The sequence below is a fragment of the Planktotalea frisia genome (assembly GCF_001890925.1).
GTDB lineage: Bacteria > Pseudomonadota > Alphaproteobacteria > Rhodobacterales > Rhodobacteraceae > Planktotalea > Planktotalea frisia.
Genome location: NZ_MLCB01000091.1, coordinates 56727 through 112365, shown reverse-complemented (window position 1 = coordinate 112365; position 55639 = coordinate 56727). Strand labels below are relative to the sequence as shown.

Here is a 55639-nt window from a genome sequence, read left to right as displayed (position 1 = left end):
GAAGAGGAGGAGCGCACAAAATATGCAATCCAGATTCCAAAGCTCGGGTCGCTCATCCTGACACACCATGCGGACGGTGAAGTCCTTGGTCTCAAAGAATGGCCCAAAGACGAACGGCCACCCGCCGTGATCCCGTTTTTTGCCTTCCGGATTATGATTGCCATCGGCATGGCGATGCTGGTCGTTGGCCTTTGGTCCGGTATCGCCCGACTTCGCGGCAAATTGTTTGAGAGCATTTGGCTGCTCCGCGCAGCGATCCTTATGGGACCATCGGGGTATGTCGCTGTGCTCGCAGGTTGGTTCACAACCGAGGTCGGTCGTCAGCCCTGGACTGTTTATGGCGTCCTTAGAACGTCCGATAGCTTGTCACCGGTCGATGCTCCTGCGGTTGCAACGTCCTTGGTCGTATTCATCGTTGTGTATTTCTTCGTGTTCGGTTCGGGCGCCGTGTATCTCGTGAGACTTATGGGTCGAACACCTTCGATTAACATTCAGGCTTTGTCCTTCGTTGCGCCGATCCAAACCAACCTTAGGCATCAGCGTCCAACCTCTACATCGTCGGAGACATAATCATGACATTTGATCTACCCTCTCTGTGGGCTGCAATTATTGCATTCTCTGTCTTGTCCTATGTTGTTTTGGACGGTTTTGATCTTGGCGTTGGCATATTGTTTCCCGCCTTCCGCGAGCGGGCAGACCGCGATATCATGACAAACTCTATTGCCCCGGTCTGGGACGGAAACGAAACGTGGCTGGTTCTTGGCGGTGGCGGATTGATGGCTGTCTTTCCTGTGGCCTATGCGACAGTGCTACCGGCTCTCTACCTTCCGATCATCTTGATGCTGATTGGATTGGTCTTTCGTGGTGTCGCATTTGAGTTCCGCTGGCGAACATTGCCAGGGTCGAAATTCTGGGATAATGCCTTCTGGATCGGATCAACCCTTGCCGCCTTTATGCAGGGCATCACTCTGGGCGCATTGGTGCAAGGTATTGAGATAGAGAACCGCAGTTACGCTGGCGGCTGGTGGGACTGGCTGACGCCTTTTACGATGATTACCGGCCTTGCGGTTGTGATCGGTTACGCAGCGCTTGGGGCTACCTGGCTTAATATGAAAACCACAGGAAAATTACGTGAAAAAGCGCGCGGTCTCGCGAAACCTCTTGTCTTTTCACTTCTGTTTTCGATCGCTCTGGTGTCGCTTTGGACGCCGTTTATTGATGATCAATACTTTGATCGCTGGTTCAGATGGCCGACTGCGTTTTTCTCTGCCTTGGTGCCACTGCTATTGGCCTCATGCACCTACCTGTTTTGGTCGGCGCTGAAACAAAGCAACGACGTAATTCCGTTCTTTGCGACGTTAGGGATGTTTGTGCTTACATTCGTTGGTTTGGGCCTCAGCTTTTATCCAGACATCGTACCAGGTGCTTTGTCTATCCATGAAGCGGCAGCGCCTGAAAGTTCGCTAAAGTTCCTGCTTTGGGGCGCTGGCGTTTGTATGCCGATGATTCTTGCTTACACTGGATACGCCTATTGGGTTTTCCGAGGCAAAGTTGATCCCGAAGAAGGATATCACTGATGAGATCAGAACGCGTCGGTCGTCTATTCTGGTTTGTCAGTTATTGGTGGGCTGGTGTTCTGACGGTGACGGCAATTAGTACAGTGATCCGATTTTTTCTGGTGCCAACTTGATCAAGTGGTTCCCCAAGGGAGATTCGGCGCCGTTGGGCACCAATACCCAACCACTTCAAAATGCCCCTGCCTTAATTCTTGCACGATCGGACCGATTGTCGTTTCGAAAGAGGCATCAGGAAATGGTCCGCGCAACTGCCTTGCCCATTCAACAAATGCGGCTGGTGTGTTGATGAACGAGCGTGGACCACTATCTAGCAGTGTGGCGTACAAGCAAAAAACAGTAGCGATGGTATCGTCGGACAGATCAAAATCACCGTTCTAAATTACCAGCCACTGTTGCCAAAACCGGCTCAACCAATCTGCTAGCCAAATTTGGCTTGCGGTAACGTGACACTTGTATCGCCGGCAAAAGATGTTGGGCTTGGCATGTCGCCGATACCTTCACGCAACTATTCGGGGACTTGGACGTTAGCAATTTGTAGTCGAAAGCGGTCATTCTGCAGAGACTCTTCATCGCGACTTTGTTGCAACTTGATCGTTGGCCCTCGTTCCTTCGCTGAAAATTGTCGGAATGGCTGATTGTAGTGATGCGTTGGACAACGGAATGTAGCAGTTACAGCATAATCCACGCTGCCTGCACGCGCAGCACGAAAAACGAATTCACACTTTGGGCTCATTTTCCTGTTTCGCTGCATTGTGAGCGGAGGTACGGTTTTCAGTTTTGGGTGAGTAGATAACGCCCTTGCCGACTACGGCGCCAGACTAGACCAGCCTGATTGACCTACACTTATTTTCCTCGAAATAATCCTCGGGGGAGCGCCACTCGTGCGGGGGCAGACAGCCTCCTTTGCAGCTTGTCTTAGGGATCGGCAGCGGTACAATAAAGCATTATTGACCGAATGGGAGTGGATTAAATCTTGCCGTTAAGCCAAACAGCGACACCCAATGTCTTAACTGAGGTCGCATTGAAACAGCGCCTTGAGACGGGTTCGAAACTCATCATTACATGCAACGTATCGCCAACGCGCAAAGCATCATCATGGTTTGGAGTTTGGACGATGCACGCAGAACATTCCGATGGGACTACGCAAATGTTGGTCACGGCGCGCTCCAGGATGGCAGGTGAAATTTCCATTCGTGAGTTCAAAACCGTGACGGGAATCGTGTCTTTTCTGACCGACTGCGGTTTCACCAAAATTTCCTTCCCCGTGATTGAGGGCGACACCGTGAGACTACCGCTGGATACTTAAATCTAAGCATGCCCAGCAGTAAGTTTGGTGGCCAATGCCCCGCCCTGTTGGGCGGGCAGCGCGTTACCCACAATCCCGACGCTTCGATGTTCAGTGTCTTCGTTTACTCCGCCGCGCGACCAAGAACTTCTTCGGCCCATTGGTTCAGGCTTTTGCCAGACAGCTCGGCCGCGAGTGCCGCCTTGCGGTGCACCTCGGGATCGACGCGAAACATGACTTGACCCGAGAATGCTTTTTGCGGCTCCTTGCCGACCTTTGCGCAAGTCTCAACGTAGTCTTCAACCGCCTCATGAAAGGCTTCCCGCAACGCCTCAACCGTGTCAGCATGAAAACCGATACCATCACTGATACCGGCGAGGCGACCTGTGAAAATGCCGTCTTCATCGTCATACTCGATGCGGGCTGAGTAGCCTTTGTAGGTCATGGTATTGGTCATGGCGTTACTCCGATCCGCTCCAAGAATGCGCGGGCGGCGCGCACCTGATAGCGTTTGGCTTCCTTGGCGGGGTGTGGGCGGTGAAACGTCTCAACCTCGCCATCCTTTTCGAACCGCACTCTTGAGCCGCGTCCTTCGATCACCTGTGCGCCCGCCGCGACAAGCAATCGCTCAACAGCTGCCCATTCTACTGTTCCCGACACTGGATCGGTAAAGACAACGGCCAGAACCTTGCGGTGTTTACTATTCATCAGGTTACATAGATCATGCTTGCATATATTGCAAGCAAAATACCTCCTTGAGTTTGAGTGGGTTTCTAATGACGCGCCCCACGAAACATCGAAACAACAGAATCTGTAGTATACTCCGTCGCACTATCAGCGAAAATCAAGCCATTGATCTCTCATGGATTTACGAGATCGCGTTGGTACAAATTTAAGAAAACTAAGGCGGCTTCAATCCCTTAGCCAAGAAGCCCTGTCACTTAAGGCAGGACTTGAACGAGGCTATGTTGGCCGACTGGAACGTTCACAATACTATACCTCAATGGCGACCGTGCAAAAGCTTGCTTTGGCGCTCGAAGTAGACCCCATCGAGTTAATCGAGCCAGTTCTGATAACCCGCGGTAAAACGTCAGGAACCGCCGATCATGAAACCTCAGGCGATCAAAAGGTGTCTGGAGGCTCACAGCTGCTTGCTGTGCCGTTTCAAGAGGGATTTGAGAAGCGGCAAGGCGATCTTACCCTCGTATTGATCGACTATAGATGGAACGACGGGTCAACTGTTCGCCGCTGGCTTGTCGATCCGAAGAAGGTCAAACAATCGGCCATTGTCGTGAAACCTTGCATACTGCTTTGACAAAGGCAGATACCTGCTCAGTAGGAAAACCAGTCTGAATGACCCATATTGCCTCCGTAGTCGCCATATTCGACCATGATATCGCGCGAGTAGAAGTTTCCAAAACCACGCCCAACGGGCAACAAAATAGTTTGCCCGCTTTCGGAGACAAATGAGCTCGGCCAACGCGTGTGCGAGCCGTAGACACGTGCGATATATCGGCAGGTTCGGTTTTCACGGTCACAAGACCGAATACTCCAGTCCCACTGCCTTGGATCGTCACGCGGCGTGTAAGAGCGGCCTGTGAACCAGATCACATGTGTGCGGTTGAGCCATTCGTATTCTGGAAGGTCCGTATCAACCTCGCCCTCACCGCCGGGGCCACCCAATTCAATCGGTACTGCGGCGAAGGTGCAAATCCCGAACGGAGGCCTACTCGGCCACGGCGTGATGCGGCGGATCATTGTGCGATAGGCCCGCGCGCAGACCGCGCTCGGAGGAAATCCACCCGCCATACAGAGCATAATCGCGCAATCTATATCGTAGGCCTGCGCCTTTTTAGGTGCGCCAAATGTCATTAAAACACCAAAGATTGCTGACAAAATAAGCCGTTTCATCGGAGACTCCTTTGTTTGGTTTCGTCCTATGGTTTAGCATTTTGTTAAATTCTGCAATATATCATATTGACTCAATGTGTCTTTCCGCTTGTACTAGGTCGGACTAGAAGGGCTCTCAGGGGGAGAGTCCAAATGCCGATAGCGCGCAATCAAATCTTGATCACACTCGATGGGGTCAAAGACCTTCAAAAGAGGGAAGTTGCGTTCCGCTGCCGGTATGAGCTCGTGGGGTTCACGGACGATGGCAAGCCGCGCTACCAGTGCATCTACCTGCGCGACGGTGAGCCAGAAGCCATTCTTGTGTCCACACGGATCACGCCTCTCGGCCCAGAAGCGCGCTACTTCAACATCTGGCCGGGGCTCTTCAAACACCATCTTGAGTTTGGCGACGGGCGCGATCTGCGCTTTGGTGCTGATTACAGCATTACCCTCGAAAGTAACGGCTGACGTCCTAGCATTTCGCGCCGATGGTTCGGCTACGGCATCTGGGTGGACGTTTCACGGAGCACGTCCGAGCTGGGCCACCTCCGAAGATACTTTAGAAGCGCAACCTGTTGCCGTTGCACCAATTGCGCCTGCGGCAGGAGCCACAGACCAAGTTCTTGCCCTCATACGGCAAACAGCAACTCGCCACCAAAACAACAGGGCCATCGCGCAAGCAGGCCTTTCGACACGAGACTGGCACGTTCTGTTTCAGGCGATGATTGAAGCGGAGAGCAGCTACAATCCAACCGCCGTCAGCCCAAAGGGCGCCTATGGTTTGGGGCAATTGATGCCCGCCACGGCACGCGAGCTTGGAGTGGATCCCCGCGATGTCTCCCAAAATCTCGACGGCGCAGCACGCTATCTGCTCGCACAATTGGCAGAATTTCGCAGCGTTGGTCTGGCCCTGGCTGCCTACAACGCAGGCCCGCATCGTGTTGAGCAGTACTCGGGTGTCCCACCGTTTTCTGAAACACGCGCCTACATTGCACGCATCCACGACATTCGTGAACGGCTGTCCGGTGGAACGTCGCAGCCAGCACCAATCCGCGTCGCCAATACAGCACCCACACGCGCTCCCGTCATTATTGAACTGAACTGATCAAGGACATTTTCATGCCAAGACACCACTCACGATACTTGCCACTCATGGTCGCAACCTTAGCGCTCCTTGCCTCCCCTGCCTTCGCGCAAGACTTGTCGCCCATTCAAACAATGTTGGAGACGGTCGAAGCCGCACTCACAGGACCAATTGGCATTGCCGTGGCTACTCTAGCGGTCATTGGCACAGGCTTCATGTGCATGATGGGGCGGCTGAACTGGGGATGGTTCGCCTCCGTGATCATCGGGATCGTGTTGATTTTCTCGGCGGGCACCATCGTCGACGGCTTCACCTAAGAGCAGGCAGAGCAGATGGCAGAACGTTCCCCACTTTTCCTCGGCCTCGCACGCCCACCCAAGTATCTGGGTCTCCCTGTCGGATATCTGGTGGTCTTGGCCATGGGGGTCGTTCTGCCATTTATCTGGACGAAATCTCTGATCTTTTTCCTGATCGGGATCATTGCCTATCCAGTCCTTTGGTTCGTTGCGGACAAAGAGCCTCATTTCTTTGAAGTGCTGCGCATCTCCTTTGGCACCGTGCGCCCGACCAAAAACCGCGCACATCATGGGGGTGACAGCTTTGGCGCTTGATGGTGGAACTTTGAGCGGCATCGGCCCTGCGGTGCGTGAAGCTGGGGGAACAGGATTTGCCCGTGAAAGCTACCTTGCGGAGCACCTGCCCTATTTTGCTTTGGCAACGGACGATGTGATGGTGCTGCGCGAAGGCGATCTTCTGGCAACCCTACGCCTTGATGGTCTGAACCCGATGACTACCGAGGACGATCGCCTTGATGCGCTCAAGCGCGCGGTTGCCGCAATCGTGGCCCAAACCGGGAATACGTTCGGTTTTTACATCCACCGCGTCTCTGTTCCACAAAACTTAGACCTTAAGCCCGTCGAGGGTGATACCTTCGCGTCCCAAGTCGATGCCCGTTGGGCAGCTCACATCAAAGGCCTGCGACCTTCCAAGCGGCAGATGTATCTCAGCGTCATTCGCCGCCCCAATCTCGCAGCCCGCATCCCATTTTTGCGCGCACTCGCCCGCAAAGCTTGGGTCAAAGACCGCGCAGCGCGTGTTCAAGAGCTCAACGAGGTTATGGGCTTCTTTGCGGTGGCCCTCTCTTCGGCAAACCCTGTTCGCTTAACAAAGACGGGCGGTGAATGGCTCGGGTATCTGAACACGCTCAACGCAGGCAGCTTTTCACCCATCGCATTTGGTCAAAGCCCCCTGCCCCTGTCTCATACCATCAGTGATTGCCGCGCGACGTTCGATGGAGATGTGGCGACGATTACATGTGCCACAACAGGTGCCGTCAAATATGGCGCGCTCTTTAGCATCAAATCCTATCCCGCACTGACAGACGTGACGCTTCTCGATGCGTTAGATCTGCCTCTCGATATCGTACTGACCAATTCATTCAGTCCAATCCCGAACAACATCATGGCCGAGCGCATCCAGCGCATCATCAGACAGATGCATGCGTCAGATGATGCCGCCGTGTCATTGCGCGACCAATTGGCCTTGGCTGCAGACGATCAAGAGGCGGGACGCATCGCCTTTGGCGACCATCACCTTTCCATCGCCGTCTATGCGCCTGACCGCGACACACTTGAACGCGCCGCCGCACAGATCAAACGGGTCGGCCAAGAAATCATGGCTGTGATCGTGCGCGAAAACATGGCGCTGAAAGCCACCTATTTTGCACAGAGCCCGGGCAACTTTGGCTATCGCGCCCGAAAGACACCAATCTCATCGACCAATTTTTCTGATTTTGCAGCCCTTCACGGCAGTGTTGAAGGGCGTAGCAATGACGAGAGCCCGTGGGGTCAGAGCATTGCGGTTCTGCCAACAGTGGGTACATCAGGCTACCGTTTCAACTTCCACGAAGCGGGTTCTGCAAGCAAAGAACCTACTGTGGGCCACACACTGGTTTTAGGGCGCACGGGAACTGGCAAAACATTGACGACTGCCTTCCTCACCGCGCAAGCGCAACGGATCGGCGCACGCCTGTTCTTCTTTGACAAAGATCGCGGCTTGGAAATGGCAGTCCGAGCTTTGGGTGGCCGTTACAATGAAATCCGCGCAGGCGTGCCCACAGGCCTCAACCCGCTCGCCTCTGAAATCGATGAACGCGGACGCGCTTGGTTATCCGATTGGTTGGCCACCTTGCTGACGCGCAGCGGTGCCTTATCCGGAGAACAATCGCGCCACATCCAGGGTGCGGTAACACAGAATGCAGATGCTGGCGCAGCCTTACAGCGCTTTGCCAGCTTTGAAACCTTGTTCCAGTCCTTGGATGATGATGGCGAGCTGCAGTCCCGCGTCGCAGAATGGGCCCCCGGCGGTCGGTTTGGCTGGGTATTTGATGAACCCGACCGTGGGCAGCGCCTCGATCTCACTGGCGACATCGTCGGGTTTGATATGACTGAGATCCTCGACATGACAACGGAGCGCATGGCTGTGCTTTCATACATTTTCCGCCAGATTGAACGCGTAGTTGAAGACCGTCGACCCACCATCATCGTCTTGGACGAGGCGTGGAAACTACTGGATGATCCTTATTTCGGCGCACGGTTGGAAAACTGGCTCGTGACCCTGCGCAAGATGAACTGCGTCGTGATCATGATGACGCAGTACCCCAGCCAGTTGCGCGACAGCCGCGTTGGCAAAACCATTGTTGAAACCGTCCCGACGCAGATCCTGTTTCCCAACGACCGCGCCACGGTGGCCGATTACGATTTTCTGCGCGTGAACTCCAAGGAAGCTGCTTTGCTCGTCCAACCCACCATTGGCCAACGCATCGCGCTGGTGCGCTCCGCGGGAGACAGCGTCTTTGTCGATGCTGACCTCTCTGCCCTTGGCGACTTGCTGCCAATCTTGGGCGGCGGTGCCACAGGTGAGGCCCGCGTGCCAGCCGACTGGCGTTCAAACCCAGATTTTTGGAGACCACAATGAGATATTCCCAAACCATTCTTGTGCTTTCGGCTGCGCTGTTGCTATCGGCCTGCGCGCAATACACCGAGAAAACGTCCCCATGCTTTAACCGAAGCGGTGACCCGGTGGTGACACGCGCAACGCTATCCTTCGCGGCCACGGCACCAGTTTCAGCTGCGAGCGGCAAAGATTGTACTTTCGAAGCCCTGCCGCGCCCAGAATGATCCGCCCCGTCATCATATCTGCTGGGCTTTGGCTTTGCCTGCATGCAACCTCGGGCTTCGCCCAAGGTGTACCAACGCAAGACAACGCCGCAATCGGGCAAACCATTGCGCGTGTGACCGCATTGGTTCAGGATTTGGGAACCCAAGGTGACAAAGAAGCCGAGCGTTCTTCCATCGCCGAGGTGCAGGCAGATCAGCTGCGCACGCTCGAGGCAATTTCTGCCGCTATGACGGGTCCGGGCTTTGATATCAGCGCCCTTGAAGGCAACGCTGATTTTGGGGTCGCTTCCGTCTATCCCAACACCGATACAAGTCCGATGAACAGCCGCCTCTTTGGCGAGGGCCGCGAAACCGTCGAAATGATGATTGTGCGCGTTGCAGGCGAATATGCTGGCGCACCAGGCGTCGCACGGGCTGGTCTTTCCGCCACGCAATGGCGCTGCTTGTTTCAGGCACTGATCAAACAGGAAAGCCGCTTCAATATCACCGCCGAAAGCCATGTTGGCGCTTACGGACTGACACAGCTCATGCCCGGCACCGCATCGGACATGGGCGTCAATCGCTACGATCCTATGGACAACCTGCGTGGTGGCGCGCGCTACATCACGACCCAGCTGAACCGCTTTGGCAACATCCCCCATGCGCTCGCAGCCTATAACGCAGGCCCCGGACGCGTGATCGAGTATGGCGGCGTGCCGCCTTTTACCGAGACCCAAGGCTATGTGCGCAATATCTCCAAATTCTACAACGAATACCTTGCCGTTGTCGGTGGTGCGGAGGCGCTTGGCACATTGTCATCCTCAGATTTCGCCCTCGCTGAATACGCCAACATCTCGGATGCAGGCGTCTATTATGCGGCAAGCAGCCACGCCACGACGATGCAGGTCATCAACCGCCTGCGCGCGATCATTCTGCAAATCGACGCCCAACCAAATGCGAAAGCCGCGTGGGAACTCAACACCTACGCCAAAGCTGAAATCGCCCGCATCCTAAATCTGCGCGTCAGGCTGATGGCAGCCAATCAACAACGCGAAGCGACCCATGCCCAACATCTGGTCGCGGACCGCCTATCCGAGCGTGAATTCATGCAAATGGGAGTGCCAAATTGAAACAACTTCTTCTTTCCGTCGCGGTGATAACCACCCTCGGTGTATCGTCACCCGCAAAGGCACAAGGTGTTCCAACCTTCGATGGATCGCAACTTGGTCAGCTGGTTGCCCAACTTGAACACATGGCTGAAGATCTCAACGTGCAGCTGCAACAGTTGGCGACGATGCGGTTAGAGCTGGAGACGCAGCTGTCTCAACTGCTGAACTTGGAAGCCCAACTCACATCTCTGATCGAAGGCAGCGGATTGAGCGGCCTCTTCGCATCGATCGAAGAATTCCGGGCCTTGCGGGGTAAGCTCGTCGCACCTTTAAACACGGCACGGGCTTTGGCGGACGGCGATTTCCTGAGCGGCTTCAATCCCGGCGCTGAACTGGAAGCCTCGGTCGAACGGGTTCTATCCGGCAGCGGGTTCACATCAGAGACATTGAGCACCCTTTCTTCCTCGCCGGAACCCGCCGACAATCGCATCGCGACCTCAGCAGGCGCTAGCGCGATGTTGTCAGTCGCGGCTCAAGAAAGCCATGCAGAAGCTGGGCAAAGTCTGGAGCGGCTTGAAACAATGGTTGGCTTGATCGACGATCAGGACGGCTTGAAAGCGGCTGTTGATCTTAACACACGGGTCACGGCGGAACTCGGGATCATCCTCACACAAATCTGGCGTTTGGAAGCGGCGCAAGGTGTCAGCGCTGGACAGCTTGGCGTCGTTGATGCGGCTACACTGGCTGACGAGCGCCGGTTCAGATCAATGGCGGTGGATCCATGATGATGCGCGTCTCACCTGCGTTCAGATTGATCATAACAGCTCTGCTTCTCACGCAGCCTATACCCGCCTTTGCAGAAACACCGGGCACAACATCAGGCGGGCCTAAGCCTTTCAATTCAATGGCCGTCGCACCAGATGCCGAGGAATTCTGCCGCGTTCCACGCCCTCCTGCTGGTCTCGCGGAGACCGCTTATCTGCGTAACGGCTATCGTGCGATATTGCGTATTCTCGTTGCCGAACGGCAGTTGGAAACTGAGACCTGTGATTGTCCCTTGAGCGATTTCACATGGGACATGGCTCTCGCAGAACTGCCGCGCTTTCAGACGACTGACAACCCGCGCCTGCCGTTCAAGGTCCTCGACCTCTATGCCATGGCCGATGCGCTCGAGGCCGAGCACGCAGAGGGTTGTTCATAATAGATGGGCATTATTCGCGATATCCTCGACCAGGTCGATGCAGCTGTCGACAGCGTCGCGCAAGACGGGTTCATCTCATCTGCAGCCGCCGTTGGCGATGTCATCACTGCAGGTGCCATCCTGCTCCTTATCTTGCTCGGCATCAATGTCGTGATGCAGCTCAGACCCATGACCTTTGGCAGCGCGTTTGCGTTTGGGATCAAGATTTCGCTGGTCGCTATCTTTGCGCAGAGTTGGGATAATTTCAGCGTCATCTACGGCATTGCGACACAAGTGCCGGACTCCGTCGGCGCATCCATTCTCGCCCTCACGGGATCTGGCGACGAGGCTGGCGTCTATGAGAGCCTCGACAACATGGTGGCTCGCATCACAGCCTACGGCGACACCATCGGTGATCAAGCAGGCTGGGTCTTTGGAGCCGTGCTTGGCGCGATCTTCTTTGTGCTCTCCGCACTCTTCGCAGCCGTTACCGCTGGGATCATCGCCTTCGCCAAAATCGTCTTTGCGCTGATGATCGTAATTGCCCCTTTCATGATCATCACATCGCTGTTCAAGCCAACCCAATCCCTTTTTGAGGCCTGGAGCCGTGCGACCATCGGCTACGCCTTGATGCCCGTCGCCGCTGCGGGTGCTGCTGGCATCATCGTTGCGATCGCAGAAGCCATCGGCGATGCGTCCGCCGATCCAGTCGATGTCGAAACGGTGAGCCTCATCTTGCCATTCTTGGTCATTCTACTGCTCAGCGCCGGAATTATGGCATCCGTCCCTTACATTGCTTCCAACCTAACCGGCGTGATGGGTATTGCGTCCAACGCTGTCGGCCTGACCGGTCTGGCGCGCCGTGGTATCGTCAACACAAGCGACTATGGCACAGGCAGTGCCACGCGCTTCGCAACGGGCAAATCACCACAAGAACTCCAGCAAGCGGTGAACAGCGGCGTTGTCAAAACGGGCGAAGCGATCCGTCGAACACCGGCAACAGCGCTCAACACCGTCAAATCTTTCCGCGCCCCATAACGAAAGACCAACACCAAAAATGAAGAGTCAAACTAGCCAAGACCAAAGCGACGCCTTTGCGGTGGATTTTATCTACGGCCCACGCAGGCGCGAACGATTTGCCTATTTTGTGGCGGCAGCTGGCGTTCTGGTCGGGCTGGCAGGCATGGTTGCTGGAGCAAGCTTGTTTCCCCTAAAATCGATTGAGACTTTCGTTGTTGTCGTGGACAAAGAAACCGGACAGATGGACCGCGTCGCCGCAGTCCAAGCCCTCTCCTTGTCGGAGAGTGACGCCATTATACAAGCCAACCTTGTGGCCTATGTGGATGATCGAGAAACCTACGATCTGACCGACGGCGAGCAGCGGATCAACTCCGTCCTCGAGCGCTCGGACGGCGATGCCGCACGCACCCTGCGCGACCTTTGGACCTCGTCCAACGAAGACTACCCGATTGCTGTTTATGGCCGAGATGCCGTCATAGAAGTGGTGATCAAATCTGTGAACCAAATCGAATCTGGGGTGGCGCAAGTGCGCTTTACCCGCACCCTGCGCCGCGCGCGTGACACCCGCTCAGTGACCCGCAGCTACGTGGCCACTGTTGGCTACGCCTTTGAACCCGAAACCCGCCAACGCCTGCAAGACGTCTGGGCCAACCCCATGGGCTTCGTGGTCACCTCATACCGCGTCGACGCCGAGACTTTGGAGAACTGATCCCTTGAATATCGCTGCCCGTTTGATTTGTGCTGCCGCATTGCTGTCGGCCACCCCTGCCTTGTCCGAAGCCGTGCCACGCAGTGGGTCACTCGACAACCGCGTGCGCACCGCCACTTACGTTGAAAACCAAGTCTTTGTGATTGAAACTGACCTTCGGCATTCAACGACCATCCACTTTGGGCAGGGCGAACGGTTTGACGCCGTCATTGTTGGCGACACCGAGAGTTTCCAAGTCGATCCAATCCCCGAGCTTGGCAATGTCCTGACCATCAAGCCGCATGTGCAAGGTGCCTCAACCAACATGACAGTGATCACCAACCGCAGGACCTATTCCTTCCATCTCCGCGAAGGGGCCATTCCGGGTCGCTCAGGCATGTTTTTCGAGGTGCGGTTTCGCTATCCAGAAGATGAGCGTCGCGCGGCAGCGGCCAATACCCAACCCAAAGGATTTGAGGCCCCGCGCAACTATAGCTACCGCGTCGCTGGCGAAGGGGATTTCCGTCCAACCCATATTTACGACGACGGGCGGTACACATATTTCTCATTCCCCGAAAACGGACGCCAACCCGCCGTCTTCAAAGCAGACGAGCAAGGCCGGGAGCGCACAGTAAACTGGACCCAGCAAGGCAACACGGTGCGGGTGCTTGGTGTGAACGAATTCTGGACTCTTCGCATTGGCGATGAGGCCATCTGCGCCTTGCGCGATGACAGCGCAATTTATGTGAGCAACTGAACATGGCAGACGAGAACACACCCGACCTGCAGGATCGCCTCAGCACGTTTAGCCAGAAGACCAAGACCAAACGCCGTGGTGGCAACATTGGGGTCGGGGCATTGGCGATCGCCCTTGCGCTTGGCGGAGGTGGTGCTGCCTATTTGCTGGCGACCAATCTGCAGGAAGGAACAACAGGCTTAGAAACATCCGACGTCGAGACGTTCCAAGACCAACGCACCGGAAATGGTGGCAGATTAGAATTCCCACCGGATGAAGCGGAACAGCAGGTTAATGATGCACTGATCGCGGTTGAAGAGGCACTCGATGTTCCGTCCCCTGTCCCAGCTGCAGAACCCAGTGCCGCAGTGCTCGAAGAAATCGCAAAACTAAGGGAAGCTCTTGCCGCCAGCCAATCGGCCCGCAACGCCGAAATCCAAGAAGCTGTCTCAGATCTGCGAGAAGCATTCCAAGTCCAGACAGACGCGCTTGAAGCCTCCATTGCTGCCAAAGATACCGAGATAGAAAACGCGCAGCGGCAGAGCGAAGCACGTTTGGCAGGACTACAAGCGATGTTGGATGCAGAACGTGCGCAGCGCGAAGGGCTCGAGGCAGAGATGGCACGCGATGGATTGATTGCAGATCAGCGGTTGCTCGAAGAACGCCAACGCCAGGAAGAAGAGCAGCGTCAGCGCGAAGTGGAGCAGGCCGCCCAAGAACTGCTAAACGCGCAGATCGTCTCTCCCTCGGTCGTTTATGCGGATGGCCCGCGGTCCACATCCGCTGGCGGAACAAATCCCACTGCTGCATTGGCAGGAGCGGATGGACCAACCCTGTCTGAAAACGAGCAGTACTTGCGACAAGGCGCACGGCCGTTGGACGTGCAAGAAGCGTCCCAAATGGCCTTCCCAGAGCGAACGCTTTCACAAGGCTCTGTCATTCAAGCTGCCTTGCAAACAGCAATCAACAGCGACCTGCCCGGCTCTGTTGTGGCGGTTGTGTCTGAACCGGTGCCTGCGTTTTCTGGCGATCAGATCCTGATCCCGCGCGGCTCCCGCCTTTTTGGCCAATACCGTTCCGGAATTGAGTTGAACCAAAAACGCATCCTGATCCTTTGGACACGCGTTCTGACCCCCGATGGGACGTCGATAGAAATCGCCTCCGTTGGAGGCGACCAGCTTGGACGCTCTGGGTTAACTGGGATCGTCGACACAAAGTTCGCTGAACGCTTTGGTGGCGCGGCTCTGATCTCGCTCATTGGCGCAGCACCTGCTGTCGCCGCAAACAGTACCGACAATGAAATAGCCAGCGAAGTACTTGAGGGGGTTTCTGGTGACCTCGAAGATGCCGTGGGATCTGTGATCGCTGAGCAAGTCTCGATCTCACCCACTATCTATATTGATCAAGGTGCATCCGTGACCGTCCTCGTCGACCGCGATGTGGTGATCTATTGAGCCAATCGCCCCTGCCTGCGTCATACTTGGAGCGATATCTTGAACCGTTTCGGGAGCTGCTACTGCGCGACGACATCGTCGAGATTGCAATCAATCCTGATGGCAAAGTCTGGATCGAAGCCGCAGGTGACGCGGCAATGCGTCATGAAGGTCAAATCGTAGACCGCGCCACGGCATTCAATTTGGCACAGACAATCGTCGGTGATGCCAATGCCCGCGTGTCAGAGAAAAACCCACTGGTATCCGGAAAAGTTGAATACGGAGGCCGCCCGCTGCGCGTTCAGGTCGCGGTTCCACCTGCCATTGAACAGGGCGCTTCGATCACAATCCGTTTGTTCGCAACTGCGGGCGTCACGGGGTACACACCATCCTATCTTTTTGGCAAAGCTGTTTCGCTCGACCAGTTGAGAGCTGAAAAGATGAAGGGCATTGCCAACCAAGCTGAAGAGAACCTTGAAGCAGCGTTGGAGGCCCTAGTACATCAAAGGCTCAATGTCTTGATCAGTGGTGGCACGTCGACAGGCAAGACCACCTTTGCCCGACATCTCCTTACTCATGTCGATGATGGCGAACGGCTAATCACGATTGAAGATGCGTTTGAACTGTTCCCTAGCCAACCCAACACCGTAGCCCTGCTGGCAAGTCGCGGCACTGGCACACAGAGAAGTTCGAACGCGCTTTTGCAAGCTTCTTTGCGGATGCGCCCTGACCGAATTATCGTTGGGGAACTGCGCGGGGACGAAGCCTTGACCTATCTTGAAGCGATCAACACCGGACACGGCGGGTCAGTCTCAACCATCCATGCGGAAACAGCTGAGCTCGCAATAGATCGTTTAGCAATAATGGTCTTGCAAGCGGGCACGCCGTTGAACTTCGCTGAGGTGCGGCAGTACATTCAGAAGTCGATCGATGTCATCGTCCAATTGGTGCGGGTAGATGGCAGACGCGGAATCGCTGAGTTTTATTTGCCCAACTAGACTCAATAATGCGCGACGATTGCGGCCATTCACTGTATCAATTTACAGAATGCGGGACCAAGTGACATTTCGCTGCGGTTGCGCGGGTAGCTTAATTGGTGCGCTTAGTGGATCTACACTATGGACTACACACAAGTAGCACACTCCCATCGTTTAAGGCCCCGGCGTATCGGGATAATCGGTCCACTCCTCCATTGGTGAGGACGCGGATAAATAATTCGAAAGTATAACTGCGAACAATGCTGGCGCCGAGCTCATTTGATGATCCGCCATTCGACGCGCAAACTACGCAGAGGCCTACTAATGTGGGATTTGACCGACTTCTCTCAACGACGTCATAGAACCGTCATGCAATGGGCCTATAAGTCACTACGGTATCACCTTCGTCGGAGTGTTTCAGTTGACAGATTTGCACGCGATAGCGGGCTCAAACCTTTCGCCGCTTTGCTTTGGGTGTATGCAATTCGGCGGCACGTCTGATGCAGTCGCGAGCCAGGCTATGTTTGAGGCATGCCTTGGTAACGACATAAATTTCTTTGACACAGCACACACTTACAATGGTGGACTTTCGGAGCGATTTTTAGGGAAATTTATAAAGCAAGATCGTGAAAACCTGATCATAGCAACGAAGGCAGGCTATACAGGCGGTAGCGGCGGCGACAACATCTTGAAACAGTTTGATGAAAGCCGGTTACGGCTGGATCTGGATACGATCGACATTCTCTATTTGCATCGGTGGGATGCAGAGACACCTCTACTTGAAACTTTCGAGACTTTGTCTCGCCTTAAGGAAACGGGCAAAGTTCGTTATATTGGCGTGTCCAATTTTGCAGCATGGCAGGTGATGAAGGCGCAAGGGGTTGCAAATTTGGTCGGCACGCGGATTGATATTATCCAGCCTATGTATTCACTGATCAAACGTCAGGCCGAGGTAGAGATATTCCCGATGGCGCTTGGTGAGGAGATTGCAGTTGCACCCTATTCTCCTCTTGGAAGCGGCCTGCTGACGGGCAAATATCTGTCTGGCGGAACAGGGCGGCTTTCTACGGATAAACGCTACGCTGCCCGGTATGGACAGGATTGGATGGTTGACACCGCGCAACGTTTGTCAGGGATCGCGATTGAAATGGGCATTGACGCGGCGACGCTTGCTGTGGCGTGGGCGGCGCAACACACTGCGGTGACGGCACCCATCATCAGCGCGCGCAGTGTCGCGCAATTGCAGCCCTCACTGGAAGCTGGGAACCTGACATTGACTGATGAGGAATATGACCGCATCGAAGCTCTGTCTGTGCGGCCCGCACCTGCGACGGATCGATTGGAAGAAGCGGTGTTTTAAGCGGGATTCGTCAAAGAACCTTCCCAATGTTCCCCCATCGCGACAATACAGGATGTGCCGTTTGCATAGTTCTGAACAATCACCCAATCGCCATTGCGCACAGTGACCCACACCTCAAGCATTGTCTCCGGGTCGCGCAAGCCCATCCCCTGGCGCTTGGCCCCTCGGGTTTCCTTCAATGTCTTGATCATTCGGGTGCTGTCATCACAGATTACATCAGACATCCGCGCCTGTGTATGCGTCGGGATGGCCAAACTGATACAAAGAAAAATCGCACACCGGCTGATCATTGTAAAACCTCACTGCTCTGAATCTAGAGAGTAACAGTTTTATGACACGCTGTGGATAAAATTTCCTGAACTGGTCGAAATCGCCTGTCTGCTTGGGCTAGCCAAGCGCATATCCTACGCCACGCACTGTCCGAAGCGGATCGGCACCGCCATACTGTAATAGTGCTTTTCTCAGACGTCCAATGTGGACATCTACCGTGCGGGTATCGACGTATAGATCCCGCCCCCATACACGGTCGAGCAACTGCTCACGGCTCCAGACGCGGCCGGGTTTTTCCATGAACGTGGTGAGCAGCCGGAATTCCGTCGGCCCCAGCTTGAGCTCGTCTTTGCCGCGTGTGACTTTGTGCGTCTCACCGTCCAGAATAATATCGTCAAATGCAAGTTGTTGGCCAAGCGAAGAGGGCCGCACGCGGCGCAGCTGGGTACGCACCCGCGCCATCAACTCGATTACCGAATAGGGTTTGACGACATAGTCGTCCGCGCCGGTTTCCAGCCCGCGCACTTTGTCCACTTCTTCAGAGCGCGCCGAAAGCATGATCACCGGAGTAGAGCGTGTCTCTGGCTTGCTCTTGATGCGTCGGCAGACTTCGATGCCGGACATGTTGGGCATCATCCAGTCCAGCACAATGATGTCTGGCGCATCCTCGGCGATGATCAAAAGAGCTTCTTCCCCGTCTCTCGCACGGCTTACCGCAAACCCTTCGGCTTCCAGATTATAGGCCAGAACTTCCAACTGGGCCGGCTCATCCTCTACGACCAAAACACGGGGCTGATCAGTGGACATCTGGCAGGTCTCCTTAGCTTGGCAATGATGTTTTGTCGCCTTTGGCGCGCGCCTCGTCTGGGATCGCGCCGGTAACAAGGTAGACAACCTGTTCGGCGATCGAGGTCACGTGGTCACCCATCCGTTCAATATTTTTGGCGATGAAATGCAGGTGCATACAGGCGGTGATATTGCTGGGATCTTCCATCATAAAGGTCAGGAATTCCCGGAACAGGGCATTATACATTTGATCGACTTGGATATCGCGGTCGATCACATCCTGAGCCAGTTCGGCATCCCGAGCGACATAGGCATCCAAGGCGTCTTTCAGCATCCCTTCGACCTCTTTGGCCATACGGCGCAAGGCACCCGCACTGCCATTCACAGGCTCCATTTGGGACAGGACGCCCGTGCGTTTGGCGAGGTTTTTGGCGTAATCCCCAATGCGCTCTAAGTTGGCACTCACTTTGATGACAGAGAGCACGACTCGCAGGTCAATGGCCGCAGGCGCACGCAAGGCGATCACACGCGCGGCCTCTTCGTTGATAGTTTCTTCAAGGGCGTCAATTGCTTTGTCCGCGACGCGCACCGCTTCCGCGCGCTCTTCGTCGCGGGTCTCAAGGCTGATCGCGGCCTCGAGGATGGCATTTTCAACCAGCCCGCCCATTTTCATAATCTGTGCCTGGATCGCTTCAAGATCACGGTCGAAGGCTGATGCGATATGTTTATCGTGCATTTTTAACTCCTCAGCCTATCCGGCCAGTGATGTAGCTTTCGGTGCGTGGGTCTACTGGATTGGTAAAGATGGTGGTCGTCTCGCCATACTCAACAAGGTGGCCGAGGTGGAAAAAGGCCGTTTTCTGACTTACCCTTGCTGCTTGTTGCATTGAGTGGGTGACGATCACGACCGAGTAACTCTTGCGCAGGTCGTCAATAAGCTCCTCGACTTGGGCCGTGGCGATAGGGTCAAGGGCCGAACATGGCTCATCCATCAAAAGCACTTCGGGTTCTGTTGCGATAGCACGCGCAATGCAAAGACGCTGTTGCTGGCCACCAGAAAGGCCCGTGCCTGGTGCGTGCAGGCGGTCTTTTACTTCATCCCAGATCGCACCGCGGCGCAGGGCGTTTTCGACAATGTTATCCAGATCTGCCTTGTTCTTGGCCAGACCGTGGATTTTGGGCCCATACGCTACGTTGTCATAGATCGATTTCGGAAACGGATTTGGCTTTTGGAACACCATCCCGACCTTTGCGCGCAGCTGCACAGGATCGACTTTCGGGTCATAGATATCTTCGCCATCGATCATGATGTCACCTACCACACGGCAGACATCGATCGTGTCGTTCATCCGGTTGATACAGCGTAAAAAAGTCGACTTGCCGCACCCCGACGGGCCGATGAAAGCTGTCACAGTCTTGTCTTCGATTTCGACGCTCACGTCCTTGATGGCATGGTTGTCGCCATAATAGACCTGCACGTCTTTGGCTGCGATCTTGACCTCGTTGGTGTCCACTTTTCTCTCCACAATTCTCATATCATTCATTGTACTGCTCCCTACCACCGACGTTCAAAACGGCGCCGCAACAACACGGCAATGGCGTTCATTGTGATCAGGAACAGCAGCAGAATGATAATGCCGCCCCATGCTTTTTCGTAAAACCCCGGGTCCGCGCGGCTGGCCCACGTATAGATCTGCGCAGGCATGGCCGAGTTGGCGTCGGTAAAGCCTCCGACGAAGGTCTCCGGATATTCGCGCGCGACAAAACCAACCATGCCGATCAGCAGCAAGGGTGCAGTTTCGCCCAAGGCTTGCGCCAATCCGATGATCGTACCGGTCAGGATGCCCGGCATCGCAAGCGGTAGCACATGGTGAAACACCGACTGCATTTTCGAGGCCCCTACCCCCAGAGCCGCATCACGGATCGACGGCGGCACAGCGGCCAGTGAAGCGCGTGTCGAGATGATGATAGTGGGCAGCGTCATCAGCGTCAGGACAAGACCCCCAACCAGCGGCGCTGACTGTGGAAAGCCTGCAAACTGAATGAAGACAGCCAAGCCAAGGATACCAAACACAATCGAGGGGACGGCCGCAAGGTTCGAAATGTTCACCTCAATCAGATCCGTCCAGCGGTTCTTGGGCGCAAATTCTTCAAGGTAAATGGACGCGGCCACCCCAATGGGCAGGGACAGAAATAGCACAACAAGCATCATAAAAAATGAGCCGATTACTGATGCGCCCAAGCCCGCACCACCGGGGTTGTCCACGCCAGAATCTTTGCCCGTAACGAAGTTCCAGTTGAACGCGCCTTTGATAATGCCCGCGTCTTCCAAGGCATCCACCAGATCAAGGTCAGTTGCCATCAAGAACCGGCTGTCCACAAGCGTATCGCGTGTCACACGGCCATTGAGATACCCGTCAACGCGGGAAGACGCGGCAAGCTCGAAGGACGCTGGTGTGCCGATGCGATCAGGGTTTTCGAGGAAAAAACTTCGGATTGTGCCACCTGGCTTACCGACAATTCGCTCAATCGCTTTATTGTCAAAGTCAACTTTCAACCCGCTGGCGTCAAGCTGCTCTGTTAACGCGCTTACGAAAATATTCTGATATTCGCCGGTCTTGAGCATCTTTGTTTCTGCGGTGTCGAATTGTTCCTGTGTTAGGGTAAATTCGATTTCCACAACAGTCTGGGTAAAGGCGGGAAGCCCCGACCGCAGGATAGACGTGAAAAGGAACACGAGAAACAGCAGACCGACACCTATAGCGGCCATACCATAGATGCGAAAACGGGTTTCGGCGGCGTTGCGCTTGCGTGTACGCGCGTCCTGCACCAAAAGGCTGGATTTTTTGGGGCCGTCTGCGGCCGGGATCATGATTGTGTCAGTCATTAGTCATACTGCTCCCGATATTTGCGCACGATGTAGAGGGCAAAAACGTTTAGCCCGAGCGTTAGAACAAAGAGGGTCATGCCGAGGGCAAATGCCACAAGCGCCTCGGGTGAAGCAAAGTCAGCGTCTCCAGTGAGCTGGCTCACGATCTTGGCGGTGATGGTGGTCATCGCATCAAACGGGTTGAGCGACAGGCGGGCTGCGGCCCCTGCCCCCAGCACCACGATCATGGTCTCGCCGATGGCCCGCGAGGCGGCCAGCAGGATCGCACCAACGATGCCCGGCAGAGCGGCGGGGATAATCACCTGACGGATGGTTTCGGATTTCGTGGCCCCAAGCCCGTAAGACCCGTCCCGCATCGCTTGCGGGACGGCATTGATGATGTCGTCTGACAGCGATGAGACAAAAGGGATCAGCATGATGCCCATCACGAGGCCAGCCGTCATCACGGCAGTGCCGCCCTGCATCCAGCCTAAGGTATCTTTGCCGAACATACTCACCAGCAGCGGGCCAACAGTTAGCAGCGCAAACAGCCCGTAGACAATGGTCGGAATCCCAGCGAGAATTTCGATCAACGGCTTGGCGACACTGCGCACTTTCGGCCCTGCATATTCCGACAGGTAAATCGCGGAAAAGAGACCGATGGGCACAGCGACCAGAAGTGCGATGAATGAGATATAAAAGGTGCCCCAAAGCAGCGGCAGCACGCCGAGGTCAGAGGAACCACCGCGCCCCGAAAAGCTGGGCGCCCAATTGGTTCCGAAAAAGAAATCAGCCGCGGGGTAGAGTTTGAAAAACTCGATGGTGTTGAAGAGCAGAGCAAACAAAATGCCGATGGTGGTCAGGATTGCAACGGAGGCGGCGGCGATTAGCAGGGCCAAGATGCCTCGCTCAACGTTGTTGCGGGCGCGGAAATTTGCCGTTGATTTCGAGTAGGCATAGGCGGCACCACCCAGCGCGATGAGCAAGACAAGCACCGTCATTAGCAACGAGCCGGCTGCATTGAGCGTCCGGTAGCGTTGCGCACCTGACAATACTTCAGGACTAACTGCAGATCCAAGAGCGACGCCAACCTCTCCCAAGCGCTCTCGTACATCAGAGGTTTCCGTGCTGATGGATGCCGCTTCAGCGCGGCTCATCGCACCTAGCTGCACCGCCACATCAAGGCCATCTGCCACGCGGCGCACGTCACTCATCACGAGGCCGATGGAGCTTCCTTCCGACACCATCGCGTCAGGCAGCGTCGCGAGTACGCGGGAGTTCACGAAAAACGGCTGCGCCAACATCCAGATGATGAGCACTGTCGCAGCGGGCACGATGGCCCACATGGCCACGTTTGCGCCGTAGTATACAGGTAGGGAATGGAGTTCACGACGGTCACCACCTGCGCTGTTCAATGCGCGGCGGCGCCCCAGAATAAATCCGATCGTGGCAATGGCAAGAAGGATCAATACGAGCCAGGTAAACGGCATGTCGGCTCCAATCGTCGTGATAGTCAAAGTGTTAAATACCCCAATAAAGGGAGGTCAGATTTGTGAGGTGGAGATGGCGTGTTACGCCACCTCCAGTCTTATCAGGCTTAGTTACCGCCGCCCATTGTTGTTTCTGCTTCAATAGCAGTCTGCGTCGCAGCCAGCTCAGGGTCTGCAACCAGACCATATGCGGACAGTGGGCCGTCAGGTCCTGCAATCTCGTCAGCTACGAAGAAGGATGCGAACTCTTTGAGGCCCGGGATCACGCCGATATGCGCTTTTTTCACGTAAAAGAAGAGCGGACGCGATACAGGGTACTCACCAGTGGAGATGGTCTCAGTGGAGGGTGCTACACCGCCCATTGTCGCCACTTTCAGCTTGTCTTGGTTGTTCTCGTAGAACGCCAGACCAAAGATACCGATGCCGTTCGGGTTGGCGTCAATGCGGGCCAGTGTTTCTGTGTAGTCGCCGTCGATGTCCACGGACGCGCCGTCCTGACGCACGTCGATGCAAGCATCTTCCGCGTCATCCTCAGACATGCCAGAGGCCATCATCGCTTCCATGGCGCCGGTGTCTTCACAGCCCTGCAACAGAACTTTGTCCTCGAAAACTTCACGTGTGCCGTGCTTGGTGCCGGGAATGAAGGCAACGATGTCAGACGCTGGGAGGTCGGTGTTAAAGTCGGCCCACTGGCTGTGCGGGTTGTCAACAATCGCGCCGTCCACAAGAACTTTGGAGCCCAGAGCGTTAAAGATATCAGCAGGCTGGAACGCGGTATAGGCAGGACCGTCGATCTGGCTGGCGAAGACAATACCATCATAGCCGATGCGTACTTCGATGATGTCTGTCACACCTGCTTCGGCACAGGCCTTGATCTCTTTTTCGCGGATGGCGCGTGATGCGTTCGCAATATCGATGGTGTTTTCACCAACACCTTCGCAGAACCGCTTGAGGCCCGAGCTTGAGCCGCCAGATTCGACAACAGGTGTCGGGAAATCGAAGTTCTCACCAAAGGCTTCGGCAACAATTGAAGCGTAAGGCAGAACGGTTGAAGATCCAGCGATCTGCACCTGATCCCGTGCAGCAGCAGTTGTTGCTGCCATTGCGGAAAGTGCGAGTGCGGATGTTGCGAGTTTCATCAAAGACATGGGTGTCTCCCGTTTGTACATTTAAAAGCGATCCCCCCACGGGAATCTCCCGCTCCTTCTACGCGGGCTACGTAACAGCTTTGTGACATTCGCATTACATGTTTATGACAACCGCCGAAATACTCTTTTGTGGTTCAGAGGCCATCGTGGATAGGTAGAATAACCGTAAAGGTGGTGCCTGTGCCAAGTTCACTTTCAACGCGCAGACGGCCGCGGTGACGGTTGATGATGTGCTTGACGATCGCAAGCCCAAGACCGGTGCCGCCAAGTGCGCGGCTGCGGTGGTCATCGGCGCGGTAGAAACGCTCGGTCAGGCGTGGCAAGTGGATAGGGTCAATGCCAGCACCATAATCGATGATCTGAACACGCACGCCCGGCGCACGTAGAACCGGTTCGCGCGCGCTCTCAGCCATACGCACCGTCACCCGCCCACCTGACCCACCATATTTAATCGCATTCATGATTATATTGGTGAAAACCTGTTTAAGCTGATCCCCATCTGCAATCATCGCGACGGGCCGCTCGGGGAATTCGGTTTCAAAAGTCACATCCGCCTCGCGCGCCAGATGCTGCAAGGTGTGGAGAGTCGAATTCAGAATGTCATTCAACACGACGCTTTGCGTGGGCCGTACCCGCTCGTCTCCCTCAACCCTGTTGAGCGACATCAGATCGCCAACAAGACGGTTCATCCGCTCCGCCTCGTTTTGCATGATATCAAGGAACCGTGCTCCCGCCTCTGGATCATTGCGCGCGGGACCGCGCAGGGTTTCGATAAACCCCATAAGTGCCGTCAACGGGGTGCGCAATTCATGGCTGACATTTGCGACGAAATCGCGGCGCATCTGGCCGGCTTGCTCTTTGTCGGTAATATCTTCAAAGGATACGAGCACGACGCCTGCCATGTCTCGGCCCAAACCTTGCACCGCGCGGCAGCTCACCCGAAACGCGGTGTCCTGCGCGCCATCATTGCTCAGGTACTGTGTTGAACGCGCCATGCCGTCTGTCAGTGTCGTCTCGATTGCGTCAAGCAACGCAGGCTGACGCAGCATAGTAACATAGTTCTGCCCCCTAGCCTGTTGGTTGATCAGTGTGAGCGCCTCAGTATTGGCAGCGATAATTCTTTCCGTGCGATCAATCGCAAGGCTGGGTAGAGGAAACCCAGCCAGAAGAGCATCAAGGATCTCATCATTCATCTCGAACCTCATCAATGCGGCAGCTACCTGAATGGCGCTTGCGCACACATCCCTTATGGCATGGCTGCCTCCCAGTCCAACCAAGACATGGACAAGCTGTCTAAAAAGAGGGCTTTCCACCCATCTTCGGATGAAGATTGACCTTACCTCAAATTGTACAAACGCGCTGAGCAAGTCATGAATTTGAAGTCTGATGCCTGATCTTGAGCACGCATCATTGACGATGCAAATTCCGTCTCGCAGCGTTTTAGTCCTTTTGCGCAATTGTCATGTAACTGAGACGTAAGTGTCGCAAGTCTGTGATGTTCACCGCGTATCCATCGCCCAAACTTGGGGGCGATATGCTAAGAATCGACACATTGACGAAACGCTTTGGAGATAAAACAGCCGTGGATGCGGCTAATATCTCTGTAAACGAACCATCCATGATCGGAATTATCGGGCGATCTGGCGCAGGAAAATCCACGCTGTTGCGGATGGTCAATCGCCTGAGTGATGCGACGTCCGGTACGATTACGTATCAAGGCGAGGACATCACCGCGTTGCGGGGTGCCGCGAGGCGAAACTGGCAATCGCGCTGTGCAATGATCTTTCAGCAGTTCAACCTTGTGCCACGCATGGACGTGGTATCGAACGTGCTCCATGGAACGCTGAACAAGCGCTCGACTGTCGCGACGCTGTTCAATCTTTATCCACAGGCTGATATCCATAAGGCAATCGAAATCCTTGATCGCCTTGGTATTGCCGAACAGGCACCCAAACGCGCCGAAGCCTTGTCAGGCGGCCAGCAACAGCGCGTAGCGATTGCGCGTGCCCTGATGCAAGACCCCCAGATCATTCTGGCGGATGAGCCTATCGCCTCTCTCGATCCGATGAATGCGCAAGTGGTGATGCAATCCCTGCGCACCATTCACGAAGAAGACGGGCGCATGGTGATCGCTAATTTGCACACCCTGGATACGGCGCGCCGCTATTGCGATCGCGTGATCGGGATGCGCGATGGCAGGATCGTATTTGATGGCACGCCCGAACAACTCACCACTGGCGTTGCCCGCGACATCTATGGCGCAGGCGCGGACTTTTCTGAAGCTGCCACCTCTACCGAAATCGAAACACTGGACAGACCAGAGGTCCGCGAAGCGGAAGCCTATGTCTGAGCCAGTTTCCACCCTCACCTAAACTGCCCTCAAACAGCCGAAAGGCAGCGGGCAATCAACCACGGAGAAGACCATGAAAAAGACACTTGCACTGGCACTTGCCGCCACCACTGCCCTGAGCACCGGCGCTTTCGCACAAGAAATCACCGAATTCCGCATCGGCATTCTTGGCGGCGAAAACGCCCAAGACCGCATGAATAGCTATCAGTGCCTTGCTGATTACACGACAGAGGCGCTCGGCGTTGAGACAAAGCTGTTTGCGCCTGCCGACTATAACGGTGTGATCCAGGGTCTGCTGGGCGGTAACATCGACATGGCATGGCTCGGTGCCTCCGCCTATGCCGCCACATTCCTGCAAGACCCCGAAGCCGTTGAGCCTGTGCTGATCAAAGTGAACGTAGACGGTTCCGTCGGTTACCACTCCATCGGTTTTGCCCGCAAAGACAGCGGCGTGACATCTTTGGATGACATGGAAGGCAAAGTATTCGGCTTTGGTGATCCAAACTCCACCTCCGGCTACCTGATCCCCTCCATCGAGATCCCGCAGTACAAAGACGGCGTAACCATGGAGAGCGGCGAGTACTTTGGCGAAGTCAAATTCACTGGCGGTCATGAGCAAACCATCGTTGCGGTGAACAACGGTGACATTGACGGCGGCGTGACATGGGCTGACGCTCAGGGCAACTGGGAAGACGGCTACAACTCTGGCGCGCTACGCAAGGCTGTTGACGCTGGTCTGGTCGACATGAACGAGATGGTTCAAATCTGGAAATCCAAAGTCATTCCCGAAGGCCCCATCGTTCTGCGCAAGGCGCTGCCAGCAGACGTGCGCGAAAAGATGACTGCACTGGTGGACGGCCTTTACGAAGCAGACCCGGATTGCGCCTACGGTGTAGCGTCCGGTGACACCCGCGGGTTCCAACCCGTAACACACGACACCTACATTTCAATCGTCGAGGCCCGCAAAGCGAAAATCGGCGGCTAAGTAATTTTTATGACGCATCCGGTAGCCCCTCGGGGCTGCCGGTATTTCTTTGTGCGGGGTCAACATGGCAGATATTTCACTCAGCGGCGCACCACAGTCGGTGCAAACCATACAGTCCAGCTACATGGCGCAGGTGCAACGGCGCAGGCTCTATAGCGGTCTCACACTTTTGATATTTGTGATCCTGATGGTTTCGGGGTTCAACATCGCCGACGACCGCAATGCCGGTGGCTTTTGGAACGGGCTGCATCAAGTGGGAGACTACCCCGCAGATGTTCTGTCCGAAGCGTGGGAAAAACGCGCCGATCTCCCTGCTCTCATGGCCAGATATTTTCCTGCCCTGATCGAGACTGTCAACATCGCTGCCGTTTCCACACTGATTGGCGCGATTGGTGGCTTGTTTCTGTCCCTGCTTGGCACAAGGGGTCTGGCCAAATGGCCCCGTTTGATCCCCCTGTTTCGCCGTATCTCTGACATCATGCGCGCGGTGCCCGAAATCGTGATTGCGCTTGTCCTTATCTTTGTGCTCGGCGGTGGCCCCGTTCCTGCAATGATCGCCATCGCGATCCACACCGCCGGTGCGCTGGCGAAGATGTTTTCCGAAGTCTCTGAAAATACCGATCTTAAGGCGGTCGAAGGCTTATCTTCCACAGGTGCCACATGGCTGCAACGGATGCTATTGGGTGTGCTGCCTCAAGTTGCGCCAAACTATGTGAGCTACACGCTTTTGCGCTTTGAAATCAACATCCGTGCATCTGCCATTCTCGGGTTCGTAGGTGCTGGTGGTCTAGGATATGAACTACGCAATGCCATGGCATGGGGGCCTGGTCGCTTTGATGAAGCTGCGGCCATCTTCATCCTGCTGTTCGGCACAATCGTTTTCTTTGATCAGGTTTCAAGCCGCTACCGCAACCGGCTGACCGATGGTCAGACACACTAAGCTTTGAAGGGCAAAGCCAATGACAACTATTGAACTGGACACGACCAAGCTTCGGGCTGACAGGCTTTTTCAGCGCAAACGGCTCGTTGGTTTTGCCATTCCCGCAGTTATCCTCGCCTACCTGACGTATATTTTCTTTGCCTTTGATCTGCCCGGCCTTGCAGGGCGTGCCAACATGGACAACGCAGTGACGTTGGTTTCGGACAGTTGGTCGCACAAAGTGCATGTCACCCGTGACAACCGCTCGGGCGAGATCAGCTATGCCGTTGAAGGGGAACGCAAAGGCCGCTACCCTGAAGGTGCGCGGCCTGCTTGGGTCACAGGTGACGAGGTCATCACAATTGACCTAGGCGGCGATCATATTGTCCGTTACCTGCCGGAAAACCGGACCGAGATTGAAATCCCAAACTTTCCGCTGATCGAAGTACGCGCCGAAGGCCGCAGCCTCGTGACCAACCTGCCAGATGATCTGCCGGGCTGGATTTCAGCCTCAAATCGCCGCATCGGTATCACAACGCCCGAAGGACGCATCACCCTGACGGGTGCCCGCACCGAGGTTTTCAACTACTTCCCCGGTTGGGAGCTGTTCTGGTTTACTCTCGACAGCCCTTACCACGGCCAAAGCCTTTCAAAGATCCTGTTCGGCGAGCGCGTGGATCCTGCCCGACCGAATATCTCAGGGGCCATGTCTGATTGGTGGAACAACGCCATGTGGCGCCACAAGGACGTGGCTTGGGCCATTGGCGAGACGATCCTAATGGCGTTTCTTGGGACCATGGGGGCTGCGATCATCGCCTTGCCCCTTGGCTTTCTGGCAGCAAAGCGTTTCTCACCCATCATGCTACTGCGCGCCGCCACGCGCCGCCTTTTCGATTTTGTTCGGGGCGTAGATGCGCTGATCTGGACGGTTGTCCTCGCCCGCGCTTTTGGCCCCGGTCCGTTGACAGGCGCGCTGGCGATCCTGATTACCGATACTGGCACCTTCGGTAAAATCTTTTCCGAGGCGCTGGAGAATGTGGACCAGAAACAGATCGAAGGGGTTTCCTCCACGGGGGCCAAACCGCTGCAACGATACCGCTTTGGCGTGATCCCCCAGTTGGTGCCGGTGCTGCTGGCGCAAATCCTGTACTTTCTGGAATCCAATACGCGCTCTGCCACCATCATCGGAGCCATCACCGGCGGTGGCATCGGGCTGATGCTGACCCAAGCCATCCAGACCCAAAAAGACTGGGAAGAAGTTGCCTACTATATCGTTTTGATCATCGCCATGGTGATGTTCATGGATTGGCTCTCAGGATGGTTGCGCGGCAAACTGATCGGTCGAAAAGACTGATGGCACGCATCCTGATTACAGGCAGCAATCGCGGGATTGGTGCTGCACTTGCCGCAGAGGCCAAAGGCCGCGGACACAGCATTTTGCGCGCAACGCGTGTGGGTCAGGGAGGCGACGTCATCTTTGATATCAGCAATCCCATGCAGGTTAAGCAAGCAATGTCAGCAATCAACCAGCCCATTGATATTGTCATCAACAATGCAGGTATCATTGGCCCGGACAGCCCGACAACCGATATGGACTGGACCGCGATGGCCCATACCTTTGCCGTTAATGTCGCAGGTGCGCTCGCGGTGAGCACGGCTTGCCTCGATCATTTGCGCCGCAGCGGCAGCCCTCGCATCCTGACGATCTCAAGTCAGATGTCCTATATGGGCTATGCCAAATCAGATCGGATTTCGTACCGTGCATCGAAGGCCGCAGTGAATAAGGTTATGCAGGGGTTGGCTACAGATCTCTACCCCGATGGTATCGCAGTCGTGGTTGTCGATCCTGGTTGGGTACAGACGGACATGGGCGGAGCGAAGGCCGAGCTCACCCCGGAAGAGGTTGCAACAGGAATTATCGATCTGGCAGAACGCGTCACCCTCGAGCAAACCGGCAAGTTTTTTCGCTGGACCGGCGAGGAGCGCGCATTTTGAGTAAGACCAGATTGCAAAGCCATGCCCCCTTTGTTCATCCAGAGTGCGAGATAACAGATGCGACATTCGGAAGATACGTGGAAGTCGGACGGGGCAGCCGATTGGCACATTCCTATATGGACGACTATTCCTATTGCGACCGGTTTGCCGACATTGCCAATGCCACCGTGGGCAAATTCTCGAACATCGCGGCCTTCGTGCGGATCGGGGCTACCGACCACCCGATGGAAAAAGCCAGTCTGCATCACTTTCACTATCGCTCGGCCGATTATTTCGAAGATGCAGCTCATGATGACGCTTGGTTCGCCCTGAGGCGCAGCCGCCGCACGGTAATTGGCCATGATACATGGATTGGGCATGGCGCACAGGTCCGGCCCGACGTGAGCATCGGCCACGGGGCCGTCATCGCAGGCGGTGCAATCGTGACCAAGGATGTGCCTCCCTACATGATCGTCGCGGGCATCCCCGCTGTTCCGATGCGTCCGCGTTTTACGCCCCGCGTTGGTGACAGGCTGATGGCGCTGGCGTGGTGGGATTGGCGCCACGACCGTCTGCATGCCGCCCTTGATGATTTCCGTACCCTTGGTGCCGAAGCCTTTCTTGAGCGCTATGGAGGCTAACCGGTGCTGACAGAACTGCAAAAACGCTTTGACAAGGCGTCGCTAAGCTATTGCGACCTTCACGGTTTGGAGCGGGACCGGGATTGGGTCATGTTGAAACTTCTCGAAGAAGTGGGCGAGCTGACACAGGTCTGGAATACCATGACAGGCCGCGGCCGTGATAAAGGGCTATCCGATGCCGATCTAAAACTGGCACTGGCGTCAGAAGTCGCCGATGCGCTTGGCATGCTTTTCGTATTTGCACACCAGCATGATCTTGATCTACCCGATGCAATCCTTCGGAAATGGCGCTTCGACCCGCAGGAGATTGGCTAAGCCCGCCCCTTGGTTTCAAATGCCTTGCGCGCTTGTCTGAAACAATCGGGTCAAAGGACTTTGAAGAACGCACTTCAAATCAAATCTGACAAGCAATGTCACAAAGCTGTAGCGAAACTTGGCTAGATTGCCGCAAACGTATCACAAGGATCAATGCGGATGGATAAACACGCCCCTTCTCAGGTTTCTTATGCCAAAGCGGCACAGACACGTTCTGGGCGAACCGTCATCAAGCTTATCGAGAACGCCACTGGGCGGCTTGATCTAATCAGGCGCGCGCAAGACTATGATATCGAAATTGCGCAGGGTCGGAGCTTTTGGGACGTCATGCTCGGCCGATACGGCGTAAGCCTTGATGTGATGTCGGGATCTTTGGCGGATATTCCGGCGCAAGGCCCCTTGGTGATTGTCGCAAACCATCCTTTTGGCATCCTTGATGGCCTTGTTATGGGGCATATCCTGTCCAAGCGGCGCGGCGCGTTTCACATACTGGCAAATAGTGTCTTTCAGGATGCGCCAGAACTTGCAGGGACTGTTTTACCCATCAACTTTGACGAGACCAAGGATGCAGTGAAGCTCAACCTCGAGACGCGCGCAAAGGCGTTGACGGCTCTCAAGGCAGGCGGTGCAATCGGTGTCTTTCCTGGCGGAACGGTTTCGACCGCGGCTCATCCTTTTCAGCGGCCCCTTGATCCGGGCTGGCGGCGTTTCACTGCCCGCATGATCACCAAATCCAATGCGACAGTGGTGCCCGTTTTCTTTGATGGACAGAATTCACGCCTGTTTCAGCTGGCAAGCCATATCCATTACAACTTGCGGGTTGCGCTCTTGCTCAATGAGTTTCGCAGGCGTGCTGATAAGCCCGTTAAGATCGCAATTGGCAAACCAATATCGCCTGAAACAATTGCAGCCTGTTCGCATGATACACAGGCGATGATGGATTCTCTTCGAGACCAGACATACGCGCTCTCCCCTCAGGGCGTTGCCAATGCAGGTTACGGTTTTGAGTTTGAAGAAAGATACAAGGTCTGACGTGCCCCAGCGATTATCGGGCATAGGCGATCAGACTCGGCTACGCTTGGCAACGCGCAAGGATGCGCCATTTATCCTGCTTTTGGAAGAAGATGGAATGCGCAGCTATGCCGAAGCTCTTTGGGGCAAATGGGTGCCTTCTTTTAACCCAGAATCGCTGCTACTTGAGGGTCATGAGATGATCGAGTGGGGCGGAGAACTCGTGGGCTGCGTTGCCTGCGAATGGCAAGCCGATCATCTGCGTATCAAGAAACTTTATGTGTCACCGCAGTATCGCAGACGCGGAATCGGAGCTTGCGTTTTGGTAATAAAGCTTCGGCAAGCCGAGTGTCGTGGCCTCACTTTAAGGCTCACGGTCTTGAGTACCAATAACGATGCGCGGCGTTTCTATGAGCGTGAAGGCATGTCAGTCGTCGACCGGACCGAAGAGCGTATTACCCTGCAATTTTAGGGGCGTGATCCAAAAAACCTCGGACAGGGAATTTTCATAAGCCATGGAACTGGTTTCTCGATTTCTTATTTAATCGCCGGCTTCAGAAAACCCACGGCAATGGCAGAGGTCGCAACCATGACTGTCGCCGTCCCAAGCATGATGGGCAAGCCGCCCGCCTGATAGGTCAGCCCTGACAACAGCGTACCCGCCAACCGTCCGGCGGCATTGGCCATGTAGTAAAAACCGACATCCATCGTCACGCGCTCGGCCTTGGTAAAGGACAGGATCAGATAGGAATGCAGCGATGAGTTCACCGCAAAAACTGCGCCAAAGGCCAACAATCCTGCCACGAGGGTAACGGTCAGCCATGTCTGTGGTTCCCCTGCAACGAAGGCCGCAAGGGTAAGACCCATCGGTACCGCCACAAGCCCCCAACCCCAGTTGCGGGCCGCAGCGATCAAATCTGCGGCAGGGCGGTCCTTTGCACGCAGTATGCGCGGTGCATTGGCCTGAACGAGGCCATAGAGGATGACCCACCCCGCCATGAATGTACCGATCATGAAAAACGCAGTACGGTTGCCTGTCGTCGTGCCATCCGACAGCACTGCGTAGAAGTAGATAGGGATGCCGACCACAAACCAAACGTCCCGCGCACCAAACAGAAACACCCGCGCGGCACTCAGCCAGTTCACATTTGCCGATTTTGAGAATACTTCCGCGAATTTCGCCCCTTTGCGCCCTTTTGGCAGTCCCGCAGGCATGGCCACCAAAATGGCCAACAGGATCACAGCAAGGATCGCAGCCATCCCGAGCACGGCCCAGACAAACCCCGCCGTCGCAAGCAGCACCGCGCCGAGCAAAAAGCCCGCGCCCTTCACCATATTCTTGGATCCGGTCAACAGGGCAACCCATCGAAACAGGCCCCCACCCTCGGTCGGGGCAAGCAGTTTGGCCGCCGATTTCGACGACATCTTGGCAAGGTCTTTGGCGACGCCACTCGCCCCTTGCACCAGCATGACAAAGACCACAGACGCCCCGACCGCCCAGCTTGGGTCAAGCTGCGACAGCACCAGCAGGGCCAGCACTTGCAGGCCCAACCCCGCATAAAGCGTCGAGGTCAGACCGAACCGGGCGGCGATCCAACCCGCGCAGAGGTTCGTCACAACGCCCGCGATTTCATACAGCACGAACAGATAGGCCAATTGCACCGGTGAAAAACCCAGCGTGTGAAAGTGCAGCAAAACCAGCATCCGCAACGCACCATCGGTCAGCATAAAGGCCCAATAGGCCGCAGTCACCGCGATATATGCAGACAGGCCCTCGGGACGCGCAGCCGTTTGTGTCACAAGCTTTCACCAACCATGAAGGCGACATCGACCAATCGGTGTGCATAGCCCATCTCGTTGTCATACCACGCATAGACCTTCACCTGCGTGCCATTGATCACCATCGTGGAAGGCGCATCTATGATGCTGGAGCGTTCGTCATTGGTATAATCGGTTGAGACAAGCGGACGGGTCTCGAAGCCCAAAATCCCTTCAAGAGGTCCCGCGGCGGCAGCTTTGAACAGCGCATTCACCTCTTCCGCCGTCGTCTCCTGCTCCACCTCAAAAACACAATCCGTCAGGGAGGCGTTCAGCAGCGGCACGCGCACAGCATGGCCGTTCAAACGGCCCTTAAGCTCCGGGTAGATGAGCGTGATTGCCGTGGCACTGCCCGTGGTTGTAGGGATAAGCGAATTCAGCGCCGAGCGCGCGCGGCGCAGGTCTTTGGCAGGACGGTCCACAATGGTTTGTGTATTGGTCACGTCATGGATAGTTGTGATGGAGCCATGTTTAATGCCCAGATTTTCGTGGATGACCTTGACCACAGGGGCCAGACAATTGGTGGTGCAGCTAGCGGCGGTCACAATGCGGTGGCGGTCTGGCGCGTAGATGTGATCATTGACGCCGATCACAATATTGGCCGCATCTCCGTCTTTGACAGGTGCCGACACAACCACTTTCTTCACGCCTGCTTCAAAATAGGGGGCGAGTTTGGCCTCTGTTTTGAACGCGCCAGTGCAGTCGATTACCACATCGACGCCTTCCAACGGTAGATCGGCAATGTTGCGGGTCCCGATGAAGGGTATCTTCGCCCCGTCAATTGTCACACTGTCTGAATCATGGGAAAAATCTGCCTGCCAACGGCCATGAACCGTATCGAACTCAAACAAGTGGGCGTGCATTTCAGGGTCACCCACCCCGTCGTTGATCCATGCGATCTGGGCACCGCGCTCTAGTAGGGGTCTAAGGGCAAGCTTGCCAATGCGACCAAGGCCGTTGAGTGCGTAAACAGTCATTTGAGTATTCTTTCTTCGTATGTTTGGCCGATCTCGTCGACGGCCTTTTGCAAGGACATGCGATCCAAGGACGCGAGCGGCAGGGAAGTAAATGCGATCAGCCGGTTGCGCAGCGCGCCATAGGTCTGATGAAAGGCAAGGCTTTTTTCAGCATCCGACCCAACAACGCTGACGGGATCAGGCATCCCCCAATGGGCGCTGATAGACTGCCCTGACCACGCGGGGCATTCTTCGTTCGCGGCCTGATTGCAGACCGTAAAGACAAAATCGAGGGCTGGCGCGTCTGCTTCTGTGAATTCGGATATATTCTTGGACCGGAGGACAGAGATGTCGTGCCCCTTTTGCTCCAGCACCTCCAAAGCAAAGGGATTTAATTCCGAGCGCGGTTTGGTCCCCGCTGAATATGCAACGAAGCGGTCACCGGCAATATCGCGCAATATGGATTCCGCGAATATGGAACGGGCAGAATTGCCGGTGCAGATGAAGAGGATATTATATTTTTTGTCAGTCATGCGAAAGTCTCCTGGTGCATCAGAATTGACAGATGGAATGCAAATTTCGGGCCTTCCCCGACAACAGTCGTGGAGGAGGTAGTCAACAGTCTCGCGCGCGGCGTCCATGTCGATGGCATAGCGCAGGGATGTGCCAACCCGCTCTTGACTGATCAACCCTGCCTGCATCAATGCATTGACATAGGTGGACAATGTATTGGGCTTTAACCCCAGTGCCTGCGCCAGTTCCGTCGCTGGCACACGGTCGGGGTAGCGTCGCATCAGCAGCCGAAACAGCGCCAGCCGTTGCGGATGACCGAGGGTCGAAAGGCGATCGGGAATCAATTTTTCCATAATTCATGAATATGTGAATTATGGCATCATGAAAAGTGAAGTTTTTGTGACGCTCAAGCCAGATGCCGAACCATCGCATCCAGTATACCTCCTATTCAATAAGCTCTGCCACCGCATCAAGCCGATCAACAACTGAGCTTGCTCCAGCATCATACAGACGCTCCGCATGATCATCGGCGCAATGAGAGCCACCCGTGAATCCGATGCATGTCATTCCAGCGGATATGGCTGCTGTAACGCCCGCAACACTGTCCTCAACAACAATACATCGTTCGGGTGCCGTCCCCATTTTCAACGCAGCGTACAAAAAGATATCCGGATGGGGTTTCCCCTTTTCCACCAAACGCGTCGAGAAGATGTGAGGATAGACCAGTTCAAACAACTCGGTCTCAATCAACCCCAGCGCCAGTTTTGCAGGGGCGGCGGACGACGCGATACATTTGGCGGTGCGGAGTGATGAAAGCAAAGCGGGCGCACCATCAATGGCGCGTAGCTCGGTCCGGTATTTTCCGATGACTGCCCTTTTTATCGTCCGCCTGAAGTTGGCTGGCAGAGGCTTTCCAATCTCTTTGACCAAAGCGGCATCTAGAGCTTCGTCAGGCATGCCTGCAAAGCGCCTCGATATCTCTTGTGTCGTGATTGGATATCCCAAGGCTGTGTAGGCTTCGGCATCAGCTTGGCACGCAATGATCTCACTATCGAGCAGCACACCATCACAGTCAAATATCACAAGATCAAATCTGTCCATTTGGGATCGCTCTGAAGTTTTAGGTATCTTGCCCATCCAGGGAAAAGCTTCTGCGCACACCCATCCAGTTCCAAGCCTGAATGGCAATAGACCTGCGGAACATATCAAACGTAAATTTTAACGCCGAAGGAAAATAATAAATCTTTCATAGAAGTGTGACGCCGCTGTCATGATTGGCCCCGCATAAGCAAGCAATTACATTATGATGGAGAAGAAAATGCGAGTTACCGCTGCTATCGTTTCTACTTTTTTTACTGCTCTGCCAGCTTGGGCGCAAACTGTCGAAAACGTGGAATATGGTCCGCGCCCTTACTACCTTATCGATCAGATGGAAGCGGGTCCGCTCAAAGACAAGCTCACCCAGTGCATGGGTCAGGAAGGAAAAACATCGCTGTTCTCGATCGGGCATCGGGGCGCACCCATGCAGTTCCCCGAGCATACTGTCGAATCCAATGTGGCCGCGGCGCGGATGGGTGCGGGCATACTCGAATGCGATGTCACCTTTACGAAAGACCTTGAGCTGGTCTGCCGTCATGCACAAAATGATCTGCACACCACCACAAACATTGTAACCAGCCCTCTGGCGAGCACTTGCGCACAGCCCTTCACGCCTGCGAATAGGGAAACGCCTGCCGCTGCCGAATGCCGCACGTCCGAAATTACACTGGCAGAGTACCGGACACTCACCCCGAAAATGGATGCGGCTGATGCGACTGCGACCACCGCTGAAGCTTATTTGGACGGCACAGCAGGTTGGCGCACGGATCTCTATTCGGCCGAGCCCGCAACGCTGATGACCCATGCCGAGTCCATCGCGTTGTTCAAATCTCTGGGCGCAAAGTTCACGCCAGAGCTTAAATCACCTTCGGTCGAAATGCCGTTCAACGGATTTACCCAAGCCGACTATGCGCAAAAACTGGTGGATGAATACAAGGCAGCCGATATTCCAGCCTCTGATGTCTGGCTTCAGTCCTTCAACCTCGAAGACGTGCTCTACTGGATCGAAGCAGAGCCGGAGTTTGGCGCGCAAGCGGTTTATCTGATGGATGAATACAACATCGAAGGCTATTCCCCGATGGATGCGGCCACATGGCCGAACACGATGGAAGAGCTGAAATCGATGGGTGTAAACTATATCGCACCTCCAACATGGATGTTGGTGGCCACATCTGCGGACGGCGAAATCATCCCGTCCGAGCTGGCTGTTCAAGCCAAAGCAGCAGGGCTTGAGATCATCACATGGACGATCGAGCGGTCTGGCCCGCTCAAAGACGGTGGCGGATGGTACTACCAGTCGATCTCGGATCTGACCACCAACGATGGTGTCATGTACGAATACATCGACGCCTTGGCGCAGGATGTGGGCGTTGTCGGTATATTCTCCGATTGGCCTGCAACGGTAACCTACTACGCAAACTGCATGGGGCTTGAATAGGCTGATTGCCCGTTCGCTAGTTGTATAACACAGCGCTGGTGCCCCCGTCCTGTTGGGTGGGGGTACTTTTTGCATTTCATTCGACTTCCATAGTCAGCGTCATGCGCCTTCCCCTGCAAACCGATCCGGAACGTGAAATGAAGAACTCAGTTGATCCCAATGCTATTGTCACGCGAAGCGCTGCCCGATCCGATGTGGAACAAATTTTATCTATGGTGCAGGCACTGGCCCATCATCACGGGGATATTCCAAACGTTAGCACAAAGTCCCTGGAGCGTGATATCTTTGGAGAAACTCCTTGGATTTATGCGCTGGTTGCCGAAGTTGATGGAATAGCTGTAGGCTATGCTGCTCTCTGCCCAATGATAAAATTGGAGGTGGGTGAGCGTGGCATTGATATGCACCACTTGTTTGTTGAAGCCGAGTTTCGAGGATCAGGCATTGGAAGGCGGTTGATCAATGCATCGATAGCCAAAGCACGCGAGCTCTATTGCGCATCTATGACGGTCGGAACACATCCCGACAACGCAAACGCCCAAGCCGTATACTTGGCCTGCGGCTTTGAACAAAGGCATAGTTTGACCCCGAGGTTCCGTATCTACCTGTAGGGATGTGTCTCTTTTGCCAAAATGGTGCGCAATACCCGCAAGAGCATAAACACCCGCAAGGGCTTCAAAGCGTAAGCGTAATCCGGTCTCCGGCAAACCAAGTACGCCCGTATTCTACCGGCGCGCCTGCCGCGCATTGGTTCATACTGGAGGACCTCAGGAGTGGATCACCTTCGCTAACTTGCAAAAGCAGCGCCTGTGTGGCCGTTGCGCGGACAGCCGTCAGGCGGGTTGAGGCCCGCGTATAGTCATCGATGCCGGCAATACCCAGCGCTTGGGTGACGCTGCTTGTCTCGGACAAGGCTGAGGTGATGCGCGGGAGCCTCAGGAGCGGGAACAGGCTTTCAAATACGGCAATCGGCTGACCATCAGCCAGTGAAAGCCCGTGATAGGCACAGACCGGATCGCCCGCTTCGATCTGCAACGCCTGAGCCTCGCCAATCGTCGCAGCGCGCTCATCCAATGCCAACATGCGCTTTTCGGGTCTGCGGCCTGCGGCGATCAGGTTTTCGTGGAAACGCACCCGATTGCCGATCGGATAGTCGGTCGGCGTGGCCGCGACAAAAACCCCTGCACCGCGTCGGGTGCGTACCAACCCTTCTTCAACCAATACCGAAATCCCGTGGCGCACCGTGTGGCGGTTCACGCCAAAGCGGTCCGCCAGCGCAGCCTCGGTCGGCAGCTTGTCCCCCACCGCATAACGTCCTTCGGCCAAGTCGCCGCGCACTGCATTGGCGATGGCTTTCCAGATCGGGGTTTTGTCAGAACTGTCACGCAAACTTCACAAAACTCTTCTGTCATGAGGACATCGATATGATAAGATATGTATAGTTGTATAGGAAAGAGACAAGTTGTCGAGATGAAAGACACTGTGAGCGAAAATAATCCCCGCAAGGCGTGGATGGGTCTGCTGGCTAAAGCGCCCGAAGGCCGTGTGGCCGCACTGTTGGATGCTGAAATATCGCGCCCTGCTTTTACGTGGCTGCGTGCACCAGAGATTGGCAGCACGATGGTCCGCGCACGTGCTGGTGCCACCGGCGCACCCTTCAATCTGGGCGAGATGACGATAACCCGCTGCGCTTTGACGTTGGAAACCGGCGAAGTCGGGCACAGCTATATTCAAGGGCGTAGCAAAGCAGATGCCGAGGTCGCCGCTCTAGTCGATGCGCTTATGCAGACCGCAATGGCAAGTAGGCTGCGCGAGACGGTCCTTGAGCCTCTGGAAGCAGGGATGGCCACCATGAAAGCCGCCCGCGCGGCCAAGGCAGCCGCGACAAAGGTTGATTTCTTTACCATGACCCGAGGAGAAGACTGATGCAGGCAAACACCCTGTCCGGCGGCTTTGCCGATCCAGCCACCCAGTCAGCCCACGCCTTTCGCAGTGTGATGGAGGCCATGGCGCGTCCGGGCACCATTCAGGATATCGAAGGGGCAGCACCCCCTGCCCCGCTGTCGCCCGCGATGGGCGCCGTTCTGCTGACGCTCTGCGATACGGAAACACCGATTTATCTGGCTGGCGATATGGATTGCGAAGCGGCGCGGGCGTGGCTGGCCTTTCACACTGGTGCCCCTTTTGTTGGCCCCGCGCAGTGTATGTTTGCGGTTGGCAAGTGGGACGCGCTCGCGCCGCTCGCGGTCTACCCGATCGGCACGTCCGAGTACCCTGACCGCTCGGCCACGCTCATAGTTGAATGTTCCGAACTTGCGGCAGGCGCAACTTTGACGGGTCCCGGCATCAAGGATCAGGCAACGCTTTCCTTGCCAGAAGTGGAAGCGTTTCAGGCCAACCGAACCCAGTTCCCGCTGGGGCTGGATTTCATTTTCACTTGTGGCGAACGCCTCGCGGCTTTGCCCCGGTCAACCGAAGTCTCGCGCTCAAGTAGCGAAGCGATAGCGCAAGTAGGAGCATCCTGACATGTATGTAGCAGTCAAAGGCGGAGAGCGGGCAATCGAGAATGCCCATGCCTGGCTCGCCGAAGAACGCCGCGGTAACACGGATATCGCGGAGCTCAGCATTGCGCAAATCCGCGAGCAACTAAGTCTTGCCGTCAATCGCGTCATGGCCGAAGGGTCGCTTTATGATCCGGACCTTGCGGCACTTGCAATCAAGCAGGCGCGTGGCGATCTGATCGAAGCGATCTTCCTCATTCGCGCCTATCGCACCACTCTGCCGCGCTTTGGTGCGTCCGAGCCTGTCGATACCGGCATTATGGCCTGCGATCGACGCATCTCGGCCACGTTCAAGGACTTGCCCGGCGGGCAGGTCCTGGGCCCAACATTTGACTACACGCACCGTTTGCTTGATTTCAAACTGGCCGCTGATGGCGAGGTGCCCAAGGCTCCATCACGTGACGCCGAGACGGGCACTGTCCCGCATGTCACCGAATTCCTGAACCGCGAAGGGCTGATCGAAGAGGCCCCCCATGACGATACGCCGCCCCCCGACCTGACCCGCGAACCACTGGAAATGCCCGCCGACCGCGCCCTGCGCCTGCAAGCGCTGACCCGCGCGGACGAAGGTTTTACCCTTGGCCTCGCCTACTCCACGCAGCGCGGCTACGGGCGCAACCATGCCTTTGTGGGCGAGCTGCGGATCGGGTCAGTTCCGGTTGAGATGGACATCCCCGAACTGGGATTTGCCGTCGAGATCGGAGAAGTGATCTTGACCGAATGCGAAACCGTCAACCAATTCACCGGCTCGAAAACCAAGCCGCCACAGTTTACCCGCGGGTACGGGCTGGTCTTTGGCCAGACCGAGCGCAAGGCGATCTCTATGGCCTTGGTCGATCGCGCGCTACGCTGGGAAGAATTGGGCGAGGATAACGTTGGTGCACCCGCCCAGGACGCAGAATTCGTTTTGTATCACGCCGACAACATTCAGGCGACGGGGTTCCTAGAACATATCAAACTGCCCCATTACGTCGATTTTCAGTCTGAATTGGAACTGGTGCGCAAGCTCCGTCGCGAAGCGGGTGCGCTACAGGTGCAGGAGGCAGCGGAATGACCGAGTATAACTTCGCCTATTTGGACGAGCAAACAAAACGGATGATCCGCCGTGCAATCCTTAAGGGGCTTGCCATTCCCGGCTATCAGGTCCCTTTCGCCTCTCGCGAGATGCCGATGCCCTATGGCTGGGGAACAGGCGGCGTGCAGGTGTCAGCTGCGGTGCTGACGCCCAAGGACACGTTCAAGGTGATCGACCAAGGGGCCGATGACACCACAAACGCAGTTTCAATACGGACTTTCTTTCAACGCACTGCTGGAGTTGCGACGACCACTGCGACAAGTGATGCCACTGTGATCCAGACCCGGCACCGCATCCCCGAAGAGCCGCTGCACGAGGGTCAGATCCTTGTCTATCAGGTGCCGATCCCCGAACCGCTGCGTTTTCTTGAACCCCGTGAAAGCGAGACACGTAAGATGCACAGCCTTGAAGAATATGGACTGATGCATGTGAAACTTTATGAAGATATCAGCCGCCACGGTCATATCGCCACCTCTTACGCCTATCCGGTCAAGGTCGAGGGGCGCTATGTGATGGATCCCTCGCCGATCCCCAAATTCGATAATCCCAAGCTGGGTGATATGGCCGCAATCCAGCTTTTTGGCGCAGGCCGCGAGCAACGTATTTATGCGCTGCCCCCATATACCCAAGTGGTCAGCCTCGACTTTGAGGATCATCCGTTTGAGGCGTCCAAGGCTGATCACCCCTGCGGGATGTGCGGTGCGACAGACAGCTATCTGGATGAGTTGATCATCGATGACGCCGGTGGGCGGATGTTTGTCTGCTCTGACACCGATTATTGCGAAGCGCGCCAGGCAACGGGCCACAAAGGAAAGGACGCAGCATGACACCTTTGCTTTCTGTTCAGGGCATCACCAAGCGATATGGTGCGCATATCGGTTGCGCCGATGTGTCTTTCGACCTGTATCCCGGTGAGGTTGTGGGGATCGTTGGCGAAAGCGGATCAGGCAAATCCACCTTGCTCAATTGCATGGCAGGGCATCTGACCCCCGATGCGGGACAGGTTGTGTTCGACACCCGTACCGACGGTCCACGCGATACAATTACGATGTCCGAACCCGAACGCAGGATGCTCGGTCGCACCGATTGGGCTTTTGTACACCAACACGCCCGCGACGGGCTACGCATGGGCGTCAGCGCCGGTGGCAATGTAGGCGAGCGGTTGATGGCTGTGGGAGATCGTCACTACGGCGATATCCGCGAAAAGGCCACGGACTGGCTGGGGCGGGTCGAGATCGATGCGTCACGTGTGGATGATCGCCCTACAACATTCTCTGGTGGGATGCAGCAACGCTTGCAAATAGCACGCAACCTTGTCACGGGCCCACGTCTTGTGTTCATGGATGAACCCACCGGCGGTCTAGATGTGTCGGTTCAGGCGCGACTGCTGGATCTGCTGCGCGGTCTGGTGCGTGACATGGGTCTATCGGCGATCATTGTAACCCATGACCTGGCTGTTGTTCGCCTGCTGGCGGACCGCCTGATGGTCATGAAATCAGGCCGCGTGGTCGAGGCGGGCCTGACAGATCAGGTGCTGGACGATCCGCAGCATGCCTATAGCCAGCTTCTTGTCAGTTCTGTTTTACAGGTATGAGCCATGATTGAACTCAAAGACGTCTCCAAAACCTTTACCCTGCACAATCAGGGAAGTGCCGTGATCGAGGTGATCAGCGATGTGTCCTTCGCGGTTGCCCCTGGCGAATGCGTGGCGCTCACTGGGGCCTCTGGTGCTGGTAAATCCACGCTAATGCGGATGATCTACGGCAATTACCTGACGCAGGCAGGTGAAATTCGCATTGGCGGTTTGGACATCGTGCGGTCTGAGCCGCGCGACATCATAAAATTGCGCCGTGATGTGCTGGGCTATGTTAGCCAGTTCCTGCGTGTGGTGCCGCGAGTCCCAACGCTCGATGTGGTTGCAGAGCCTCTGCGCGCTTTGGGCGTACCGGCAGACGAAGCGCAGGACCGCGCATCGGCGCTTCTGACCCAACTAAACATCCCAGAACGACTGTGGTCTTTGTCCCCCACTACCTTCTCCGGCGGAGAGCAACAGCGCGTGAACATTGCCCGTGGCTTTGCCCATACCTACCCTGCAATGTTACTTGATGAACCTACCGCGAGCCTCGACGCTGCGAACCGCGAGGTGGTGCTCTCCTTGATCGAGGACGCCAAAGCGCGCGGCGCGGCCATCATTGGCATTTTTCATGATGAGGCGGCCCGTACCCGTGTCTGTGATCGCGAAATTGATGTCGGTCGATTTACGCCCGGAATGGCCGCATGACGCTTGCCTCAAAGTCTGGGGGACGCCTCATCGCGGTTGTCGGCCCATCGGGTGTTGGCAAGGACAGCGTGATGGCGGGCCTACACGACGCAATACCCGATTTGCATATGGTGCGCCGCGTCATCACACGAGCGCCTGACTTGGGCGGAGAGAATTACGATGCTGTGTCAGTGGCACAATTTGAAGCCATGGTGGAAGATGGGGCTTTTGCAGTACATTGGCGCGCGCACGGGCTGTATTACGGCATTCCGATTAACGTCAAATACCAACTTGGCAAGGGGACCGATTGCCTTGTCAATTTCTCTCGCAAGGCTCTGGCCCAAGCGGCCGAGATTTTTCCACGCTTCATAGTTCTCAACATCACCGCGAAACCGGAAACACTTGCGCACCGTTTGGCCGCGCGGGCCCGTGAGACGGAAGAAGAGATCAGCAAACGCCTTGCGCAGGCTGACAAGCCCTTGCCGGTTGGGCTCAAGGTAATCAACCTCGCCAATGATGGTCCGCTGTACCAGACCATCGCCCGGGGCGCGGCACTGCTTCAGCCGGTGAGTTTGTAGCGATGGATTACTTCGAACCGGCCATCTTCCCGCTCACCGCACAAAGCGATCTGGTCAAGGACAAAAAGGCCAGACAGGTCCGGCAAATAACGCCGCACAGCGGCCGACCATACGGCGATGTCAGCCTGCGGCAGCCGCGCCGTCAGTGTCATGTGGAACCGAAACTCCTCCATCACGTAAGGATAGCCCCATTGCGCGAGCAGCGCCTCTTGCGGTGGGCTCAGACCAACTTTGCGGCGACGCGCGAGTTCTGCCTCGGAAGCCGGGGCGCGAAATCGATCAAGCTCGCGCACACAGGCTCCAGCAACCCGGCGCACAGCTTGCATATCGTCTTGCGGAGTCAGCGCCAGAAAACCGCCCAAAGTCGTCAATTCCAATTCGTTGCATATGGCTGGCGCGAGGCCTGCAGCAAGGTCAGATGCAGCGGCTTCCAAAGCTTTCACGTCTTGCCCTTCAGCCAGACGAAAGGGCGGCTTCAATGTCGCATGAAACCCGTATTTGCGCGGTGTCATCGTGATGTCATCCAAACCCGGCATACTAGGCTGGGGTGCCTCACGGCCATGCAAAACATCCCAACCAAGCCAGGACGCACCAAAATCGGCCAAGGGCCCTTTTGACGGCACATAATAAATTGCAAATCGAGAGTATGACATGAATTCCCCTTTTTCCACGACCTCGTTAACGACGGCTTGTGACAACCATGTGTCAAGCGACCTATGTCTCGCCAATGCACAGCTTGTGTTGGAAGATCAGGTGCTCACTGGTGCGGTGACCATCGAACAAGGCGTTATTTGTGACATTACTGAAGGGGATCATGTCCCGACCGGTGCCGTGGATTGTGCCGGTGACCTCGTTATTCCCGGTCTTGTCGAACTGCATACAGATAATGTCGAACGCCATATCGAACCGCGTCCGGAGGTGGACTGGCCACATTTGCCCGCCCTGATCGCACACGATGCAGAACTGGCCTCCACAGGCATCACGACGGTGTTTGACGCCATGCGGGTGGGGTCCATCCACAGCGGCAAGGGACGCTACATCGACTACGCCCGAAAGCTGGCGGATGAACTCTTGGCAGCGCGTGCACAAGGGTATTTCAAGATTAGTCATTTCCTCCATCTGCGGGCCGAAATCTGTTCAGAGACGCTGCTTGAGGAATTGGCGGCGTTCGGCTCGTCAGACCGGGTCGGCATCGTCAGCCTTATGGATCACACCCCGGGCCAGCGCCAGTTCCGTGACCTGACCGCGCTTAAAACCTATGTTGCTAAAAAACGCGGGATGAACGACGCGGAGTTTACCGAACATGTTGAGACCCTGTTGGGTCTGCAAAAACGCTTCGGGGCAAAACACGAGGCAGGTGCAGTGAAAGAGGCCCGCCGCCTGGGTGCAGTTCTGGCCAGCCATGATGATACCACGGCCGATCATGTCGGAACCTCTGCGGTGAACGGCGTGGGTTTTGCCGAGTTTCCCACAACGGTTGAAGCCGCAGCCACCTGTCGCATCCACGGCATTGCCGTGATGATGGGTGCACCCAACCTGATCCGCGGCGGATCCCACTCTGGCAATGTTGCAGCGGAGGAACTTGCAAAGGCCGATCTTCTCGACATTGTCTCATCAGACTACGTGCCCTCGGCACTGCTTTTGTCGGCCTTCCGCCTTGCAGATATTTGGAATGACCTTCCCCGCGCCATTGCTACAGTGACCAGCAACCCCGCGAGTGCCGTGCGGTTGCGTGACCGTGGTGCTTTGAAAACAGGTTTGCGCGGTGACGTTCTGCGCGTGCGCAAAATCGGCGAAACGCCTCTGCTCCGCGGCGTTTGGAGCCAAGGCAACAAAGTTGGTTGAGGTTTTTTGGAGGTGCGACAGCATACGTCACAAAGGTTTCATGAAACTGTAGCGCCATTGATACGCAGCCCCACTATTCATCCGAATGAATAAACCTGGAGGGTGCTATGAAACTGAAATCTCTTTTGCTGGGTGTAAGCCTTGCCGCTGTGTCTGCCTTTGCAGCGACAGCAGAAACCTGGAAACTTGCCGTCACAGATGTTGAAGGCATGGAACGCCTGCAACTGGAATGGGGCCCGTTTAAGGAGGCGCTTGAAGTGGCCACCGGCGACACATTCGAATTCTATGCAGTAAACTCGCGCACGGCTGCAGCCGAGGCGCTGCGCGGTGAGACCGTGGATTTTGTAGTCTCTGGACCTGCAGAATATGTGGTTATCAACAAGCTGACCAATGCCACGCCGCTGATCGGCCTCGGTCGCCCTGATTATCACTGTGCCATTATCGTGCGCGCTGACAGCGGCATCAACGTGCCTGCTGATCTGGTCGGCAAGTCGGTCGCCTTTGGGGATATCGGTTCGACCTCGAACATGCTTTGCCCCATGCAGGTACTCGCTGATCACGGCGTTGATCCAGTCAACGACATCAAGAAAACACACACCTCGCGCAACATCGCCCATGAGGCGCTGAAGAACGGCGATGTGGATGCCATCGGCTCCAACGCCGGCAGCTGGCTGAATGTCCGCGCCAAGGAAACAGAATTGCCCTACGGCTTCTTCAAGATGATCGCGCGCTCGGGCGACCTGCCCAACGACATGATCATGGTAGGTACGCATGTACCAACCGAAGCTGCGACAGCCGTGCGTGATGCCATTCTCGAGAACAAGACCCAGATCATCGCGGGCATCACAGCTCACGAAGAAAACGACAAATATGTCGGCATGGACCTCGTTGCGATTGAAGACAGCGCATATGACTACGTCCGTTCGATGTACTCGAATGCGGGATACCCTCAGTTCGACAATTTCATCGGTGACTGATCTTTTGCTGAGACGTCCGGCGGCACCGGATGTGCTGACTGAACAAACCGGGGCGGCCTTCGCCCCGGTTTCGCATGTCGATATAGAGGCTCGCGCCGTTTCCAAATCCTTTGGAACAACGCCCATCTTTTCCGACGTGAGTTTCCGCCTCGCCCGCGGAGAGGCAACAGCACTTGTTGGTGCCAACGGCACGGGGAAATCGACCCTGCTGCGCTGCCTGATGGGGTTGATCCCAACCTCAGGTGGCAGTGTGCATTTGCTGGGACAGCAGACAGATGAAACGACCGGGCGCCAGATGCGCAACATTCGCGCGCAGATCGGGCTGGTCTCTCAGAAGCACAATCTGGTGCCCAGACTGTCTGTGCTTTCGAATGTCTTACACGGTCTTCTAGGCAAGCATCCCGGCATACGTCATTGGAGCCATTCGCTCGCCCCCCAGTCCTCTCGGGAAACTGCCATGCAGGCGTTGGAACGTGTGGGCCTCGCTGATTTCGCGCACCGGCGCGCGGATCGGCTGTCGGGCGGGCAGTCGCAACGCGTGGCCATTGCCCGCGCCATCGTCAGCGCGCCCAAGGTTCTCTTTGCGGATGAGCCTTGCGCGTCACTTGATCCAAGTGCAGGCGAAGACGTGATGGAGCTGTTCTTCCGGCTTGTCCGCGACGAAAACGTGACAGTCGTCTTTACGTCGCACAACATTGAACATGCATTGAAATACGGCGACCGCGTGCTTGGCCTTGCGCAGGGGCGCATTCAGCTTGATGCGACAGCAGCCTCGCTGAGTTCCGCCGATCTGAGAGGCCTTTATGACTGATACCGCGCCTCCCCGGAATGAACGGGCCCGATTTGAACTGGCGCGGTTTGAGCGGCCCTCGGCCATCAGTTTTTTGGGCTATGCGCTTGGACTTGTCATCATCTTCTGGTGCCTCGCCGGTGCCGGCTTCTCGCTTGAAAAAGTAGCCAGCTCCCCACCCCGCTTTGCCGATTTTGCCGCGCGGGCCTTCCCGCCGAACCTTGACCCACAAGTGCTCACACGGCTGGGCTGGAAAATGGTCGAGACACTGCAAATCGCTGTTGCCGGTGCCGTGATCGGGGTAATCATATCTGTTCCTGTCGCCCTCTTGGCGGCAAAGGGGCTGATTGCCGGCCCATGGGTGAACCAAATTATGCGCACCGGGCTGAGTTTCATCCGTGCTGTCCCCGATATCGCCTGGGCTTTGGTGTTTGTCGTTGCCGTGGGCCTTGGTCCCTTTGCTGGCATGCTGGCAATCGTGATCGACACAATCGGCTTTTGCGGACGCTTTTTCGCCGACGACATGGAAGCAACCGACAAAGGCCCCGCCGAGAGCCTAACAGCCACTGGTGCGCGGAAACTCGATGTTGTGGCCTGTGCCACGATCCCCGGCAGCCTGCCTGCTTTCATTTCCACCTCTCTCTTTGCCTTGGAGAAAGCCGTCCGGTCGTCGACTATCCTTGGCCTTGTCGGTGCGGGTGGTATCGGGATCGAGCTTAAAGTTGGCTTTGACCTTTTCGACTACCCCACAGCGATGACCGTGATCTTGATGATCGCAGTTGTTGTGATCGGGATCGAGCTCGTCAGCGGCTGGGCCCGCACCAAAATTATCGGAGAACAACGGTGAAATCGGATACAGCAGACCAGCATTGGAATGACCAATGGAAATCCATCGAAAAAGATAGCAAGTGGCTGACGCCCGAGAAGGACGTGCAAGAATGGGCGGCTGGTCTGGCACAAAGTGCACGCATTCTTGATCTGGGGGCGGGCGTGGGGCGTCACGCGCTTTGGCTGACAGCCCAGGGCTTTGACGTGATCGCTTTGGATGCCGCGCCCGGCGGGTTGGCAGAGATTGAAAGGGCCGGTGGCGTAGAAACAATTCTGGCCCGCATGGATACGCTGCCGTTCAAGGATCACGCCTTTGATCACGTGCTCAGCTGGAACGTGATCTACCATGGCGATGAAGACATCCTGCTGCGCACCATTGCCGAAATTCGTCGCGTACTGAAGCCCGGCGGCAGTTATATAGGCACCATGCTGTCCAAACGCCGCCTGCCGCATGAGCAGGCGAAATACACAGGTCGTGAAATCAGCCGCAACGCATGGGTTTTTGATGCACCCGGTACGGACAAAATGCATCCGCACTACTATTGCGCGGCGGCCGATCTGTTGGCCCTGTTTTCGGGCTTTGAATGCCTGAGGCTTGAGGACCGTGAACACGAAAAGCCGGGGACTTTTCACTGGCATCTGACAATGGAGCGACTTTGAATGATTACCTTTGAAGGCGCACAGGTCTACCTGCCTGGCGAGATCACTGAGACGACTGTTGCCATCAGCAATGGCAAGATCGTCGAATTAGGTGGCCCCACGCAAGGCGAGGTGATCGACGCACGTGGATTGATATTGGCCCCTGCCCTGATCGACGTACATGGCGATGCGTTCGAACGCCAGCTGATGCCCCGTCCAGGGGTTTTCTTCCCAACCGAAACAGCGCTCATCGACACTGACCGCCAACTTGCAACCAACGGGATAGCCACCGCTTATCACGCCATCACGCTGGGATGGGAGCCGGGGCTGCGCGATGTGGCACGCGGCCGCGAACTCATGCAAGCCATGCGCGATCTGGCCGCACGGCTGACCGTGGAAAACCGCGTGCAGCTTCGGTGGGAAACCTTCGCGTTCGAGGCTTTGGACGTGATCGAATGGGCGCTTGCGGGGCCACTATTACCTTCCGTGGCATTCAATGACCACACGTCTATGACCATGCGGGCCTATGACGTGCCAATCCAGGACCGCGCTTTTGAGCTGTCCCCGGATTTTTCAATCGCGTCGCTAGACGACGCGCGCATGAAAAAGCGCGCCGCTTCCAAAGCCCATCGTGCTGGGCTGAGCGAGGAAGACTATATCGCGCTCCTGGGCCACGTCTGGGATCGGCGCAGCGAGGTGCCGGACGCGATCGCATCGGTTGCACAGATGGCCCGTACAGCGGGAGCGCCCATGCTAAGCCACGATGATACACGGGCGGAAACCCGCGCCTATTTCCGCGAGCTTGGCGCAGGAGTGGCGGAATTTCCGATGGTGATTGAGGCGGCAGAAGCGGCCCGCAAAGGTGGTGATCCGATCATCTTTGGCGCGCCGAATGCCGCCCGTGGAGGAAGCCATATCGGCTCGCTTGGTGCAGGTGACATGGTGGAGGCCGGTCTGTGCGATGCGCTCGCTTCGGATTATTTCTACCCCGCCATGCTGGCTGCAATTGCCAAGCTTGACGCAGAGCGCCGCGCGGATCGGCTTGCGCTTTGGTCGCTCGTCTCATCTGGCCCCGCGCGGGCGATGGGTTTGCCCGACCGGGGCGACATCACTGTTGGCAAGCGCGCGGACCTTGTTTTGGTGGATTGGCCCAACGGCTCCGTCCCAGCCATTCAGGGGACATGGGTTGCGGGCCGTTGCGCCTATCGCGGTATGCCTGCTGGATGAACCTGCCAAGACTGAACCGCGATTATCTTCCTGCCATTGGACTCGGCGTAACCCAGATCATGGGGTACGGGACATTGATGTATGCCTATGCGGTGCTCTTACCAGAAATGGCAAGGGATCTTGGACTGACCCTGTCAGAGGTATTCGGCATTCTATCGCTGGGCCTTTTCTTTGGCGGCCTGGTCTCACCCATTGCCGGAAAACTGGTGGACCACTGTGGCGGTCGCTGGGTGATGACACTGGGCTCAGTCGTAGCCAGCCTTGCGCTGATGGCGATGAGCCAAATTGAAGGGCGCATCGGGTTGTTTGTGCTGATCCTGGTGGCCGAAGGCGCGGGTATGTTCGTGCTGTATAATGTGGCCTTTGCCAGTGTGGCGCGACTAGATCTAGGCGTTCTGCCGCAACGCTCGATTTCTGTCATCACGCTTTTTGGCGGGGTCGCCTCGACTATTTTCTGGCCGCTGACTCTCGCGCTGTTTAACCGGTACGGCTGGGAGACAACGTGGGTGATCCTCGGCTTCAGTGCCTTGCTGATCTGCACACCGATCCACTTCTTTGTCTTGCGCGGGCCTGAACGCGAAGCCGATGCACCCAAGCCTGACAATGCGCCGGACTGGCCCGAACTGACCGGACACCTGCGCAAGCAGGCAATGCTGTGGATGGTCGTTTCTTTCATTTTTTCAGGCTACCTGATGGGCGCTGTTATGACACTTTGGGTGACCAATGTTCAGGATTTGGGCCACACAGCGGCCATGGCAGCCTTCGCCGGCGCCGTCATCGGCCCGTTCAAAACCGTGGGCCGGTTTTTCGAGATGGTGGTGAGTCGCAGCATGTACCCGTTGGTGACCTATGCGCTTAGCCTCGGCCTGATGTTTTCTGGCTTTGTCGTCCTGTTGATCTTCGGATTTACGTTAACTGGACTTCTGCTTGCAGCCGCACTTTACGGAATGGGCGACGGGATCAAAACCATCGCGCGCGGTACCCTGCCTTTGGCGCTATTCGGTGCCAAAGGCTACGGTGCACGACTCGGGTGGATCTCCTTCGTGCAAATGGGGATCAACGCCTCCGCCCCTTTTGCTTTTGCATGGACCACACAAACCTACGGCGGCTGGTGGTCTTTTGCTGTCATGGCCCTGTGTCTTTGCTGTGCCATCGCTACCTATATGTTTATTCCCGACCCAAGGACCCACAGACATGACCCCGCTCAAAATAGGCGCCTGCCTGAAAACATCTGAGATTGCAGACCACCGCGATTGGCTGTTTGATTCCGCCCGCGATATCGAATTACAGGATTTCATGTCCCATGTCGCGCTAACCACCGGATTCGACGATCGCATTGCCGCCGCCAAGACGGCGCTTGATGGGCATACTGGACGCCTTGGCATTCATGGGCCCTTTGAAGGTCTGGATATCGACAACAAAGACTCGGAACTGCGCCCGATCATTACTGCGCGGTTCCTCAAAGCTCTCGAGGCCGCGGATCGGATCGGCGCGCGCCAGATGGTCCTGCATTCCCCTTACACGGCTTGGTATCAGAACAACTTCTTCAGTTTTCCGGGCTACGCCGAAAGCAAGATTGGCCGCATCCATCAAATCCTAGACCCCGTCGTGCGCGCAGCCGAAGACATGGGCATCACTCTTGTGATCGAAAACATTCAGGACGTTCGCCCAGAAACACGTCGCGCGATGGTGGATGGCTTTGGCTCACAAGCAATCGCACTTTCCATCGACACCGGGCACGCTCAGTTAGCCCGTCGCATGTCTGGCGCCCCACCCGTCGCCGACTTTATCACTGATGCCGGTGCGCAGCTTGCCCATGTCCACCTGCAAGACGTCGATGGCCATGCCGACCGCCACTGGGCCCCGGGGGAAGGGGAAATCGAATGGACAGCCGTCTTCCGTGCCTTGGCTGCTTGCGAAAACAACCCGCACCTCGTGTTGGAACTGCGTGATAAGGTCGAAATTCCGAAGGGGTTCAGTGCGTTGCAGAATCTAGGTTTGGTGATTTGAGCGGAACAATTTCAGGCGGTGTTAGCCGTCTGACATAACGCTGTCCCACTGCTCAATACGAGCTGATAAAAGTTCCATCAACTAACACTCAATGATGGGCCGCACCAATCCTTAGGCTATGGTTCTGACCATCATCGTAACTTCATTCTTAGCAACTAGACTGTGCTTGGCGAATCGATCAGACCTCAATACCGTCATGCCATTGTTACAATTAGGCTGGGGGTCTTATGACACATTACATTGCAGAATTAGATGAGTCACAAGAAATTGCTGCCGTTTGGGTAAAGGAAAAGGCGGCGCGGGGGCCAACTGTCTTTGACCCCCAAAAGCATATTTTTGATGCCAACACGGCTTCGAGGTATTTTGGCGCGCCAAAGGAGAAAATCACACACTGGATCGCTGGGGCTCAACAGCAGAGCCGCAATCCGCGTTAACGCGAGCGAGCTTGGTGGGCCCTCTTGGAACGTGATATATACACTTTCTTGTAAACTCCTGCGACAACTGCCCAGGTTAATTCGAATAGATATGTTCGACAGCCAAACGCGCAATAATGCGCGGCTTAGCGCGAATTTGCGTTGCACACATCGTGCACACATCGTCAATCAAGTTATCGAATTTACTAATGAACCTGCCCGATCCATCACTGGACAGGCTGGATCAGCTTGTCAGATGACGGCTTTGATCGCTATTGCGGCCATCGGCGCAGGCTGCAGCACCAAGGAGTTTTGGGCTTTTGTTGGATTTGCGGCAGTGGACCCGAACGAATCCCATCCAATTCAACGCTAAAAACTACCTGCCAAGTAACTCCTCGATGACATCCTCCCGCATATCCAGCGTTTGCTCCCAAGCCTTCGGCACATCCGCCTCGCGCTCCAACTTCTCCGGCGCAGGCTGCTGTTCCATCTCAACCCCTTCAGCCATGACCCGCATCCCCCGCGCCTCGCGCCGTTCTGCACGATCTCGCGCCGGCGGATGGCCCCTTGTATCATTCGCCCCCTGCGCTCTGTCTTCGTCACTTCCGACACCCCATGGCCCAACACCTTCCACACTTGGCGGATAAGGAAACGGCATGTCCTTCTGTTTGGCGTCCATCGCCTTAAACACCGGATCATCGAAATACTTCACCCTTTGCGCTTTGATCGGATGCTGCGGTGAAGCGAGAATGATCACCTCATCAGGATCCATCAGACGCGCCTCAGTTTCTGACAACAACGGCCGCTCTTCCAATCGCGCCGATGTCGAGGTCGCACCCAATATCCCCTTGTTCCGCCCATACATCCGCGTCACAGCTTCCCGCGTTGTGCTCCCCACGGCAGCCGACACCTCCTTCACCGTCCGCTGATCCCGCGGCGTGATGTAAAGCTTCAGCCCTGCCCCGTTCTCCAAGCTCTCGCGACCTTCAGATCCATAAATCCGATCCAGCGACGCCAGAGACTGCGCGATCATCGCCACCCTGCCACCGTAGCTCGCCAACGAATGGATCGCGCGCTCCAGATATGGCATCGCGCCCATCTGCTGGAATTCATCAATCATCATCATAACGGGCCATGGCTCGTCTGGTCCCGGCTCTTTCAACCGGATTGACGCGATCAAGTCCGCGAACATTAGCCGCAACAGTGGTGCCAGCGTCGCGATATGATCCTCAGACACCGCAATATAGAGCGACTGCGGCGTCTTGCGGAACGTCGCAAAGTCAAAATCGCTGTCCTGCGTGGCTGAGCGTACCGCCGGATTGTCCCATTGCTTTAGACCCGCAGTCATCAGCGCCTGAATATTCGACGTCAGCAATCGCGATGACGCACTCGCCGCGTTGGTCCAAAGCTCCCGTAGAATGGCTTCCTCGGCCTCATCGGCATAGGTTTTGTATTGCGCATTCTTGTACTCACCGCCCGCAACGATCTTGTTCACTTCGCCAAGGTTTGCCGTCCCCCGCTGGATCGCCAGCAGACAGGCGGCCACAAAGATCGACTTGCCCGCTTCAGAGAACGTATCCAGCGTCTTGTTATCCTTATCGAGGAACAGATCGGCCAAGATGCTGACTTCGGTGAACCGCTGCGCAAAGGTTGGTGCTTTGGCGATGCGCGACAGCGGATTGTAGCGATGCGTGGCATTGGACCAATCAAAGGGGCTGAAGCGATAGACCTCATCTCCATTGAGCGCGCGCAAACGAGAGGTTTTCTCAAAGTTCTCGCCTTTGACATCGAGCACCACAACCGAGCCTGCGAAGGCCATCAAGTTCGGTATCACGAAGCCAACACCCTTACCGGCCCGCGTTGGGGCCACCATCATCACATGCGGAATGGCCGCGGAGGAAATGAACCCGCCCTTTGACCTTGGCAGTCCGAGCTTGCCGCAGACAAACCCCTCCCCTGGTTCGTGGAGCATGTCATTTTTCATAAGCTCAGGTTTGGTCTGCCAATGAGCTGAACCATAATCATCGCGTTCTTTCTTCCAAGTCCAGGCAAGTGCGAGACCGCCAAGACCCAGAGAACCGAACCCAACTGCGCCATAGGCGACCTTGAAGGCTTCGGGGTGTGCCGCGCGCAATCCCGTGCTGGCATTCCAAACCGCCAACATGTCGAAATTGCCAAACCCCGTGCGCAGCGCCAAGGTTAGATAGAAGCTGGCAACGATTGTCCCGAGGATCGCGCCGCAGATTGCGCCAAAGGGCAGGGCAGCCCAAAGAGGAAATGCTTTGTTCATCTGTTCATCCTCGCTCTAGAATTCCATATCGTCGTCGAGACCACGATCGCGCCCGAGATCTTTGCCCAAGG

64 protein-coding genes (2 of these 64 only partly in view) are annotated in these 55639 nt (G+C 56.0%); 45 read left to right on the top strand and 19 right to left on the bottom strand.

The features are described 5' to 3' along the window. The 3 genes from PFRI_RS05925 to PFRI_RS21100 form a co-directional block, all read left to right on the top strand. On the top strand, window positions 1-570 hold the 3' portion of the coding sequence (locus PFRI_RS05925) for a cytochrome ubiquinol oxidase subunit I (RefSeq protein WP_084649617.1). The gene continues 831 nt to the left of window position 1, outside the view; the window shows 570 of its 1401 coding nt (coding positions 832-1401); its start codon lies off the left edge, out of view; its stop codon occupies window positions 568-570. Window positions 571-572: 2 nt separating this feature from the next. Continuing rightward, window positions 573-1577 (top strand): cytochrome d ubiquinol oxidase subunit II, encoded by a 1005-nt coding sequence (gene cydB / locus PFRI_RS05920; RefSeq protein ID WP_072629794.1) that lies wholly within the window; start codon window positions 573-575, stop codon window positions 1575-1577. A gap of 1114 nt (window positions 1578-2691) precedes the next feature. Then, window positions 2692-2883: a hypothetical protein gene (locus PFRI_RS21100; protein WP_139292099.1), complete on the top strand. Its 192-nt coding sequence runs from the start codon at window positions 2692-2694 to the stop codon at window positions 2881-2883. Between the two features lie 103 nt (window positions 2884-2986). On the opposite strand, the gene PFRI_RS05910 is transcribed toward PFRI_RS21100, so the two are convergent. Beyond that, complete coding sequence (locus tag PFRI_RS05910; protein WP_072629792.1) at window positions 2987-3319, bottom strand: type II toxin-antitoxin system HicB family antitoxin; 333 nt, start codon at window positions 3317-3319, stop codon at window positions 2987-2989. Then, entirely contained in the window at window positions 3316-3570 is a 255-nt protein-coding gene (locus tag PFRI_RS05905; protein WP_072629791.1) for a type II toxin-antitoxin system HicA family toxin, read from the bottom strand. Before PFRI_RS05905 ends, PFRI_RS05910 begins: the two co-directional genes overlap by 4 nt. A gap of 154 nt (window positions 3571-3724) precedes the next feature. Here PFRI_RS05905 and PFRI_RS05900 point away from each other — a divergent pair, with 154 nt between their 5' ends. After that, on the top strand, window positions 3725-4177 hold the full coding sequence (locus PFRI_RS05900) for a helix-turn-helix domain-containing protein (protein WP_072629790.1): 453 nt from the start codon (window positions 3725-3727) through the stop codon (window positions 4175-4177). A gap of 17 nt (window positions 4178-4194) precedes the next feature. Here the strand turns inward: PFRI_RS05900 and PFRI_RS05895 are convergent, their stop codons facing one another. Beyond that, window positions 4195-4773 carry a hypothetical protein gene (locus PFRI_RS05895; RefSeq protein ID WP_007121035.1) on the bottom strand — a complete coding sequence of 193 codons (579 nt, stop codon included), beginning with the start codon at window positions 4771-4773 and terminating at the stop codon, window positions 4195-4197. A 132-nt stretch (window positions 4774-4905) separates the two neighbouring features. On the opposite strand from PFRI_RS05895, the gene PFRI_RS05890 reads away from it, so the two are divergent. The 15 genes from PFRI_RS05890 (at window position 4906) to PFRI_RS05820 (ending at window position 17497) form a co-directional block, all read left to right on the top strand. Next, window positions 4906-5220, top strand: coding sequence for a hypothetical protein (locus tag PFRI_RS05890; protein ID WP_072629789.1), 315 nt, complete (start codon window positions 4906-4908; stop codon window positions 5218-5220). Beyond that, the gene (locus PFRI_RS05885; RefSeq protein WP_245812281.1) at window positions 5183-5857 is read left to right on the top strand and encodes a lytic transglycosylase domain-containing protein; all 675 of its coding nucleotides are present in this window, start codon (window positions 5183-5185) and stop codon (window positions 5855-5857) included. The genes PFRI_RS05890 and PFRI_RS05885 overlap by 38 nt, the downstream gene beginning before the upstream one ends. 14 nt (window positions 5858-5871) lie before the next feature. Then, the gene (locus PFRI_RS05880) at window positions 5872-6153 is read left to right on the top strand and encodes a TrbC/VirB2 family protein (protein WP_039965702.1); all 282 of its coding nucleotides are present in this window, start codon (window positions 5872-5874) and stop codon (window positions 6151-6153) included. A gap of 15 nt (window positions 6154-6168) precedes the next feature. Beyond that, window positions 6169-6447, top strand: a complete 279-nt coding sequence (locus PFRI_RS05875; protein WP_007121039.1) for a VirB3 family type IV secretion system protein — start codon at window positions 6169-6171, stop codon at window positions 6445-6447. Further along, a complete protein-coding gene (locus PFRI_RS05870; protein WP_072629788.1) occupies window positions 6422-8812 on the top strand; it encodes a VirB4 family type IV secretion/conjugal transfer ATPase in 2391 nt (796 codons plus the stop codon). The genes PFRI_RS05875 and PFRI_RS05870 overlap by 26 nt, the downstream gene beginning before the upstream one ends. Continuing rightward, on the top strand, window positions 8809-9015 hold the full coding sequence (locus tag PFRI_RS05865) for a hypothetical protein (RefSeq protein ID WP_072629787.1): 207 nt from the start codon (window positions 8809-8811) through the stop codon (window positions 9013-9015). The genes PFRI_RS05870 and PFRI_RS05865 overlap by 4 nt, the downstream gene beginning before the upstream one ends. Further along, window positions 9012-10124, top strand: a complete 1113-nt coding sequence (locus PFRI_RS05860) for a transglycosylase SLT domain-containing protein (RefSeq protein ID WP_007121041.1) — start codon at window positions 9012-9014, stop codon at window positions 10122-10124. Before PFRI_RS05865 ends, PFRI_RS05860 begins: the two co-directional genes overlap by 4 nt. After that, the gene (locus PFRI_RS05855) at window positions 10121-10888 is read left to right on the top strand and encodes a type IV secretion system protein (protein ID WP_039965697.1); all 768 of its coding nucleotides are present in this window, start codon (window positions 10121-10123) and stop codon (window positions 10886-10888) included. The genes PFRI_RS05860 and PFRI_RS05855 overlap by 4 nt, the downstream gene beginning before the upstream one ends. After that, window positions 10885-11304, top strand: coding sequence for a hypothetical protein (locus tag PFRI_RS05850; protein ID WP_245812279.1), 420 nt, complete (start codon window positions 10885-10887; stop codon window positions 11302-11304). The genes PFRI_RS05855 and PFRI_RS05850 overlap by 4 nt, the downstream gene beginning before the upstream one ends. Window positions 11305-11307: 3 nt before the next feature. Then, a complete protein-coding gene (locus tag PFRI_RS05845; RefSeq protein ID WP_072629786.1) occupies window positions 11308-12321 on the top strand; it encodes a TrbL/VirB6 family protein in 1014 nt (337 codons plus the stop codon). 19 nt (window positions 12322-12340) lie between these two features. After that, a complete protein-coding gene (locus tag PFRI_RS05840) occupies window positions 12341-13012 on the top strand; it encodes a VirB8 family type IV secretion system protein (protein ID WP_072629785.1) in 672 nt (223 codons plus the stop codon). A 4-nt stretch (window positions 13013-13016) separates the two neighbouring features. After that, window positions 13017-13748, top strand: a complete 732-nt coding sequence (locus PFRI_RS05835) for a TrbG/VirB9 family P-type conjugative transfer protein (RefSeq protein WP_072629784.1) — start codon at window positions 13017-13019, stop codon at window positions 13746-13748. A 2-nt stretch (window positions 13749-13750) separates the two neighbouring features. Beyond that, window positions 13751-15181, top strand: a complete 1431-nt coding sequence (locus tag PFRI_RS05830) for a TraB/TrbI/VirB10 family type IV secretion system protein (protein WP_072629783.1) — start codon at window positions 13751-13753, stop codon at window positions 15179-15181. A 26-nt stretch (window positions 15182-15207) separates the two neighbouring features. Next, window positions 15208-16158 (top strand): TadA family conjugal transfer-associated ATPase, encoded by a 951-nt coding sequence (locus PFRI_RS05825; protein WP_009807899.1) that lies wholly within the window; start codon window positions 15208-15210, stop codon window positions 16156-16158. A 400-nt stretch (window positions 16159-16558) separates the two neighbouring features. Next, window positions 16559-17497: an aldo/keto reductase gene (locus tag PFRI_RS05820; protein WP_072629850.1), complete on the top strand. Its 939-nt coding sequence runs from the start codon at window positions 16559-16561 to the stop codon at window positions 17495-17497. On the opposite strand, the gene PFRI_RS05815 is transcribed toward PFRI_RS05820, so the two are convergent. The 8 genes from PFRI_RS05815 to PFRI_RS05780 form a co-directional block, all read right to left on the bottom strand. After that, window positions 17494-17721, bottom strand: a complete 228-nt coding sequence (locus PFRI_RS05815; RefSeq protein ID WP_139292098.1) for a hypothetical protein — start codon at window positions 17719-17721, stop codon at window positions 17494-17496. The genes PFRI_RS05820 and PFRI_RS05815 overlap by 4 nt on opposite strands. Window positions 17722-17884: 163 nt before the next feature. Next, window positions 17885-18574: a phosphate regulon transcriptional regulator PhoB gene (gene phoB / locus PFRI_RS05810; RefSeq protein WP_072629781.1), complete on the bottom strand. Its 690-nt coding sequence runs from the start codon at window positions 18572-18574 to the stop codon at window positions 17885-17887. Between the two features lie 13 nt (window positions 18575-18587). Further along, window positions 18588-19289 (bottom strand): phosphate signaling complex protein PhoU, encoded by a 702-nt coding sequence (phoU, locus tag PFRI_RS05805; RefSeq protein ID WP_072629780.1) that lies wholly within the window; start codon window positions 19287-19289, stop codon window positions 18588-18590. A 10-nt stretch (window positions 19290-19299) separates the two neighbouring features. Further along, window positions 19300-20097 carry a phosphate ABC transporter ATP-binding protein PstB gene (gene pstB, locus PFRI_RS05800; RefSeq protein WP_072629779.1) on the bottom strand — a complete coding sequence of 266 codons (798 nt, stop codon included), beginning with the start codon at window positions 20095-20097 and terminating at the stop codon, window positions 19300-19302. An 11-nt stretch (window positions 20098-20108) separates the two neighbouring features. Further along, window positions 20109-21440 (bottom strand): phosphate ABC transporter permease PstA, encoded by a 1332-nt coding sequence (gene pstA / locus PFRI_RS05795; RefSeq protein ID WP_072629778.1) that lies wholly within the window; start codon window positions 21438-21440, stop codon window positions 20109-20111. Further along, window positions 21440-22912: a phosphate ABC transporter permease subunit PstC gene (pstC, locus tag PFRI_RS05790; protein ID WP_072629777.1), complete on the bottom strand. Its 1473-nt coding sequence runs from the start codon at window positions 22910-22912 to the stop codon at window positions 21440-21442. Before pstC ends, pstA begins: the two co-directional genes overlap by 1 nt. A gap of 107 nt (window positions 22913-23019) precedes the next feature. Further along, window positions 23020-24060, bottom strand: a complete 1041-nt coding sequence (locus tag PFRI_RS05785; RefSeq protein WP_072629776.1) for a substrate-binding domain-containing protein — start codon at window positions 24058-24060, stop codon at window positions 23020-23022. A gap of 134 nt (window positions 24061-24194) precedes the next feature. Beyond that, complete coding sequence (locus PFRI_RS05780; protein ID WP_072629775.1) at window positions 24195-25253, bottom strand: sensor histidine kinase; 1059 nt, start codon at window positions 25251-25253, stop codon at window positions 24195-24197. A gap of 341 nt (window positions 25254-25594) precedes the next feature. Between PFRI_RS05780 and phnC the strand changes: the two genes are divergently transcribed. The 9 genes from phnC (at window position 25595) to PFRI_RS05735 (ending at window position 32727) form a co-directional block, all read left to right on the top strand. Then, complete coding sequence (phnC, locus tag PFRI_RS05775) at window positions 25595-26410, top strand: phosphonate ABC transporter ATP-binding protein (RefSeq protein WP_072629849.1); 816 nt, start codon at window positions 25595-25597, stop codon at window positions 26408-26410. Window positions 26411-26483: 73 nt separating this feature from the next. After that, a complete protein-coding gene (gene phnD / locus PFRI_RS05770) occupies window positions 26484-27395 on the top strand; it encodes a phosphonate ABC transporter substrate-binding protein (protein ID WP_072629774.1) in 912 nt (303 codons plus the stop codon). A gap of 64 nt (window positions 27396-27459) precedes the next feature. Then, window positions 27460-28335, top strand: coding sequence for a phosphonate ABC transporter, permease protein PhnE (gene phnE, locus PFRI_RS05765; RefSeq protein ID WP_072629773.1), 876 nt, complete (start codon window positions 27460-27462; stop codon window positions 28333-28335). Between the two features lie 19 nt (window positions 28336-28354). Then, window positions 28355-29668: a phosphonate ABC transporter, permease protein PhnE gene (phnE, locus tag PFRI_RS05760; protein ID WP_072629772.1), complete on the top strand. Its 1314-nt coding sequence runs from the start codon at window positions 28355-28357 to the stop codon at window positions 29666-29668. Beyond that, window positions 29668-30309: an SDR family NAD(P)-dependent oxidoreductase gene (locus tag PFRI_RS05755; protein ID WP_072629771.1), complete on the top strand. Its 642-nt coding sequence runs from the start codon at window positions 29668-29670 to the stop codon at window positions 30307-30309. The genes phnE (PFRI_RS05760) and PFRI_RS05755 overlap by 1 nt, the downstream gene beginning before the upstream one ends. After that, window positions 30306-30929, top strand: a complete 624-nt coding sequence (locus PFRI_RS05750; RefSeq protein WP_072629770.1) for an LbetaH domain-containing protein — start codon at window positions 30306-30308, stop codon at window positions 30927-30929. Before PFRI_RS05755 ends, PFRI_RS05750 begins: the two co-directional genes overlap by 4 nt. A gap of 3 nt (window positions 30930-30932) precedes the next feature. Then, window positions 30933-31244 (top strand): nucleoside triphosphate pyrophosphohydrolase family protein, encoded by a 312-nt coding sequence (locus tag PFRI_RS05745; protein WP_072629769.1) that lies wholly within the window; start codon window positions 30933-30935, stop codon window positions 31242-31244. Between the two features lie 159 nt (window positions 31245-31403). Next, complete coding sequence (locus PFRI_RS05740) at window positions 31404-32276, top strand: lysophospholipid acyltransferase family protein (protein ID WP_337956929.1); 873 nt, start codon at window positions 31404-31406, stop codon at window positions 32274-32276. After that, window positions 32233-32727: a GNAT family N-acetyltransferase gene (locus PFRI_RS05735; RefSeq protein WP_084649616.1), complete on the top strand. Its 495-nt coding sequence runs from the start codon at window positions 32233-32235 to the stop codon at window positions 32725-32727. Before PFRI_RS05740 ends, PFRI_RS05735 begins: the two co-directional genes overlap by 44 nt. A 65-nt stretch (window positions 32728-32792) precedes the next feature. Here the strand turns inward: PFRI_RS05735 and arsJ are convergent, their stop codons facing one another. The 4 genes from arsJ to PFRI_RS05715 all read right to left on the bottom strand — a co-directional run bounded on the left by arsJ (window position 32793) and on the right by PFRI_RS05715 (window position 36643). Then, entirely contained in the window at window positions 32793-34055 is a 1263-nt protein-coding gene (gene arsJ / locus PFRI_RS05730) for an organoarsenical effux MFS transporter ArsJ (protein WP_072629766.1), read from the bottom strand. Beyond that, complete coding sequence (locus tag PFRI_RS05725) at window positions 34052-35050, bottom strand: ArsJ-associated glyceraldehyde-3-phosphate dehydrogenase (protein ID WP_072629765.1); 999 nt, start codon at window positions 35048-35050, stop codon at window positions 34052-34054. Before PFRI_RS05725 ends, arsJ begins: the two co-directional genes overlap by 4 nt. Beyond that, on the bottom strand, window positions 35047-35895 hold the full coding sequence (locus PFRI_RS05720; protein WP_072629764.1) for an arsenate reductase/protein-tyrosine-phosphatase family protein: 849 nt from the start codon (window positions 35893-35895) through the stop codon (window positions 35047-35049). The genes PFRI_RS05725 and PFRI_RS05720 overlap by 4 nt, the downstream gene beginning before the upstream one ends. Before the next feature lie 91 nt (window positions 35896-35986). Continuing rightward, window positions 35987-36643, bottom strand: a complete 657-nt coding sequence (locus PFRI_RS05715) for an HAD family hydrolase (protein WP_072629763.1) — start codon at window positions 36641-36643, stop codon at window positions 35987-35989. Window positions 36644-36860: 217 nt separating this feature from the next. Here PFRI_RS05715 and PFRI_RS05710 point away from each other — a divergent pair, with 217 nt between their 5' ends. Both PFRI_RS05710 and PFRI_RS05705 read left to right on the top strand, forming a co-directional pair. Next, the gene (locus PFRI_RS05710; RefSeq protein WP_111445364.1) at window positions 36861-38078 is read left to right on the top strand and encodes a glycerophosphodiester phosphodiesterase family protein; all 1218 of its coding nucleotides are present in this window, start codon (window positions 36861-36863) and stop codon (window positions 38076-38078) included. Between the two features lie 101 nt (window positions 38079-38179). Then, the gene (locus PFRI_RS05705) at window positions 38180-38686 is read left to right on the top strand and encodes a GNAT family N-acetyltransferase (protein WP_111445357.1); all 507 of its coding nucleotides are present in this window, start codon (window positions 38180-38182) and stop codon (window positions 38684-38686) included. A gap of 64 nt (window positions 38687-38750) precedes the next feature. Here the strand turns inward: PFRI_RS05705 and phnF are convergent, their stop codons facing one another. Further along, the gene (phnF, locus tag PFRI_RS05700; RefSeq protein WP_072629760.1) at window positions 38751-39464 is read right to left on the bottom strand and encodes a phosphonate metabolism transcriptional regulator PhnF; all 714 of its coding nucleotides are present in this window, start codon (window positions 39462-39464) and stop codon (window positions 38751-38753) included. 81 nt (window positions 39465-39545) lie between these two features. On the opposite strand from phnF, the gene phnG reads away from it, so the two are divergent. The 7 genes from phnG to phnN are packed head-to-tail and all read left to right on the top strand — an operon-like array spanning window position 39546 to window position 44549. Then, complete coding sequence (gene phnG, locus PFRI_RS05695) at window positions 39546-40001, top strand: phosphonate C-P lyase system protein PhnG (protein WP_072629759.1); 456 nt, start codon at window positions 39546-39548, stop codon at window positions 39999-40001. Beyond that, window positions 40001-40600 (top strand): phosphonate C-P lyase system protein PhnH, encoded by a 600-nt coding sequence (phnH, locus tag PFRI_RS05690; protein WP_072629758.1) that lies wholly within the window; start codon window positions 40001-40003, stop codon window positions 40598-40600. The genes phnG and phnH overlap by 1 nt, the downstream gene beginning before the upstream one ends. A 1-nt stretch (window position 40601) precedes the next feature. Next, the gene (locus PFRI_RS05685; RefSeq protein WP_072629757.1) at window positions 40602-41690 is read left to right on the top strand and encodes a carbon-phosphorus lyase complex subunit; all 1089 of its coding nucleotides are present in this window, start codon (window positions 40602-40604) and stop codon (window positions 41688-41690) included. Beyond that, complete coding sequence (locus PFRI_RS05680; RefSeq protein ID WP_072629756.1) at window positions 41687-42538, top strand: alpha-D-ribose 1-methylphosphonate 5-phosphate C-P-lyase PhnJ; 852 nt, start codon at window positions 41687-41689, stop codon at window positions 42536-42538. The genes PFRI_RS05685 and PFRI_RS05680 overlap by 4 nt, the downstream gene beginning before the upstream one ends. Beyond that, window positions 42535-43305: a phosphonate C-P lyase system protein PhnK gene (gene phnK, locus PFRI_RS05675; RefSeq protein ID WP_072629755.1), complete on the top strand. Its 771-nt coding sequence runs from the start codon at window positions 42535-42537 to the stop codon at window positions 43303-43305. Before PFRI_RS05680 ends, phnK begins: the two co-directional genes overlap by 4 nt. Window positions 43306-43308: 3 nt before the next feature. Further along, window positions 43309-43992 carry a phosphonate C-P lyase system protein PhnL gene (phnL, locus tag PFRI_RS05670; RefSeq protein ID WP_072629754.1) on the top strand — a complete coding sequence of 228 codons (684 nt, stop codon included), beginning with the start codon at window positions 43309-43311 and terminating at the stop codon, window positions 43990-43992. Beyond that, window positions 43989-44549, top strand: a complete 561-nt coding sequence (gene phnN / locus PFRI_RS05665; RefSeq protein WP_072629753.1) for a phosphonate metabolism protein/1,5-bisphosphokinase (PRPP-forming) PhnN — start codon at window positions 43989-43991, stop codon at window positions 44547-44549. Before phnL ends, phnN begins: the two co-directional genes overlap by 4 nt. On the opposite strand, the gene PFRI_RS05660 is transcribed toward phnN, so the two are convergent. Next, entirely contained in the window at window positions 44531-45202 is a 672-nt protein-coding gene (locus PFRI_RS05660; RefSeq protein ID WP_072629752.1) for a DUF1045 domain-containing protein, read from the bottom strand. The two genes, phnN and PFRI_RS05660, sit on opposite strands and share 19 nt — an antisense overlap. Between PFRI_RS05660 and PFRI_RS05655 the strand changes: the two genes are divergently transcribed. The 8 genes from PFRI_RS05655 to PFRI_RS05620 all read left to right on the top strand — a co-directional run bounded on the left by PFRI_RS05655 (window position 45201) and on the right by PFRI_RS05620 (window position 52865). Next, entirely contained in the window at window positions 45201-46394 is a 1194-nt protein-coding gene (locus PFRI_RS05655; RefSeq protein ID WP_072629751.1) for an alpha-D-ribose 1-methylphosphonate 5-triphosphate diphosphatase, read from the top strand. The genes PFRI_RS05660 and PFRI_RS05655 overlap by 2 nt on opposite strands. 107 nt (window positions 46395-46501) lie before the next feature. Then, the gene (locus tag PFRI_RS05650; RefSeq protein WP_072629750.1) at window positions 46502-47371 is read left to right on the top strand and encodes a PhnD/SsuA/transferrin family substrate-binding protein; all 870 of its coding nucleotides are present in this window, start codon (window positions 46502-46504) and stop codon (window positions 47369-47371) included. Then, a complete protein-coding gene (locus PFRI_RS05645; protein WP_245812277.1) occupies window positions 47364-48182 on the top strand; it encodes a phosphonate ABC transporter ATP-binding protein in 819 nt (272 codons plus the stop codon). Before PFRI_RS05650 ends, PFRI_RS05645 begins: the two co-directional genes overlap by 8 nt. Continuing rightward, window positions 48175-49008, top strand: a complete 834-nt coding sequence (gene phnE / locus PFRI_RS05640; RefSeq protein WP_072629749.1) for a phosphonate ABC transporter, permease protein PhnE — start codon at window positions 48175-48177, stop codon at window positions 49006-49008. The genes PFRI_RS05645 and phnE (PFRI_RS05640) overlap by 8 nt, the downstream gene beginning before the upstream one ends. Next, window positions 49005-49649 carry a class I SAM-dependent methyltransferase gene (locus tag PFRI_RS05635; protein ID WP_072629748.1) on the top strand — a complete coding sequence of 215 codons (645 nt, stop codon included), beginning with the start codon at window positions 49005-49007 and terminating at the stop codon, window positions 49647-49649. Before phnE (PFRI_RS05640) ends, PFRI_RS05635 begins: the two co-directional genes overlap by 4 nt. Continuing rightward, window positions 49650-50855: an alpha-D-ribose 1-methylphosphonate 5-triphosphate diphosphatase gene (locus tag PFRI_RS05630; protein WP_072629747.1), complete on the top strand. Its 1206-nt coding sequence runs from the start codon at window positions 49650-49652 to the stop codon at window positions 50853-50855. Beyond that, entirely contained in the window at window positions 50852-52090 is a 1239-nt protein-coding gene (locus tag PFRI_RS05625; RefSeq protein ID WP_072629746.1) for an MFS transporter, read from the top strand. The genes PFRI_RS05630 and PFRI_RS05625 overlap by 4 nt, the downstream gene beginning before the upstream one ends. Beyond that, window positions 52050-52865, top strand: a complete 816-nt coding sequence (locus PFRI_RS05620; RefSeq protein WP_072629745.1) for a sugar phosphate isomerase/epimerase family protein — start codon at window positions 52050-52052, stop codon at window positions 52863-52865. Before PFRI_RS05625 ends, PFRI_RS05620 begins: the two co-directional genes overlap by 41 nt. 789 nt (window positions 52866-53654) lie before the next feature. Here the strand turns inward: PFRI_RS05620 and PFRI_RS05605 are convergent. Further along, window positions 53655-55568 (bottom strand): type IV secretory system conjugative DNA transfer family protein, encoded by a 1914-nt coding sequence (locus PFRI_RS05605; protein WP_072629742.1) that lies wholly within the window; start codon window positions 55566-55568, stop codon window positions 53655-53657. A gap of 15 nt (window positions 55569-55583) precedes the next feature. Beyond that, a protein-coding gene (locus tag PFRI_RS05600; protein WP_072629741.1) for a relaxase/mobilization nuclease domain-containing protein crosses the window boundary here: on the bottom strand, window positions 55584-55639 show its final stretch. 1873 nt of this gene lie beyond the right edge of the window; 56 of the gene's 1929 nt are visible here — the last part of the coding sequence; its start codon lies off the right edge, out of view; its stop codon occupies window positions 55584-55586.

What these genes read in the sequence shown, in the direction of transcription:
- PFRI_RS05725 (WP_072629765.1), bottom strand. Translation starts at nt 35,050, where the DNA reads ATGACTGTTTACGCACTCAACGGCCTTGGTCGCATTGGCAAGCTTGCC.
- phnC (WP_072629849.1), top strand. Translation starts at nt 25,595, where the DNA reads ATGCTAAGAATCGACACATTGACGAAACGCTTTGGAGATAAAACAGCC.
- phnH (WP_072629758.1), top strand. Translation starts at nt 40,001, where the DNA reads ATGCAGGCAAACACCCTGTCCGGCGGCTTTGCCGATCCAGCCACCCAG.
- PFRI_RS05910 (WP_072629792.1), bottom strand. Translation starts at nt 3,319, where the DNA reads ATGACCAATACCATGACCTACAAAGGCTACTCAGCCCGCATCGAGTAT.
- PFRI_RS05710 (WP_111445364.1), top strand. Translation starts at nt 36,861, where the DNA reads ATGCGAGTTACCGCTGCTATCGTTTCTACTTTTTTTACTGCTCTGCCA.
- PFRI_RS05655 (WP_072629751.1), top strand. Translation starts at nt 45,201, where the DNA reads ATGAATTCCCCTTTTTCCACGACCTCGTTAACGACGGCTTGTGACAAC.
- cydB (WP_072629794.1), top strand. Translation starts at nt 573, where the DNA reads ATGACATTTGATCTACCCTCTCTGTGGGCTGCAATTATTGCATTCTCT.
- phnE (WP_072629772.1), top strand. Translation starts at nt 28,355, where the DNA reads ATGACAACTATTGAACTGGACACGACCAAGCTTCGGGCTGACAGGCTT.
- PFRI_RS05840 (WP_072629785.1), top strand. Translation starts at nt 12,341, where the DNA reads ATGAAGAGTCAAACTAGCCAAGACCAAAGCGACGCCTTTGCGGTGGAT.
- PFRI_RS05630 (WP_072629747.1), top strand. Translation starts at nt 49,650, where the DNA reads ATGATTACCTTTGAAGGCGCACAGGTCTACCTGCCTGGCGAGATCACT.
- pstA (WP_072629778.1), bottom strand. Translation starts at nt 21,440, where the DNA reads ATGACTGACACAATCATGATCCCGGCCGCAGACGGCCCCAAAAAATCC.
- PFRI_RS05680 (WP_072629756.1), top strand. Translation starts at nt 41,687, where the DNA reads ATGACCGAGTATAACTTCGCCTATTTGGACGAGCAAACAAAACGGATG.
- phoB (WP_072629781.1), bottom strand. Translation starts at nt 18,574, where the DNA reads ATGTCCACTGATCAGCCCCGTGTTTTGGTCGTAGAGGATGAGCCGGCC.
- PFRI_RS05720 (WP_072629764.1), bottom strand. Translation starts at nt 35,895, where the DNA reads ATGGAAAAATTGATTCCCGATCGCCTTTCGACCCTCGGTCATCCGCAA.
- PFRI_RS05830 (WP_072629783.1), top strand. Translation starts at nt 13,751, where the DNA reads ATGGCAGACGAGAACACACCCGACCTGCAGGATCGCCTCAGCACGTTT.
- PFRI_RS05740 (WP_337956929.1), top strand. Translation starts at nt 31,404, where the DNA reads ATGGATAAACACGCCCCTTCTCAGGTTTCTTATGCCAAAGCGGCACAG.
- phnN (WP_072629753.1), top strand. Translation starts at nt 43,989, where the DNA reads ATGACGCTTGCCTCAAAGTCTGGGGGACGCCTCATCGCGGTTGTCGGC.
- PFRI_RS05895 (WP_007121035.1), bottom strand. Translation starts at nt 4,773, where the DNA reads ATGAAACGGCTTATTTTGTCAGCAATCTTTGGTGTTTTAATGACATTT.
- PFRI_RS05625 (WP_072629746.1), top strand. Translation starts at nt 50,852, where the DNA reads ATGAACCTGCCAAGACTGAACCGCGATTATCTTCCTGCCATTGGACTC.
- pstB (WP_072629779.1), bottom strand. Translation starts at nt 20,097, where the DNA reads ATGAATGATATGAGAATTGTGGAGAGAAAAGTGGACACCAACGAGGTC.
- PFRI_RS05845 (WP_072629786.1), top strand. Translation starts at nt 11,308, where the DNA reads ATGGGCATTATTCGCGATATCCTCGACCAGGTCGATGCAGCTGTCGAC.
- PFRI_RS05605 (WP_072629742.1), bottom strand. Translation starts at nt 55,568, where the DNA reads ATGAACAAAGCATTTCCTCTTTGGGCTGCCCTGCCCTTTGGCGCAATC.
- PFRI_RS05660 (WP_072629752.1), bottom strand. Translation starts at nt 45,202, where the DNA reads ATGTCATACTCTCGATTTGCAATTTATTATGTGCCGTCAAAAGGGCCC.
- phnL (WP_072629754.1), top strand. Translation starts at nt 43,309, where the DNA reads ATGATTGAACTCAAAGACGTCTCCAAAACCTTTACCCTGCACAATCAG.
- PFRI_RS05785 (WP_072629776.1), bottom strand. Translation starts at nt 24,060, where the DNA reads ATGTCTTTGATGAAACTCGCAACATCCGCACTCGCACTTTCCGCAATG.
- PFRI_RS05870 (WP_072629788.1), top strand. Translation starts at nt 6,422, where the DNA reads ATGGGGGTGACAGCTTTGGCGCTTGATGGTGGAACTTTGAGCGGCATC.
- PFRI_RS05755 (WP_072629771.1), top strand. Translation starts at nt 29,668, where the DNA reads ATGGCACGCATCCTGATTACAGGCAGCAATCGCGGGATTGGTGCTGCA.
- phnD (WP_072629774.1), top strand. Translation starts at nt 26,484, where the DNA reads ATGAAAAAGACACTTGCACTGGCACTTGCCGCCACCACTGCCCTGAGC.
- PFRI_RS05865 (WP_072629787.1), top strand. Translation starts at nt 8,809, where the DNA reads ATGAGATATTCCCAAACCATTCTTGTGCTTTCGGCTGCGCTGTTGCTA.
- PFRI_RS05780 (WP_072629775.1), bottom strand. Translation starts at nt 25,253, where the DNA reads ATGAATGATGAGATCCTTGATGCTCTTCTGGCTGGGTTTCCTCTACCC.
- PFRI_RS05620 (WP_072629745.1), top strand. Translation starts at nt 52,050, where the DNA reads ATGACCCCGCTCAAAATAGGCGCCTGCCTGAAAACATCTGAGATTGCA.
- phnK (WP_072629755.1), top strand. Translation starts at nt 42,535, where the DNA reads ATGACACCTTTGCTTTCTGTTCAGGGCATCACCAAGCGATATGGTGCG.
- pstC (WP_072629777.1), bottom strand. Translation starts at nt 22,912, where the DNA reads ATGCCGTTTACCTGGCTCGTATTGATCCTTCTTGCCATTGCCACGATC.
- PFRI_RS05815 (WP_139292098.1), bottom strand. Translation starts at nt 17,721, where the DNA reads ATGTCTGATGTAATCTGTGATGACAGCACCCGAATGATCAAGACATTG.
- PFRI_RS05685 (WP_072629757.1), top strand. Translation starts at nt 40,602, where the DNA reads ATGTATGTAGCAGTCAAAGGCGGAGAGCGGGCAATCGAGAATGCCCAT.
- PFRI_RS05860 (WP_007121041.1), top strand. Translation starts at nt 9,012, where the DNA reads ATGATCCGCCCCGTCATCATATCTGCTGGGCTTTGGCTTTGCCTGCAT.
- PFRI_RS05650 (WP_072629750.1), top strand. Translation starts at nt 46,502, where the DNA reads ATGAAACTGAAATCTCTTTTGCTGGGTGTAAGCCTTGCCGCTGTGTCT.
- PFRI_RS05875 (WP_007121039.1), top strand. Translation starts at nt 6,169, where the DNA reads ATGGCAGAACGTTCCCCACTTTTCCTCGGCCTCGCACGCCCACCCAAG.
- PFRI_RS05890 (WP_072629789.1), top strand. Translation starts at nt 4,906, where the DNA reads ATGCCGATAGCGCGCAATCAAATCTTGATCACACTCGATGGGGTCAAA.
- phnE (WP_072629749.1), top strand. Translation starts at nt 48,175, where the DNA reads ATGACTGATACCGCGCCTCCCCGGAATGAACGGGCCCGATTTGAACTG.
- PFRI_RS21100 (WP_139292099.1), top strand. Translation starts at nt 2,692, where the DNA reads ATGCACGCAGAACATTCCGATGGGACTACGCAAATGTTGGTCACGGCG.
- PFRI_RS05880 (WP_039965702.1), top strand. Translation starts at nt 5,872, where the DNA reads ATGCCAAGACACCACTCACGATACTTGCCACTCATGGTCGCAACCTTA.
- PFRI_RS05850 (WP_245812279.1), top strand. Translation starts at nt 10,885, where the DNA reads ATGATGATGCGCGTCTCACCTGCGTTCAGATTGATCATAACAGCTCTG.
- phnG (WP_072629759.1), top strand. Translation starts at nt 39,546, where the DNA reads ATGAAAGACACTGTGAGCGAAAATAATCCCCGCAAGGCGTGGATGGGT.
- phoU (WP_072629780.1), bottom strand. Translation starts at nt 19,289, where the DNA reads ATGCACGATAAACATATCGCATCAGCCTTCGACCGTGATCTTGAAGCG.
- PFRI_RS05705 (WP_111445357.1), top strand. Translation starts at nt 38,180, where the DNA reads ATGCGCCTTCCCCTGCAAACCGATCCGGAACGTGAAATGAAGAACTCA.
- PFRI_RS05900 (WP_072629790.1), top strand. Translation starts at nt 3,725, where the DNA reads ATGGATTTACGAGATCGCGTTGGTACAAATTTAAGAAAACTAAGGCGG.
- PFRI_RS05905 (WP_072629791.1), bottom strand. Translation starts at nt 3,570, where the DNA reads ATGAATAGTAAACACCGCAAGGTTCTGGCCGTTGTCTTTACCGATCCA.
- PFRI_RS05715 (WP_072629763.1), bottom strand. Translation starts at nt 36,643, where the DNA reads ATGGACAGATTTGATCTTGTGATATTTGACTGTGATGGTGTGCTGCTC.
- PFRI_RS05735 (WP_084649616.1), top strand. Translation starts at nt 32,233, where the DNA reads ATGCAGGTTACGGTTTTGAGTTTGAAGAAAGATACAAGGTCTGACGTG.
- phnE (WP_072629773.1), top strand. Translation starts at nt 27,460, where the DNA reads ATGGCAGATATTTCACTCAGCGGCGCACCACAGTCGGTGCAAACCATA.